The organism is Rhizobium sp. Root482, from assembly GCF_001426565.1.
Taxonomy (GTDB): Bacteria; Pseudomonadota; Alphaproteobacteria; order Rhizobiales; family Rhizobiaceae; genus Pararhizobium.
In genome coordinates this window covers 167,046-223,636 of the sequence record NZ_LMFA01000021.1, presented here as the reverse complement: position 1 = coordinate 223,636, position 56,591 = coordinate 167,046, and the positions used below count along the sequence as shown (strand labels likewise).

Here is a 56,591-nt window from a genome sequence, read left to right as displayed (position 1 = left end):
GTTGGCATTGAGGATCGCCACCTTGGTTGCCTGCGTCAGGCCTTCGCCGCCCATCATCAGGCAGTAGCTCCACGAGATCGGCAGGATCGAGGCCGAGCCGAAGGGGGCAGCCGAAACGGCACCTTCGCCGCCATCGGTTTCAGGATGGCCGGGAAGATAGGGCGCAAGATGCGCCTTGACGCCGATCGGCCCCATGCCCGGACCGCCGCCGCCATGCGGAATGCAGAAGGTCTTGTGCAGGTTGAGATGGCTGACGTCGGAGCCGATGTCGCCCGGGCGAGCAAGGCCGACCATGGCGTTCATATTGGCACCGTCCAGATAGACCTGGCCGCCATGCTTGTGGACGATCTCGCAGACCTCGCGGACATTTTCCTCGAAGACGCCATGGGTCGAAGGATAGGTGATCATGCAGCAGGAAAGATTTTCCGCATGCAGTTCCGCCTTGGCGCGGAAATCGTCCATGTCGATATCACCATTGTCGCTGACCTTGATGACGACGACCTTCATGCCAACCATCTGGGCGGACGCCGGATTGGTGCCATGGGCCGAGGTCGGGATCAGGCAGACGTCGCGGTGCGCATTGCCATTGGCGAGATGATAGGCGCGGATGGTCAGAAGCCCGGCATATTCGCCCTGCGCGCCCGAGTTCGGCTGCATCGAGATCGCGTCATAACCGGTGATCTGGCAGAGTTTCTGGCTCAGATCTGTGATCATGTGGCGATAGCCCTCTGCCTGGTCTGCCGGCACGAAGGGATGGATCTCGGAGAATTCCGGCCAGGTGATCGGCAGCATTTCGGCCGTGGCATTGAGCTTCATCGTGCAGGAGCCGAGCGGGATCATCGAGCGGTCGAGTGCCAGATCCCGGTCCGACAGCCGGCGGATATAGCGCGTCATCTCGCTCTCGGCCCGGTTCATATGGAAGATCGGGTGGGTGAGATAGTCGGTAGTGCGCAGGAGATCCTTGGGTAGGCGGTGATCGGCTTGGAAATCCCCGACCTTGAAATCGCCGCCGAAGGCACGCCATACGGCTTCCAGCGTCACCGGCCGCGAGCGCTCGTCAAGGCTGATGCCGATCCGGGTCGTACCGATCCTGCGCAGATTGACCTCTTCGGCAATGGCGGTCTTGAGGATGACGCCCTGCAGCTTGCCGACTTCGACGGTCACCGTGTCGAAGAACACGTCCGGCTCGACCTTGTAGCCGAGCTTTTCGAGGCCAAGCGCCAGAAGAGCGGCCTTCTGGTGAACGCTCTGGGCGATCGCCTTGATGCCCTTGGGGCCATGGAAGACGGCATACATCGACGCCATGACGGCGAGCAGCACCTGCGCCGTGCAGATGTTGGACGTCGCCTTTTCGCGGCGGATATGCTGCTCGCGGGTCTGCAGAGACAGTCGGTAGGCCCGATTTCCGCGGCTATCGACCGACACGCCGACCAGACGACCGGGCATGGAGCGCTTGTAGCCGTCCTTGACCGCCATATAGGCCGCATGCGGGCCGCCGTAACCGACTGGCACGCCGAAGCGCTGGGTGCAGCCGATGGCGATGTCGGCGCCCATTTCGCCGGGGGATTTCAAAAGTGCCAGCGCCAGGGGGTCGGCGGCGATCGTCGCGATCGCGCCGGTCTGGTGCAGCCTTGAAATCAGGCCGGTGAAATCATGGATATGGCCGTAAGTACCCGGATACTGGAAGATGGCGCCGAAGACATCCACCGGATCGAGATCGGCGAAGGGATTGCCGATGACGATCGTCCAGCCGAGCGGCTCGGCGCGGGTCTTCAGGAGCGCAATCGTCTGCGGGTGGCAGTTCTCGTCGACGAAGAAGGCCTTGGCCTTCGACTTGGCGACGCGCTCGGCCATTGCCATCGCTTCGGCAGCAGCGGTGGCCTCATCGAGCAGCGAGGCATTCGCGACATCGAGGCCTGTGAGGTCGCAGACCATGGTCTGGTAGTTCAGAAGCGCTTCCAGCCGCCCCTGGCTGATTTCCGGCTGGTAGGGCGTATAGGCCGTGTACCAGGCGGGGTTTTCCAGGATGTTACGCTGGATGACCGGCGGCGTGATGGTGCCGTAGTAGCCCTGGCCGATCAACGACACGAGCTTTTTGTTGCGGTTGGCCGTTTCGCGCATCTTGTCGAGCGCCTCGCGCTCGGTCATGGCGGCGCCCCAGGCGAGCGGGGTCTTCTGGCGGATCGACGGCGGAACCGTGTCGTCGATCATGGCATCGAGGCTGCTATAGCCGATGACCTTGAGCATCGCCGCCATTTCGTCGGGCGAGGGGCCGATATGTCGCCGGTTGGCGAAATCATAGGGCTGGTAGTCTGTGAAGGTGAAGTCTTTCGGCATGCTCATCAGGCGATAAGCTCCTTGTAGGCGGCTTCGTCGAGCAGCGCATTGACGGCCGACGGATCGGAAAGCTTCAGCTTGAAGAACCAGCCAGCGCCCTGCGGATCGCTATTGACCAGCGACGGATCGTCGACGATCGCCTGGTTGCTTTCGACGATTTCGCCGTCCAGCGGACAATAGACGTCGGAGGCCGCCTTGACGGATTCGACGGTGGCCGCTGTCGCGCCCTTGTCCAGCGCCGTGCCGCCTTCCGGCAGTTCCACGAATACCAGGTCGCCCAGCTGCTCGGCGGCATGCGCGGTGATGCCGACCGTTGCGACGTCACCCTCGATTATCAGCCATTCATGTTCATCGGTAAATTTCAGCATCGGATTTTGCTCCAGATCAGCGTTTGTAGGTAGGGGTAACGAAGGGCAGGGCGGCGACCGTGATCGGCAGGAATTTGCCGCGCACATCCGCAAAGATTTCCGTGCCGATGACCGTATGGCTTTTGGCGACATAGCCCATGGCCACGGGGTGATCGGCGCTCGGGCCGAAGCCGCCGGAGGTGACGGAACCGATGGCCTGCTTTCCTTCGGCATCGGCGAACAGCTGCGCGCCGGCGCGCACCGGCGCCTTGCCTTCCGGCTTCAGCCCGACCCGGCGACGATCGGCGCCATCCGCGAACTGGCCAAGAATGACATCGGCGCCCGGGAACCCGCCAGCGCGCGCGCCACCGGCCCGGCGCACCTTCTGCAGGGCCCATTCGAGCGCGGCCTCGACCGGCGTCGTCGTCGTGTCGATGTCGTTTCCATAGAGACACAGGCCGGCTTCGAGGCGCAGCGAATCGCGCGCGCCAAGGCCGATCGGCATGACATCGGGATGGTCCAGGATGCGGCGGGCCAGGTCTTCGGCGGATTCAGACGGAATGGAGATTTCGAACCCATCCTCGCCGGTATAGCCGGAACGGGAGATGATGCAGGGCACGCCGTGCAGCGAGACTTCGGCCACATCCATGAAACGCATGGTCGCAATATCGGCCGAGAGCCCGGCCAGAATTTCGGCGGCCTTCGGCCCCTGCAAGGCGATCAGTGCGCGATCGAGCAGCGTCAGTTCGCAGCTGTCGCCGAGATGTTTTTGCAGATGGGCGAAATCGGCCTCCTTGCAGGACGCGTTGACGACGAGGAAAAGATGGTCGCCGCGGTTGGCGATCATCAGGTCGTCGAGAATTCCGCCTTCGTCATTGGTGAAGAGCCCATAGCGCTGGCGGCCTTCGGCAAGACTGAGGACGTCGACGGGAACCAGCTTTTCCAGCGCCAGCGCCGCATCCTCGATGCGGCCGGACTTCGGCCGGAGGATGACCTGCCCCATATGGGAGACATCGAAGAGGCCGGCGGCGGTGCGCGTGTGCAGATGTTCCTTCATGACGCCGGCTGGATATTGCACGGGCATATCATAGCCGGCAAAGGGCACCATGCGGGCTCCGAGCGAGACATGCAGCGCATGAAGTTGTGTTTGTAACAAGGGGGAATGATCGTCCAAGTCCGGCCTCCGGGTTTGGCGCAACGCGCCGGCTCATCTCCACGGCGCATCCACGATGCGACGTTTCCTCAAGCCCCCTCTGTCCCTTTGCCTGAGATTGTTATCCCTTCGGCGAGCAAAATGCTTCTCTCCAGAGTCCTGACGGCACCTTGTCGGTCCTTTGGCCTGAGAGTTTCCGGGGCGGTTGCTCCTTCGGCACCGGCATGCGCCGGATTCTCCCAACAAGATCGGCCTCAGATAACGGCGATCCCGCGTCCTTGGCAAGCGCAAAATGTCGCGCTCGAGCAGATTTTTGTCGTATCATTTGGAGCCGAGGGATGCGGCAAAACGGCCTTTGCATTTTCGCCTGCGGCGCGATACTGCAATGAGACCATACGGAGACAGACGATGACCAGGTCCCGGCGACCGATAAGCGTGGCGGTGAGGGTGCTTTCGGCACTGGCGCTTCTGCTGCTGTCCTTTGCCCATCAGCCTGCCTTCGCCCGCCAGATCACGCCCGACGTGGCGGCGGCCTATGTGCTGCCCGACGGTTCGATCGGCGAGATCTGCTTCGGGACGGATGGCGTCAAGGACCATGGAACGCCGACCGGCGAACTTGCTTCCATCTGCGACTATTGCCGGCTGGCGGCTTCCATTCTGCTGCCGGAGCCGGGCGATGCCTATCTCATCGGCCGCGTCGCGCTGGACATTGCAACGGACGCCGAGTTCCGTTTCGTCTTCATCGACTATCCGCGCGTCCTGCCGCAATCGCGCGCGCCTCCGCGTCTCGGCTGAAACACCTCGCTTTTGCGATTTCCGTCATGATTGAGATTGTTCAGCCGCTCCGAAGCGGCATCGACCGGCTTGCCGCTGCGGCAAGCATCCGGTCCGGAGACAGACGATGACCAAGACCAGAACCACCTTCCTTGCCTTCGCGCTTTCCCTTGCCGGCGCGGCCGCGGCGCAGGCGCATACGAGCTTTGAAAAGAAGGAGGCGCCATCGGAAAGCCAGTTCAAGGCCGTGCTGCAGATACCGCATGGCTGCGACGGCAAGGCAACCTCGGAAGTTCGCGTTAAGCTGCCCGAAGGCTTCGTTTTTGCCAAGCCGCAGCCGAAGGCCGGCTGGGAGCTCGAAATCATCAAGGGTGACTACCAGAAAACCTATGACAATCACGGTGAAAAGGTGAAGGCCGGCCCGATCGAGATCCGCTGGAAGAACGGCGATCTCGCCGATGAATTCTACGATACCTTCGTGATCAGCGGAAAGCTTTCCGGCTTCGACAGGAAGACCCAGATCGCCTTCCCGGTAACGCAGCTTTGTGGCGCCTCGGACAAGGCGGTCTGGGACGAGGTGGCACCGGAAGGCACGGATGCCCATTCGCTCGATCATCCCGCGCCCACGGTGACCGTGACGATGGCCGAGAGCGATCATGGTGGCCACGCCGCGCATGCCTCCGGCATGGCGGCGCCGACGCCGGTCAAGGTCGGTGCGATCGAGATTTCCGGCGGCACGATCAAGGCCATGCTGCCGGGCGCCAAGGTCGGCGGCGGCGGCCTGGCCGTGACGAACGGCGGCAGTGAGGACGATGTCCTGGTTTCTGTCGAAAGCCCGGCGGCAGGACGCGTCGAACTGCATGACATGGTCATCGAGAATGATGTGATGAAAATGCGCAAGCTGGAGAGCGGGATTGCCGTTCCGGCCGGAAAAACCGTCGAGCTGAAAAGTGGCGGTATGCACCTGATGTTCATGGATGTCGTCAAGCCGTTTGCCGAAGGCGACACCGTGCCCCTGACCCTGACCTTCGAAAAGGCCGGGAAAGTCGATTATGTGCTGCCGGTCGGCAATGCCGCCGGAACCACGCACCAGCACAATTGAACGAACGGAAAGTTGGTATAATGGCGGCGCCCGCAGAGGCGCCGCTGTTTTGGGTTAACGCTGCACGGCGCATGACATGACTTAGCCTTGCCGACCCTCGGGCGCCTGATCGGCCGCATCTTCGTCCACCGGTTCGAATTCCATGTAGCGGTCCAGCACTTCACCGCGCGTGCCCTGGGGCAAGCGGCCCTTGGCCGTCATCAGCATCAGGGACAGCGATGTCGGGCTGCGAAGGGCGGCGACCGTATGGGGAGAGACCTCCTCCTTCGGCCGGGCCGACAGGAGCGTGATCGCCTCATCCGTCGGGCCGTCGCCGCTCACGCGAGCGGACGGCTTGACGGCTTGCGCCGCATAAGCCGCCGTCGTGGCTGACATGGTAACGACCAGGGTCATGATGTGCGCCTGTGGCCTCCTTGGATTCACGTCAAAACTACACGCACTGGATTTCGCGCGCCTCAATTTGCACGGTAAGATTTTATTCGAATGTGATCGATTACGCGCGGCAATTGCTCTGCAGGCGGCTTTCATGTGCAATTTGCAGAGCGCCATCAGGAGGGGACCGAGGCCAAATGACGTGCCGAATGGTCCGGTATCGGCCAGGCCGTGGGGAAACACCGCCCGGGACTTGCGGAACACATATGGAACATGTAGGTTCGTTCTTGATTTGTTTCTCGATTCTGGAGTTGTCTTTCATGCTGACGCGCAAGCAACAGGAACTGCTTCTCTTCATTCACGAAAGAATGAAGGAATCCGGCGTGCCACCGTCCTTCGACGAAATGAAGGACGCGCTGGATCTCGCGTCGAAATCGGGCATCCACCGCCTGATCACCGCGCTCGAAGAGCGCGGTTTCATCCGCCGATTGCCCAATCGCGCCCGCGCGCTGGAGGTCATCAAACTGCCGGAAGCTTATTCGGCAAGCCTGCAGCCAAAGCGCGGTTTTTCGCCCAGCGTCATCCAGGGTAGTCTTGGCGCCCAGCCGGCCGCTTCACCCGCCAGGAGCGCGGCCAATACGGACAATAATTCGGTGTCCGTACCGGTCATGGGACGCATCGCCGCCGGCGTGCCGATCTCGGCGATCCAGAACAATACCCATGATATTTCAGTGCCGCTCGAAATGGTCGGCCCCGGCGATCATTACGCACTGGAAGTGCGTGGCGATTCGATGATCGAGGCCGGCATATTGGATGGTGATACCGTCGTCATCCGCACCACCAACAGTGCCAATCCGGGCGAGATCATCGTTGCGCTGGTGGACGATGAGGAGGCGACGCTGAAGCGGTTCCGCCGCAAGGGCGCGTCCATCGCCCTCGAGGCCGCCAATCCCGCCTATGAGACGCGGATTTTCGGACCCGACCGGGTGAAGATCCAGGGCAAGCTGGTCGGCTTGATCCGCCGCTATCACTAAAGCCGCGTTCCGCGTGCCAATGCCACGGCCTGTCCTGGCTATCCGGAGGTGTTCGATAGACCTTTGGTCGAAATTTAGGATGCGTGTCCTTAGCTGCGGCGAAGGATGAAAATGAAGGCGATGCTGACGACGAGCCCCGTCACCACGCTGACCGGCATATCCTCCGGCGCCAGGACGATACGGGCGGCGATATCGGCTAGGTTCAACAGCACCGTACCGGCGAGCGCGCAGAGCGGGATGACACGCACATTGTCGGTGCCGGCCAGCGACCGGAGAAATAATGCAGCACGATCAGGCCGACAAGGCTGATGACGCCGCAGAAGGCCACCATCACGCCAGCCGGGAGCGCGGTGACGATGAAGATCTGGGCGCGAAAGCGCCTGCGACCGGAATGCCCAGCGTCGTCGCCGTTTCATCGCCCTTGGCCCGCGATAGAGGCAGCGCGGGAGAGGTCTTTCCGGCGCCGTTCGGCCCGATGACGCCGGGCGTGCGCCGAGCTTCAGCGAAAAGCTTACATCGCGCACAAGGAAAAGGTCAGCCTTCGGCCCCAGCCGAGCCCGGAAACGCGCGGCAAACTCTTCGCGGCACCGAAGGTCGCATGCGCGTTCATTGCGCCTCTCCCCGTTCGAAGCCCGGTACCGGCGCCTGGAAATGATCCCGCGTCTGGCCAGCGAGTACAGTCAGGGATCGCTGGCCAATCCTCAGGTCGCCGCCGCTGGTGCTGGCCCGAAACGATGTTTTAGTGGATGAGTTGCCGGATCGGCCATGTCTGTTCTCCGCGGGCAGGCCCGGGAGGCAAAATGGCGAAAGAGGGCAGGCGCAAGCGCGCGCTGCTTTCAGGCTAGATTTTTCCGTCTGAACACCCCGTCCGTTACGGTTGATCATGTTCGATAGCAGGTCTCCTGGATCGCGGGTGGATGCACTCTTCGCTTACAGTTGCGGGGGCAGCCAAGGTTTCGGCTCCTGATGGGGCGTCCTCACCGTGTTCCCTGTTAAGCCGCCTCCAGGGTCACCCCGCACGCAGCACCATCGATTTGGCAATGGGCATGATTCCGCACGGCTGACAACCGTCGCGAATGGCTCGTATCGTCGACAAAGACGCCGTTCGAAGGATTTGCCGTGCGGCATTTCGCCTGCCGGACACGGGGGGCGCCGACCGGATGGCGGGGCGGACGAAGACGGCTCCCGGAAGAGGAGCCGTCTGTCGGTCAATCAGCTGAACCGGCCTGCCGCATGGGCAAGCATTGTATAGACCTTGCCGGTGTCGGATGTCAGGTAGGTCTGCGTCATCACCTTGTCGCGGTCGCTGCGGGCGACGTCGCCAAGCAGTTTTTCGAAATCGGCGATGTAACGATCGACGGCGGTGCGGAATTCCGGCTCGCGTTCATACTTGCGCTTGATCTCGTCGAAGGTCTGCTGGCCCTTCAGCGTGTAGAGGCGACGGGTGAAGACGTCGCGTTCGCCGCGCTGGTAACGGCGCCACAGATCGACGGAGGCATCATGGTCGATGGCCCGGGCGATATCCACCGAGAGCGAGTTCAGCGATTCCATCACATGGCGCGGATTGCGCGTGTCGCCGGCGCGGACCGACGGCTGGCTTTCGCTTGCCCTGGCTGCGGGCGCGGCGACGGCGGTCTGCTCGTCGCGCGATGCGCCCCGCAGCAGGTCGCGCATCCAGCCGCTGCCTTCTTCCTGTTGGCGGGCTTCCGGCTGACGAGTCTGCGCCGGCGCCTCGGCCGGGCGGCTCGCAGGCTGCTGGGCAAGCGCGCGCGGCTGCTGTTCCAGGCCAAGACTGCCGCGAAGCGCCGGTGTTGCCTCCTGGCGAAGCGAGGCAGGTGCTGCCTGCGGCTGAACGGCGCGCGCGGGTGCGGCGGCAACCGGCTGCGGCGCCGCTTGCTGGGCTTCCTGCTGGCGAACCGGCGGCTGCGAGACCTCGAGCTGGCTGGAGGACTTGCCGATGATGTCAGACAGTTCTTGCAGCGCCTTGATCTGTTCGGAGACGGCCCGGCGCATGACCGCGGCATTCTCCTTGGCTTCTTCCGGCAGGTCGAAGGCGCCGCGCTTCAGTTCTTCGCGGGTCACGTCGAGTTCCCGACGGATCTCGTGAGCCGAGCGGCGGATTTCGTCGGTCGCGCCGCTGAAGCGGGTGACGGCTTCCTCGACGGCCTGGCGGATGGATTCTCCCATCTGCTGGGCGGCGACGTCCGATTTCTTGCCGGTATCGGTCATCAGCCGGTCGATATCGGACAAGGATGCGCCGACGCTGCCGCGCAGGCGGGAAGCGACCTCCTTGGACCGTTCCTCGGCGCGCACGAAGGCGCCTTCGACAGCCATGCCGGCATCTTCTCCGGCCTTGCTGACGGCCGTTCGCATGGCTTCGCTTGCGGAGGTGGCGCGCGCTTCGGCATCCGACAGGGTCTTGCTGACCTCGGCAAACGAGGCCTGCACGCCGGCCCTCAGATTGCCGGCGATCTCGTTGGAACGTTCCTCGGCACGGATGAAGACGGATTCGACCGACATGCTGGCTTCGTCACCGGCCTTGACCACGACGCTGCGCATGGCCTCGGCTGCGGAGGCAGCGCGCTGTTCGGCTTCGGTCAGGATACGACCGACATCGCTGAACGACGACTGGATGCCGGATCGCAGATTGCCCGCGACCTGGGCCGAACGATCTTCGGCGCGCTGGAAGGCGCCATCGACGAAACCTTCCAGGGCATGCATGGTCTTTTCGATTTCTTCCGACCGGCTGACGAGGCCGATCGACAGGGTGCGCAGCGCGTCCTGACGCTCCTCCAGCGTGCTGGCGAGATTGGACTGCGCGGCACCCAGAAGGTCGGATGCCTGGCTGAGCACCCTCGAATGGTCCTCGAAACGGCCGACGATGCCGCCGATCTGCGAAAGCGTCGCGCCCGAAATATCGGCAAGCTTGTCGACCTTGCCTTCCAGGAGGCGGGTGGAGGTGGACAGCATGTCGGAGGCGCGGGTGGCGGATTCGGAGAACCGTGCCGTTGTCGTTTCCAGCTGCTCGTCCATGGCGCCGAGATTGGCGCTTGCCTGCTCGATGACGCCTGCGATCGAGGAATTGCTGGACGCCAGCTGGTCGATCAGGCCCATTGCCGTCGATTGCAGGCGGTTCTCGACCATCTTCATCGCCTTGGCCGTTTCCTCGGCGCGGCTGGAAATGGCGTCCACCGTTTCGCCGGTGCGTGCCGTCAGGCTGTCGATCAGCGTCGCGTTTTCGGCGCGCAGGCGCTCCGCGGCCTGTCCGGCCACGTCGCTGATGCGCTCGGCTGCTTCCCTGCCGGTTGCCGCATACTGGTCGATGATCGGCCGTGCCTTCTCCTCGATCAGGCGGGTCAGTTCGGCCGAACGTCCGGCCAGCATGGAATTCAGTTCACGCGTGCTGTCGTCGAGCGTCGAGCGGATCGTGTTGCCGCGCGCTTCCAACGCCTTTTCCACTTCGCTCAGGCTCTGGTTGAGCACCGAGGCCTGCTCGTCAAGGCGGGCCTGGGTCTCGGCGATGCGGGTGGTGGCGCCATCGGTGGCATCGCCGACCGAGCGCGCCAGTTCGGCGCTGCGCATGGCGGCGGTCGCCGCCGCCCGTTCCACGGAAGACTGGAAATCGGCCTGGCGTGCCGCCATGGCCTGAGCAAACTCTTCGCCGGCCTTCGTAAGGGTTTCGGCCGAGCGCAAAGCCTCCGCGTCGATCCCCTCGGCGGCTTCGCTGACGGCGCCTCGCAGATTGGTGACGAGACCTGCGGCCTTGCCCTCGATCGTGCGGCTGACATTGTCGAGGCCGATCGACAGCGCGCGATCCATGGTTCCAAGCCGCTCCTCGATCCGGCCCGTGCCGCCCTCGATGCTGGCTTCGATCCGGCTTGCGGCTTCCTCGCCGGCGCGACCCAGATCGTCGGTATGGCTGCGCAAGGTCTCGGCGATCCGGCTTGCCGTGGTGCTTCCGATGGTTTCGATCTCGCGGGTGCGGTCAGAGAGGCTGTCCGAGATCATCGCCGCCGCAGCGGTGGCGATCTGGTCGAACTCGGCCGTATGACCGGACAAGGTTTCGGCAATCCGCGCCGCCGCAACATTGCCGATCCGATCGATTTCCTCGGTGCGGCCGGACAGGCTTTCGGCGATGCGCGTCACTGCGCTGTCGCTGATCTGGTCGAGTTCGGAGACCTTGGCGGACAGTGTTTCCGCGATCCGCTCGCCGGCCGTGCTGGCGATGTCGCTGACGCCGCCGACGCTATCGCGAATGCGGGTTTCCAGCATGCCGAGGCTGGTTTCGATGCGCGCACCGGTCTCATCGACACTGGCATTGATGCTGGAAAGCGATGTGTCCAGCCGGTGGGTGAGGGTATCGGCGGCGCGGCCGATCTGCTCGGCCGTTTCGCCCAGTTGGCCCGCCACATGGCCGGTGCTGGCGCGCAGACGCTGCTCCAGCGCTTCGGCGCTCGTGTCGATCGCCCTGGCAAGCGCGTTCTGGCGCTCCTCGAGCGACATTTCCAGCATGCTCGAACTGGTGGCGATCGTCGTGGCGATGGATGTCGCCTGGTCGCCGAGTACATCCGAAAGCTGCGCCGTTCCATGCGTCACGGCGATGTTGATGGCGTCGATCCGCTCGTCGAGCGTCGCCTTGATCTGGTCATGCGTCGAGGCGAGGGAGGAGGTGAGCAGATCGGCACGGCTGGCCAGCGTATGGTCGATCTCGTTCGCACGGCCGGTCATCATTGCCGCCAGTTCGGACGTGTGACCGGAAAGGGTTTGGGCAATTCCCGCAGTTGCGCTGGTCATCGTGCCGGCGATCGCGTTGACGCGGCCGGTCAGGTTGTCGGCCACCTCCGTGACGCGCTCGGAAAGCTGCTTTTCGATGTCGCCGGCGCGGTCGGTCATGGCTTCGGCGATGGCCGATGCGCGGAACGAAAGATTGTCGGCGATCTCCTCCGAGCGGCTGTTCAGCGTGTCGGCCATCTCGTTTGCCCGTGCCGACATGGTGCCGGCGATCTCGGCGGAACGGTCCGCGAGCAGGCTGTCGAGCGTGGCCGTCTGGCTGGCAAGCGTCTCGTGGAGCGCTTGGCTGCGCTCCGAAAGCAGAAGGTCCAGTCGCTCCGCCGTGCCGCCGATGGCGTTCTCGATTGCACCCGCCGAAGAGGTGAGGACATTTGCAAGCGTGCCGGTGCGCTGCGACAGGACGGTCTCGATGCGTTCAGCCGTGCCGTCGAAGGCATTTTCGATCGCGGCGCTCGACGATGTCAGAACTGTTTCGAGAGCGCCGGTCCGCTCGGACAGGATCGTATCGATCCGCTCGGCCGATCCCTCCAGCGCGCTGTCGATGGAGGACGTGCTGGCGGCGAGCAGCCCGGCCAGTTCCACCGTGCGTTCCGAAAGCGTCTCGTCGAGGCGGGTCTGGCTGGTGGCGATGGCGCTGGTGATGTCGCCGGCGCGGCTGCTCAGTGTGTCCTCGATGCGGCCGTGGATGGCCTGCAGCCCGTCGATGAAGCCGCTCGTCTTCGCCTCGATGTTTTCCGTCAGTTCCCGATTATGGGCGAAAATGGCGCCGGTGCGGGCCTCGAGCGTCTCGGCCATCCGCTTCTGGCTCTCGGTGAGGGTCGCCTCCAGCATATCGGCGCGGCCGGCAAAGCCGTTCTCGATCCGGTCCTGCGCGGCGCTGAGCGCGCTCATCAGCGAGCCCGAGCGCTCCGTCAGCACGGAATCGATGCGGCTATGGGCGTTGCCGATGGCATCGCTGAGTTCGGCAGTCTTGCCGCTGATCGTCTGCTCGATGAAGTCCTGCGTCGTGCCGAGCGTCGTCGCAAGCGTCAGCGACTGTTCGGACAGGGCGGATTCGAAGCGCTCGATGCCGCCGTCGAGAATGCCGCCGATCGCGTCCGAGCCGCCGCTGACCGACTGGTTGATACGGGCGAGCCCCTCCATCAGCTTCGAATCCAGCATGCCGGCGCGTTTGTCGAAGGCGGAGGCAAATTCGTGGAATCGAGAATCGAAGGATGTCGACAAATGCCCGACCGTGGTCTGCAGCTTCTCCTCGAAGAAGCCGGAGCGAAGGTCGAGGTCCATGATCATGTCGTCTGCGGAGGTCTTGAGGCTCTGGCGGAAGCTCGCGCCCTTTTCGTCCAGTGCCGCGTTCAACGTATGGAGGATGTCGTCGAGACCGCCGGTGATCGCCTGCTGGCCGACATTCAGGCTCTCGTTGAGATCGCGGGTGCGCGCAATCAGGGTCTCGTTCAGCTGGCGGGCGCGCTCGTTCAGCGCTGCGTTCAGCTTCTCGGTATTCGCATCGAGCGAGGAGGCGCGGGTTTCGAACTGGCCGAGCAACTGCTGGCCACGCTTCGTCAGCGTGTGGCTGAGGTTTTCGAGGCGCGTGTCGAATTCGTTGCTGAGCGACATGCCGGCGGCCGTGAGCCCTGAGACCAGATTGTCCGTGCGTGTCGAGAGCATCGCACCAATGGCCTGCGAGGCGTTCTCGGATCGCTCCATCAGTGCGGCGGCACGGGTTTCGATCATCGAGGCGAAGGCTTCGCCGGAGGTGGCGATGCGGTTGGCGATATCGTCGCTGGCAACCGCCAGTTCGTCCTTCAACTGCGTATGGGCACCGGAGATCGAGGAACGGATGCGTTCGGCGTGGCCGACGATGGATTCCCGTTCGAGCCCGAGCTCCTGGACAAGGGTGCGCACCCGCAACTCGTTGTCGCTATAGCTGCGCTCGAGCGCATTGACTTCGGCATGCACGAGCGTTTCCAGCTCCGTCGCCCGGGCGATGGTGCGTTCGATGCCCTCATTCATGGCCGAGACTTCGCGGCGCACAGCCTGACCGACGGTCATGATGCGTTCGGATGCGGCGGTTTCCGGCTCGGCGAGCCGGAGCGCGACTTCGGCCATGGAACGGGCGGCATTGCGCAGTTCCTGCGCGCGCGAGATCATGGTGGCGAAGGAGAAGAACAGCATCACCGGCAGGATGATGAAGATGGCCACGCCGATGGCGCCCGGCATGGCGGAAAGGTCGGCGAGCGAGCGGATCTGCCAGATTTCAGGCCCGTAAAGCAGATTGGCGACACCCAGGCCGCCAGCGACCCACAACAGCGAAACGGCGGCTGCGATGCGCAGCGCCGAGCGGCCGGAGCGCATGTCGAGCGATCTCAGGATCGCGGCCGGGCTTTTGCGGCCGTCGTCATTTGCGGGAGCGAAGCTGGGCGCGCGGGGTGCCGGCTCCGGGGAAAGGCTTTTCTGTGCCTCGGCGCGGGCGCTCTTGCCGGCCTGGTCCTGTTGAGGTCTTGCGCCTGTGGACCGGGCGGGCGCCGGCGCCGGGTTGCTGGCTTCGGACACGTGTTCCTCCGGATCATCCAAGGAAGTCTTGTCGTTCAAGGCAGACTTGAGCTCATCGAAATCGATTTTCAGCGCGTCTTCCAACGCCTGAAAAGCCTTGTCGTCGATCGTTTCGCTGCTTTTATTCGTCGCCATGCGGATACGCCTTGTTACTAGATCGTCCTTCCGAAGGACGCTCCGCAACGCCGCCTGCATTGGGAGCCTCTCCGAACCGGACTGTGATGGCAGGACATGCGTATCGCATTTACGCAGAACCTGACATGCACCCATTTCACCACACATCTGCGGAAGACCCAGTCTCCTCGTCAGATGCTTTATTCCACGCGGTCGCCCGTCGGGGAGGTTCGTGCCGGACGGCATGAACACATCCCTCAACGTACCGTAGTGACACATTCACCAGTTTCTTACAATTAAGGGTGCCGGGATTCATTAAAATCCTAACAATATCTTAATTGAAATCATTCCCGTTTATCGCTGAAAGCTGTTGGATTCGGCCGGTTTAACAGTCGTTAACCATGCCGAGCGAAAGCCGTGACCGCCCATGCCACTTTAACCGGATGGCAGCATCGAAGCCGCCAAAACAGATCCGTGGAAAAGCGGGCGCGCAGGCAGGTAGAAGCCCCGACCAGGGAACTTCGCCACCCTTGCGCCATGCGATAGAACGACAGGCCGAGGCAATTTCAAGGCGGACGGGCAGTTGCTCCAGAAAAGCACAGAACGGGGATAAGGGTACATGGCTGCACTGCGCATTGCATTCGAGGCGCCCGATACGATCGGGGCCGCTTGCCCGTCGGCCTCCAGACCGATCGATTTTCTTCACCTTGCCCAGCAGACGATGGGCGACAAGGCACTGGAAATCGAGGTGCTGCAGATTTTTGCGCGACAGGCACGGCAGCTGATGAAGGAGCTTTCCCCCGCCACCCCGGCGGAGCGGCAAGCCACGGCCCACCGGATGAAAGGCGCTGCTCTCGCTATCGGCGCATCCGCGGTCGCTTCGGCAGCGGCCAAGGTCGAGGGCGCGCCGGACGATGCCGGCCATCTGGCAATGCTCGCAGCCGCGGTGCTCGAGGCGGAAATGTTCATCCTCAAGCTCTGCCGGTAACCGCGCGGATAGATCGGCTCCAGCGATCGCGACGAAGGGTCACGGACGACCAAGGCCTTCGCCTGCCGGCCGCGTGTTGACTGGCGCGACGATTTGTTGGAAGAAATCAAAAGAAATTAGCCGCCTGCCGCCGCCGCCGCCTTTAGAAGGGGCGGCGTGATCGTTCCTGCGGCACGCCGATAAAACGCCAGGAATCCGGAAGAAACCATGCCAAAACTGACCATCATCGCCTTTGACGGCACGCGCCATGAGCTTGACGTCCAGAGCGGCTCCACCGTCATGGAAAACGCGGTGCGCAATTCTATTCCGGGGATCGAGGCGGAATGCGGCGGCGCCTGCGCCTGCGCGACCTGTCACGTCTATGTGGACGAGCAATGGTCGCCGACCGTGGGTGCGCCGGAGGCGATGGAGGAAGACATGCTCGATTTCGCCTATGACGTAAGGCCGACCTCGCGGCTGTCCTGCCAGATCAAGATGAACGATGGCCTGGACGGGCTCGTCGTTCACGTTCCCGAGCGCCAGGCCTGAGACTGGCCGAACGATGCTCTAGCAATACGCCGGCAAGAAAAAGCCCCGCAGGTCGTTGCCGACAAGCGGGGCGAGGAGGGCGCATTTCGAAGGGATGAGGGAGGGAACATCCGTCGAAAAAGCATACGCCAGGAGAACATCTGTGCATGACGGTCCGGACGGTCGGTTGCAATCCAGAACAGGACAGTCAAGCGCGAAACAATACTTCCGGCTTCTCTCGCCCGTCATGGGCGCATACTCGGGCGGAACCGGGTGAGGCGAGCAAAGCTTTCATGTGCTGTCTCTCACTCCATGATTGAACTATAGCGCAAGCTGCGTTGCTGTTCTATCGCTAGAAATCACCAATGAGATACTGTTGAGGCGCAAGTTTCGGGCCAGGCAGGTGAAGCAGCGCCGGGAACCTTGGCGGCCGTACGCCGCGGCGCCTGCTGCTCGCATCACTTCGTCATGCTATCCAGGCGATATTGCAGCAGCCGGATCATCCGTCGGTCGAAATTGACGGCCTCGGTGCGGTCGAAGCGGGCCTGGTCCCGGTCGTGTTTCTCGATGGCGGTCTCGCTCAATCGCGCCACGCGGGCCTGCATGCGCTCGCAATCGGCCTCGGGCTTCAGCGCCATAAAATCCTTTTCCAGCTTGCGGGCATGGTTGCGGGCGATCTCGGCATGGCGCTCCTCGTGACGTTTGATATCCCGAGACAGGGTGTCCCAGACGAGGGCGAGATCTTTGTTCGCCTTTTTTCGGTTTTTCCAGCGCGGCAGGATCAGCCTCGTGCTGAGCGTCACCTTGGCGCTGCCGACCGCGCAGCGTTCGCCGTGCTTCACATAGGTCACCGTGCCGCCGAACTTGATCTTGGTGGCGCCGGGATGGCGGGTGCCGGTCGAATTCATCATCGGCCCGTGACTGGACAGCGCCTTGTCGAGCTCTTCGGCCGTGCGCCCCCCCACGGAGAAATAGGTGATCGTCTTGTTGATGACGGTTTCGGCAGGCACTGTCGCGGGCAGGATCGTCGAGAAACCCGCAATCAGGAGCGCGGCGAAAGGAATGCGGGCAATGGGCATGGGGATGAGGTCTCGGCAGTTGAACTTCCGTCAAGCTTGGGGCATAGCCAGCCGGAGCGCAACAGCAAATAGAAGATGCTCCCGCGCTGGCGAAGATCGGATACCGGCGCGCCTCGGAAGCGGCGGATGCGTCTTTGCCACAGTCGCGCGCATGATGCCATCGCCCCAGGGTGGAAATTGATGGAAGGAAGTGTGACAGCATGAACGATCCCTTCCAGCCTTTCACCTGGAATCTGGCTCATGGACGGAGCCTGACGCTCGGCCCCAAGGGCATGCTGATGGCGATCATCAATGTGACGCCGGATTCGTTTTCGGATGGCGGCACCTATGACACGACGGAGGCCGCGGTCGCGCAGGGGCTGCGCTGCATCGAGGCGGGCGCTGACATCCTCGACATCGGCGGCGAATCGACCCGACCGGGCGCGGCCGCCGTGACCGCCAGCGAAGAACAGGATCGCATCCTGCCGGTCATCTCGAAACTGGCAAAAAATACCGATGTGGTTCTTTCAGTCGATACCTATCGCGCCGAGACGGCGCGGCTGGCAATTGCCGCCGGAGCGCATATCGTCAACGACGTGCACGGATTGCAGCGCGAGCCGGAACTCGCCGTGATCGCGGCCGCCAGCGGGGCGGGCCTCTGCATCATGCACACCGGCCGCGACCGTGAAAAACTGCCGGATGTCATTGCCGATCAATATCTTTTCCTGGAACGCTCGCTCGATATCGCGGCTGCGGCCGGCGTCGAGAGGCAGCATATCCTGCTCGATCCCGGTTTCGGCTTTGCCAAGGATACGCGGGAGAACCTCGAACTGATGGCGCGGTTCGAGGAATTGCGCGGATTTGGCTTGCCCTTGCTGGCCGGAACCTCGCGCAAGCGCTTCATCGGCGCGGTGACCGGCCGCGAGGCGCAGGAGAGGGATATCGGGACGGCGGCCACCACGGCATTGCTGAGAATGTTAGGCGCTGCGGTTTTCCGGGTACACGATGTCGCAATCAACAGGGATGCGCTGCTGATGGCGGATGCTATGCTTGCCGCAGAAAGACAGGGAGTTCGGCCATGACGGCGACCTATACGATCACGCTCAAGAACTGCGCCTTCTTCGCGCGCCACGGTGTTCATGACGAGGAGGAATTTCTGGGGCAGCGCTTTTTCGTCGATGCCGAACTCGACGTCGAACAGGGTAACGCCCTTGTCGAGGATTCGATCGACGATACCGTGCATTACGGCATCGCCTTCACCGAGATCGAGGCGATCATCACCGGCCGCCGGCGCTATCTGATCGAGGCGCTGGCGCTGGAGGTTGCAACCACGCTCTGTTCGCGCTTCCCGCAGATACGCCGGGCAAAGATCTCGATCCGCAAGCCGAATGCGCCTGTGCCCGGCGTGCTCGATTATGTCGAGGTCACCGTGGAACATTTTGCCTGACATGGGGTCGCATCTGGCAACGCTCGGCCTCGGCGGCAATATCGGCGATCCCGCCGCCGCCATGGCGCGCGCCCTGAACCTTCTCGACACATTGCCGGATTGCACTGTCACGGAAGTCTCAAGGCTTTATCGCACTCCGCCCTGGGGCAAAATCGATCAGGCCTGGTTCTTCAATGCCTGCGCGCAGGTTCGCACCGGGCTTTCCCCCGAAGAACTGCTTGATGCCTGCCTGTCGATCGAGCGGCGGATGAAGCGGGAGCGACTGGAGCGCTGGGGGCCACGCACGATCGATATCGATATCCTGACCGTCGACGGGCTGGAGCGGCGCACCGAGACGCTCGAACTGCCACATCCGCGCATGGTCTCGCGTGGATTCGTTTTGAAGCCGCTTGCCGATTTCGCGCCGGACCTCATCGTGTCCGGCCGGAGCGTCGCAGACTGGCTGCGAGACGCCGATGTCACGGGTATAGAAATTGCTGATCCGGGCACGGATTGGTGGCGCCGCCGCGCTGCATCCGGCGTCTGAACGAAATCAACCGCCGGGCCTGGCTGGGAACGCCTGCTACTTCTTGATCGATCCGACGGCTATATTGTCGAGTTCACGGCTGAGCCTGACGCCGATCACCGGCACCATCGTGTCCTCGACCTTGACGGAAATGGTGATGTTGAGGGTCGAAGGATCCTGGAGGCGCGCGATCATCGCGCCATTCAGCTTCTTGCGGTTGATCCCGACGACGACCTTGTCCTTGGCAACATTGCCCGAGACGATGTCGAGGCCCTTGCCATCGGCGCCATCGAGGAACCTGCCTGTATAGCTTTTGCCCGCCTGGGTAATGACGGCCGACATCGGCTGCTTGAAGACACCGACGCGGCAATGGCCGTCGAGCTTGATGCCGGCGGTTCCGTCGGCTGCTTCACCGGTCAGGTCGCAGGTGAATTTGGTGCCCTTGTATTTGCCGGCGACGATTTCGCCCGGGCCTTTCCACTGGCCGGAAACCTGCTCGAAAAACGCCTTGTCGCCGGCGCCCGAAAGGGCCGGCGAAGCAGCGCCGGCAACTGTGGCAAGCGTGGCTGCGGCAATGCCGCGAGCAATCAAAGAGGGGCGCGAAAACATAAACGATCCTTGATGGTCAGCGTCCGGAATGTGAAGCTACATTTGCGCTTAAATGGTTAATGGAGCGTTTCAGGTGCCACTTCGAAAGGCTTGTCCAACTCACGAAATGTTTCAGGCCGCCGGCTGCGTTTGGGGTTACGGAAACCACTGATGGCGGCTTTCACGGCAATATCACCAGGATGTGCGTGGCGGTGACAGGATATGCGTTTGAAACCGGTCGGCGGCTTGGTACGTAATGATGGAGTGGAGGATGGCAGATGAGCATAGTCGATGAGGTCGAATCGCGGCATGCCTCGGCGCGTGACGGGGGCGAGGTGATCTATCGGCACCGGGTGGCGACGCGTCTGACGCATTGGACCTGGGCGATCGCGCTGTTCTTCCTGCTCCTGAGCGGACTGCAGATATTCAACGCTCATCCCACCCTCTATATCGGCAAGCAATCCGGCTTCGAATTCGACAACAGCGTGTTGTCCATGCGGCCGATGCGGAATGCGGATGGTTCGGTCGATGGCTATACGACGGTCCTTGGCCAACGGTTCAAAACCACGGGTCTTTTCGGTATGAGCGGATCTGCGGAAAATCCATCCTATCGCGGCTTTCCCGCCTGGGCGACGCTGCCCTCCTACCAGGATCTGGCAACCGGACGGGTAATCCATTTCTTCTTCGCCTGGCTCTTCGCCGCCGCCTTCCTCACCTGGTTCTTCAGCAGCCTCTTAAGCGGGCACATCAGGCGCGATATCCTGCCTTCGCTGGACGATATCAAAAGCCTGCCACGCAGCATCGGCGATCACTTGCGGTTCCGCTTTCATCGTGAAAGCCGCTACAACGGCCTGCAGAAACTCACCTATGCGGCGGTGCTGCTTTTGATCTTTCCGCTGATCATCCTCACGGGCCTGGCCATGTCGCCCGGCATGAATGCTGCCTGGCCCTGGTTTCTGGACCTGTTCGGCGGGCGGCAGACGGCGCGCAGCATTCACTTCATTTGCATGGCCCTGCTGGTCGTCTTTTTCATCGTCCATGTCGTCATGATCGTCGCGGCAGGCCCGTTCAATGAAATGCGCTCGATCCTGACTGGTTGGTACCGGACTGATCCCGAGAAGAAGGAGGAGCACGGAGCATGAGCCCGCTCGCCATCAATCGCCGTCGTTTCCTCACGCTTGCCGGCGTTGCCGCCTCCACCGTTCCCCTGTCGGGCTGCGACGCGCTTGATGGATTTCTGTCGAACCAGAGCCCGGTGCGCGACGTCCTTGCCTCCGCCAATGGCCTCACTTATCGGGCACACCGCATACTGATCGGTGCGGACACTCTTGCACCGGAGTTTTCGGAGAGCGAAATCCGGCAAGGCCAGCGGCCGAACGGTTCCACCGATCCGAGCGAGCCTGAATATCTGGCGCTCAAGGACAAGACCTTTGCCGATTACCGCCTGACGATCGGCGGATTGGTGGAAAAGCCCGTGAGTTTCAGCCTCGCCGAACTGCGCAACATGCCGGCGCGCGCGCAGGTGACCCGGCACGATTGCGTCGAGGGCTGGAGCTGCATTGCCAAATGGACGGGCGTGCCCCTTTCCGCGGTTCTCGACGAGGTCAAGGTCAAGCCGGAGGCGCGTTTCGTCGTCTTCCATTGCTTCGACAAAATGAATCTCGGCCTGTCCGGCGCGGTGCCCTATTACGAATCGATCGACCTGATTGACGCCCGCCACCCGCAGACGATCCTCGCCTATGGATGCAACGATCAGGCGCTGCCGGTGGCCAATGGCGCCCCGCTCAGGGTCCGCATCGAACGCCAACTCGGTTACAAGATGGCGAAATATATCAAGGGCATCGAACTCGTATCGACGCTTGCTCCCTTCGGCAGCGGCAAGGGCGGCTTCTGGGAAGATCTCGGCTATGAATGGTATGCCGGGATCTAGCTTTCGTCCGGCGTTCGCTGCCGGGAGGCTCCGGGCGTCAGGTCGCCGATGAAGTCGCCAATGCCGGGGCGCTTCAGTGCCTGGAAGGGCATCGGCCGGCAGAGATCCATGGCGGCGATGCCGATGCGGGCCGTCATCAGGCCGTTGATCACGCCTTCGCCAAGCCGCGCCGACAGTTTCGAAGCGAGACCATGGCCAAGCACCTGCTGGACAAGGCCGTCGCCGACGGCGATGGAGCCGGTAACGGCGAGATGGGCGATGACATCGCGCACCAGCCGGAAAAGACCCAGCGTGCCCGGCCGGCCGCCATAGAGATCGGCCATCGAGCGGATTAGCCGGGCCGATTCATAGATGACGTAACCGAGATCGACGAGTGCGCGCGGGCTGACCGCCGTGACGATTGAGACGCGCTTGGACGCGTTGAGGATGAGGAAACGTGCCTCGCGGTCGAGCGGTGTCAGAAGCTCGCGCTCGATGAGATCGATGAGGTGCGGGCCGTCGATGATGTCCGTTTCGGTTTCCTTCAGCCGTAGCCGCCCGCGCGCTGTCTGAGGCTTCGTCGCCAGCAGATGGGTGAGATGCGCCATGACCTGGCGCGCCGGCTTCGGCCCCGGCGACAGGCCGGCATCCACGACCTCCTGCTTCAACGCCTGCACCGCATTCAGCCGCATCAGCCCCGCCGCCTCGCGGGCAATGACGGCCAGAAAGGCGAGAATGCCGATGGCGGCTGCCGCAATGGCGAGATAGCCGAGCCAGTCGGCACGGCTGAAAAGATCGCGCACGAGGCTGTCGACCCAAAGCCCGACGGCGAGCGACAGGAGGATGCCAAGCGCCCCGAAGGCGAGCTTGGCAAAGGAAAACCGGCGCCGGCGCGGTGTTGCGAGCGGAACGTCGGGAAGGGTGCTCGTCGTCGCGGCGAAAGGATCGTCCGCGTTTTCGGTCATGACGATCCTGTCGTCGAAGCTTGATGGCGCGCGACGTACTGTTTTCGAAGCTGACGGCTCGCTCTCAACCGTGAAGGCGGCCGGCTTTCGCTGGGGAATTTTCGGGATGTCGCTCATGCCAGCCGGTCTCCGAACAGGAATTGCATCGCCCGGTCGAGCCTAATATGCGGCACCGAAAGTTTCAGCCCGCCTCCGGTCTCCTCGATATGGGGCGGTCGAAAGCGAACGAAGTTCAGATCGGCAACCAGACTTTCCTGCGGCCGGACGTCAAGGTCTTTAAAAAGAACATCAGGATTGGCCGGTAAGTCACCGGTAAATATAGCTGTTTTACGGTTTCCGTCGAAGGTTTCTCCATTGATCGTCTCGCCGGAAATCGGTGTTCCGACAATGACCGGAAGAGCCTGGCCGTCATGGTTGACGGTCGCCTCCCGGGTTGCGCGCACCGAGGCGATCGCCATGACCTCGAGGCCGGTACCGCTCATTCCGATGCGCTCGACCGCGCGCTGGACCAGCCGCGCCGCGATCCGCTCCAGCCGATCATGGCTTTCGTGATGCAGGTGATCCGCCTTGGCGGCGGCGATCAGCACCTTGTCGATGCGCCTGGTCAGGAACGAGGTCAGGAAACCGTTGGTGCCGGGCCGAAAGCTTTCAAGCACGTCGGCCAGCGCCCCCTCCAGATCAAGGAGCGATTCCGGTCCGCGATTGATGGCCTGCAGCGCGTCGATCAGCACGATCTGCCGGTCGAGCCTGGCGAAATGATCGCGAAAGAACGGCTTGACCACATAGGACTTGTAGGCCTCGTAGCGCCGCTCCATCATCGCCCACAGCGAGCCTTTTGGCGCACGACCCTCGGGCAGGCTGGTGAGTGGAGAGAAGGTGAGGGCCGGCGATCCCTCCAGGTCGCCCGGCATCAGGAAACGGCCGGGGGGCAGCGTCGAGAGCGAGCGCTCGTCGGATTTGCAGGCGCGCAGATAGCGGGTAAAAGTCTCGGCAAGCCGCCGCGCATCGGCCTCCTCTGCCGGCGCGGCGAGATCGAGCGACGCCGCCAGCGTCCGCCATTCCGCCGAGAGTTCGGCGCGCATGCCGGTATTTGCCCGCGCCGCAGTTCTTTCGCTGAAGGTGCGAAAATCCTGGGCAAGCAACGGCAGGTCGAGCAGCCATTCGCCGGGATAATCGACGATATCGATCGACAGCCTGCCGGGCGAGAAAAGCCGGTTCCAGCCGCTGGCGCTCTCGTAGTCGAGCGTGATGCGCAATTGGGAGATCGCTCGCGTCGAATCCGGCCAGAGCCGATCGCGGACCAGTGCGGCAATGTGATCCTCGTATTGGAAGCGCGGCACGGCGTCGTCGGGCTGCGGTTCCAGCCGGATTTTCGACACACGCCCTGACCGGACCGCCTCGAATACCGGCAGCCGGCCGTTGTTCAGGAGGTTATGGACAAGGGAGGAGATGAACACCGTCTTGCCGGCACGCGAAAGCCCGGTGACGCCGAGCCTCAGCGTCGGGTTGACGAAATCCGATGCCCGGTCGGCCAGGGTGCCGAGTGCCAGGCGCGCGTCGTCGGTGAAGCGGTTCATGATGGACGTCAGGTCTTTCGTTGCGAACAGAAGACAATTCCGGCCGGAAGGCCGGGCGCGATCATAGGCGATATAGGTCGCCGGAGCGGCCGAAAAAAGAGAGTGCCGCACCCGTCACGCAAGATGGACGCCAGGATCGAGCCAGTCGGCAAGCCGGCCGATCGGCAATGGTCCGCCTGTGGGAGGCACGTCGAAATCCACCACAGCCAGGGCGCCCGGTGGATAACCGGCCGGAATGGCGCATGCGGCGGCCTCGTTGCCAAGGCATTCCTGCAGGATTTCCTCGATCACCGGATTATGGCCGACCACCATCAGCGAGGCGCGATCCGCCTGGGCGGCGATCAGGTCGCGATAGACGTTGACGGCTCCGGCATAGAGCGCGTCGACATGGCGGATTTCCAGATCCTCGCGCAGCGCCCGGCGGAAAGCATCGGCCGTCTGGCGGCAACGCAACGCCGTCGAGCACAGCACAAGGCCCGGCGAATAGCCGCGATCGGCCGCCGTGTCGGCAAGGATTTCGGCGTCGGCAAAACCGAGATCGTCCAGCGGCCGGTCGAAATCGGACTGCCCCGGAAGGGCCCAGGCGGCACGCGCGTGCCGGAGAAGATAAATCCGGAAAACCGGTATCGGGGCGACGGACATGAGGCGGGGTCCCAAACGATTTTCGCACAGATGGCAGAGCGCCTTCGGCAGGCGTCCTGCATATGGCTTTGTCCGATGCCGCCACCGAAAGATCAAGCCGCCCCATCCATTTCTTCGGATTCATTGCTGCGCGAGAGGCGCAGTCAATTGTCCGCACTGACGACCAGTCTCGTGTCCGGGCTATTACACGGAAATCTAGCAGACTGTAATTTTGGTGAAATATGAACCTGTTAGGCTCAATGTAAGCAGAGATTAAAAAACAGTGGGCTGTTTTTCAGAGACTTGAAACGGCGTCGGCATGGGTCTATACACCGCCGCACATGAGATGTTCTTCAGGAGAATCGCGTTGAGTGAGAAGATCGATCTTAGTTCCTTCGTCCTGTCCGAGACCGAGGAATTCATGAACACCAACCAGCGTGCGTATTTCAGGGCGAAACTGAACGCCTGGAAAAACGATATCCTCCGTGAGGCGCGTGAAACGCTCGGACACCTCGCAGAGGAAAGTGCAAACCACCCGGATCTTGCAGACAGGGCCTCTTCCGAAACCGACCGGGCCATCGAGCTTCGGGCCCGCGACCGGCAGCGCAAGCTGATCTCCAAGATCGATGCCGCGCTGCAGCGGCTCGACGAGGGGACCTACGGTTACTGCGAGGAAACCGGTGAACCGATCGGATTGAAGCGTCTCGACGCGAGGCCGATCGCCACCCTTTCGATCGAGGCGCAGGAGCGTCACGAGCGTCGGGAAAAAGTCTACCGCGACGAATAGTTAAACCGGTATCACATCAAAACGGCGCGATGATCTCGCGCCGTTTTTCTTTGTCTGCTTAATTCTTGCGACCGACCGCGATCTCGTTGAGCATCCGGTTCATCTCGTCTTCGAGCGTCGGTTCGGTCCGCCCACCGGGTGCGTTGCTAAGCCGCGGCTCCTGTCGGACCGCCGTTGCCGGAGAGGGAGCAGGCGTTCGCCTGTCGCCATCGACGCGCACATCCTCCGCCGTCAGCTTGCCAAGGTCGCCGCTGATCTCGGCATCGAGAATACGCTCGAATTCCGTGGCGACGGGATCTTGCTGGTCCTGCGGACCCTGAGGCCCGGGCGCAATGGTCGTTGGCGTCTGCGGCAGAGGGCGTGGGTGCGCAGTCGTCTGGTTTGCCGCAAGGACGCGGCTCCTGGCCGCCTCCAATATGTCTTCCGGCGACTTGGCAGAGGCCGTCGCCACCGGCGTTCCGCCGGGGGATGCAACGGGCTGGGGACGCGGGGGCATCTCAGCGACCGCTTTCCGCTCGGGAAGCGGTTGGCGTGGCGCTGCGGCAGAGGAAGGGGCAGCAAGGGTTTCCGGCCTTGCCCGTACCGACGCCGTCGGCCTGACAACCGCAGATGTACCCGTGTCTTCGCCGTAGAGAACCTGTCCCATTCCGGAAACCGGCGCAGCGCCGGGTTCAGCCGGCAGCTGGGCGCGTCGCTCGGGACGTCCGGTCGTTGCTTCGGGGGCGGACGCCGTTACCTGCGGCACGGGCCGCGCCTGGGTGGCGATCCTGCTTTCGATGACGACGTCGGTCGGCCCGCCGATCATGATCAGATGCTCGACATCGTCGCGCCGCACCAGAACCAGCCGTCTGCGGGTATCGATCGCGGCAGCATCGAGGACGGCGAGCCGCGGCTGGCGGTTCTTGCCGCCGCGGATGAAGGGCGAGGACGGACGGTTTCGGATGAACCAGAGCACGGCGACGAGGCAGAGCAGCCCGAGCGCCACGGCGCCGGCGGCAATGATGAAACGCGTACCGTTGTTGCCAACGATATCCTCTATCATGTGCTATTCTCCTTCCTAAAATGCGGCTCTGAGGCTCAGCTCGCTCATTTGACGGTTTTTTTCGGACAGAGACAAGCAGCGCCTTCGATTTGTCCAAGCCTCATTGTTCGCTGGCGATATAGCGCGCCGTGCCGCTTCGGCGAGGCCATGGCGGACATTCCCTGTGAATTGTCGGCGATGGCTTTCATGCAGGTGCTTTCTGCGCTTGGCTGCGGCTGTTAAAGATGATTCTCGCTTGGCGCTCGCGGTTCGCCGGCGCGGGTCGATGACCTGTCGCCCGACTGTCGGGCCGGGCAGGCGGCCCGAACTTGCGCATCCATTCCGGAGGCGCCGATGCCGGTTGCAGACGAGGACTTTGATGACGAAATTGCGTCAGGCCGGTGATTACCACATGCCGATTGTGGACCGTGGAACCCGGCCGGGCACGGTGCTGCGGATCATTCTGCTTGCCATCGTCCTCACAGGCTCGGCCGTCGCCTTCGTCGTCTTCAAGAACCAGCTCGAAAACGAGATCGTGCTTGGCATTCTCGGCGTGCTGGCCATGGTCGGCATCTTTTTCCTGGTGTCCTCGGTGATCGGCTTTATCGAGGTCATGCCGCAATCGCGCCCGGATGAACTCGCGCGTGCCTTTCTCGACGGTCACCAGGACGGTACGCTGGTGACCGACCGAAAGGGCCGGATCATCTATGCCAATGCCGCCTATGGTGCGCTCACCGGGGCGACGAAATCGACCGATATCCAGTCGCTGGAAACCATCCTGTCGCGCAATCGCGAGGCGACTGAAGCGATCTATCGGCTGACCAACGGGTTGCACGAGGGCAAGCCCGGCCATGAGGAGTTTCGGTTGCTGAAGCCGCTGCGGCCAAGCGGCGGGCCGGCGGGATCGGGGGCGCATTGGTTCCGGCTGAAGGCGCGGGTTTTGCCCCTGGAGGATGGCGAGCGCAACCCGCTCTATATATGGCAGATTTCCGACATCACCTCCGAGCGGGACGACCAGGAGCGCTTCTTCAAGGAATTGCAGAACGCCATCGACTATCTCGACCATGCGCCGGCCGGCTTCTTTTCGGCCGGCAGGAAGGGCGAGATCTTCTATGTCAACGCGACGCTCGCCGACTGGCTGGGTCTCGACCTGACGAAATTCCAGCCGGGCTCGATGACCATTGCCGATCTTGTGGCGGGCGAGGGGCTGGCGCTGGTGCAATCCGTCCAGGCGGAGCCGGGCCTCAAGAAGACCAAGACGCTCGACCTCGACCTGCGCAAGGCAAACGGCCAGAGCTTTGCGGTGCGCATGGTGCACCGGGTTTCTTCGACCCGCGACGGCGCACCCGGCGAAAGCCGCACCATCGTGCTTGCCCGCTCGAGCGACGACGAGAGCGACCAGTCGGCCTCGATTGCCGCAATGCGCTTCACCCGCTTCTTCAACAATACCCCGATGGCGATCGCCTCGGTCGATGGCGACGGGCGGATTCTCAGGACCAATGCGCCGTTCCTCAAGCTGTTTTCGGCCGTTGTTTCGCAGGACGACATGGAACACGGCGCGCTGCTTGAGGCCGTTGTCCATCAGAGCGAGAGGTCGCGGCTGCACGAGGCGCTGGACGCCGCCAAGGACCGGCAAGGCGATATCGCGCCGATCGATTCCCTGCACCCGACCGACGAGGCGCGGCATTTCCGCTTCTACGTCAATGCCGTGATTGACCAGAGCGACCAGGCGCCGGAGGAGGCGGCGATCGTCTATGCGGTGGAGATCACCGAGCAGAAAGCGCTCGAAACCCAGATGGCGCAGACCCAGAAGATGAATGCCGTGGGCACGCTTGCCGGCGGCATCGCGCATGATTTCAACAATGTGCTGACGGCGATCCTCCTGTCGTCCGATCATCTGCTTTTGTCGGCGCGTCCCTCGGATGCGAGTTTCGCCGATCTGATGGAGATCAAGCGCAACGCCAATCGCGCGGCCGTGCTGGTCCGCCAGCTTCTGGCTTTCTCCCGCAAGCAGACGATGCGCCCGACCGTGCTTTCCATGACCGACGTGGTTGGCGACCTGCGCATGCTGGTCGATCGGATGACGGGAACCAATGTCAAGCTCGAGGTCGATTACGGCCGCGATCTGTGGCCGGTGCGCACCGACCTGGGGCAGTTCGAGCAGGTGGTGCTGAACCTTGCCGTCAATGCCCGTGACGCCATGCCCCATGGCGGCGTCATCACCTTGCGCACGCGCAACCTGCCGGCGGCAGACGTCGCTGCGCTGAACCGGCGCGACCTGCCGGAAGACGACTACGTGATGATCGAGGTGTCCGACCAGGGCACCGGTATTCCGCCGGAAATCCTCGACAAGATCTTCGAGCCATTCTTTACCACCAAGGAGGTCGGCAAGGGCACAGGGCTCGGTCTGTCGATGGTCTATGGCATCATCAAGCAATCGGGCGGCTATATCTATCCCGAATCCGAAATGGGCAAGGGAACGACCTTCCGCATTCTTCTGCCGCGCTATGTCGAGGAAGAGCAGCCGGCCGGGGCAGGCGGCGAGGCGGCATTGGCCGTGCCGCTTTTGAAGGCGCCGGCAAAGCCGGAGGAGCCGGCGGACCTCACCGGCAATTCGGCCGTCGTTCTCCTGGTGGAGGACGAGGAGGCGGTGCGCCGCGGCGGCAAGCGCATGCTGGAAACCCGCGGCTACACCGTCCACGAGGCTGGCTCCGGCGTCGAGGCGCTGGAGATCATGGAAGAGCTCGGCGGCGCCGTCGATATCGTCGTCTCCGATGTCGTCATGCCGGAAATGGACGGCCCGACGCTGCTGAGAGAAATCCGCAAGACCTATCCGGATCTGAAGTTCATCTTCGTCTCCGGTTACGCGGAAGACGCCTTTGCCCGAAATCTCCCCGCCGACGCCAAGTTCGGTTTCCTGTCCAAGCCCTTCTCGCTGAAGCAGCTTGCCGTCGCGGTGCGGGAAATGCTGGATAGTTGAGCGGCAGCAAGCACTGCTGGCGGTCTTTGCCGCCGACCCCAAGCGAAAAGCGGCGCGAAGCTGGACTTGGTCATTCATCGAATGTCCGGGTTGGCACGCGGTACCTATTCTCTCCGTCATGCCTGTGCTTGTCACAGGCATCCAGCCAGCCCAAGTCTTTGGGCTGAGGGGTCATTTGACCCGACGGACGTCGGGTCGCTGGATCCCCGCCACAAGGGCGAGGAAGACGGAAATCGGAGTTTCGATCTCTTCTCACAAGGGATTTCAGCGTTTGTCAGCAGTCTGAGGGCGGCGTGAAACCGGCTTTAGTCCCTGTCCATGAAGCGGCCTAGATCAGCGCGACCGCAATCTCGGCCGCCAGCCGCGCATTGTTCTCCACGAGCGCGATATTGGTTGCGAGGCTGCGGCCATCGGTCAACCGGAAAATGCTGTCGAGAAGATAGGGCGTCACCGCCTTGCCGGAAATCTCGTCACGGGCGGCATTGTCGAGCGCGCGGGCAATATAGATTTCCATTTCATCGCGCGGGATTTCGTTTTCCTCAGGCACTGGATTGGCGATCAGCATGCCGCCATCGACGCCGAGCTGGTCGCGCATCCTCTGGAAATTGGCAATCGCTGCCGGACTGTTGAGCATCAACGCGCTTTTCAGGCCGGAATCGCGTGACCAGAAGGCCGGGAATACCTCGCTGTCATAGGTGACCACCGGAACGCCACGCGTTTCCAGCACTTCCAGCGTCTTCGGGATATCGAGGATGGCTTTGGCCCCGGCGCTGACGACGATGACCCCGGTGCGGGCCAGTTCATCGAGATCGGCGGAAATGTCGAAACTCTCCTCGGCCTTGCGATGCACGCCGCCGATGCCGCCGGTGGCAAAGACGCGGATGCCGGCCCGGGCAGCGGCAATCATGGTCGCGGCGACCGTGGTGGCGCCGGTGCGGCGTTCGGCCAGCGCAAAGGCAAGATCGGCGCGCGACAGTTTCATCGCGTCCTGCGTCTGCGCCAGCGCCACGAGCTCGGCGTCCTCCAGCCCGATATGCAGCACGCCGTCGATGACCGCGATGGTTGCCGGCACGGCACCTTCCTCCCGGATGATCGCCTCGACGCTGCGGGCCATGTCGAGATTGCCGGGAAAGGGCATGCCATGGGTGATGATCGTCGATTCCAACGCCACGATCGGTGCGTTGCGCGCCTTGGCGGCGGCGACTTCGTCGGAATATGCCATCGGCAACAACGGAGAGAATGGCTTGGTCATAGCAAGTCCTTTCAAGGCTTGAACGGCGCGTTCATGACAGGATTTCCGCCGGCGGCACAAGCGCAATCGCTTCCGCAAGTGTTTCGGCGGACATTTTTTCCGACACCGCCAGCGGCGAGCGCACGGTAACGACGGAAGCGGCAATGCCGGAGCGCAGGCACATCTCCAGTGCTTCGCCGGCAAGGAAGGCCGACAGGAAACCGGCGGCAAGCGCATCACCGGCACCGGTGACGTCGCCAAGGGTATCGAGGCTTGGCGGCGAAACGCAGACCGCTTGGCTGCCCTCGAAGGCGATCGCGGGCTTCCCGCCGCGGGTGACGACGCCGCCACTGAGGCCGGTGGCGCCAAGCACGGCCGGCCATTCGGCGGGATCGGCGACATCGCGGCCCGCCAGGGCGCGTGCCTCGGCCTCGTTCATGAAAAGGAAGCGGATTCCCGAAAGACTGCCGGAAAGCCGCACCACCTTTGCCGGCGAGATGGCGATTGCCGCCACCGGCTTGCGTTCCGCTCCGGCCCGTTCGATCAGGCCCGCCAGCGTCTCCGCCGACAGATTGGCATCGGTCACGATAAGGTCGCTCATGGAAATATGATCGCGCATCGCCCTCTGCTGCAATCGGCGCGGCGAAAACATCCGGTACAGGTCCATGTCGGCAAGTGCGATCACCAGATTGCCGTCATTCTCGAGAATGGCGGTGTAGCTCGGGGTCTTGCGATCGAGGAAAACGAAGGGGCAATCGACGACACCGGCGTGCAGGGCAGCCTGCGCCACCATTTCGCCGGCCGCGTCGCCGCCACGCGGGCTGATCATCCTGACCACCGAGCCCAGCCGGGCGAGATTGCGGGCAGCATTGAAGCCGCCGCCGCCGGCCTCCTCGAACCAACTGCCGGGATTGCTGGCACCCGGCACGGTCTCCCCGGCGATGCGGGCGCGCCGGTCGATATGCGCGCCACCGAAGATCGAAACAGTCTTGCCCGTCATGCGATTTCCCGTCCGTTTCCGCCTACGATTCGAGGCTTGGCGCCATCGGAACGCCTTCATTCGTCACTGTCACGGCAAGTTTCACATTGCCCGGAACAAAAATTGAACAAAAGCCATTTTATTTCGTGAATTCAGCTCCGTAGAGGGTGCTTGCAATACGAGAACAAAAAGTGTACAAACCTTTCAGCGGCGGCTTCATTGCCTCATTAGCTTCCATAACCTAAAAGGTGGATCACATGGCACAAAATTCTTTGCGGCTTGTAGAGGACAAATCGGTGGATAAAAGCAAGGCACTTGAAGCGGCTCTCTCCCAGATCGAACGGTCGTTCGGCAAGGGATCGATCATGAAGCTCGGTGGAAAAGACAGCATCATCGAGATCGAAACCGTTTCCACGGGGTCTCTCGGCCTGGATATCGCGCTTGGCATCGGCGGTCTTCCCAAGGGACGCGTTATCGAAATCTATGGTCCCGAAAGTTCGGGCAAAACGACGCTGGCCTTGCAGACCATTGCCGAGGCCCAGAAGAAGGGCGGCATTTGCGGCTTCGTCGATGCCGAACATGCGCTCGATCCGGTCTATGCCCGCAAGCTCGGCGTCGACCTCGAAAACCTGCTTATCTCCCAGCCCGACACGGGCGAGCAGGCGCTTGAGATCACCGATACGCTGGTACGCTCCGGCGCGCTCGACGTTCTCGTCATCGATTCGGTCGCGGCGCTCGTTCCGCGCGCCGAAATCGAGGGTGAAATGGGCGACAGCCTGCCGGGTCTCCAGGCGCGTCTGATGAGCCAGGCGCTGCGCAAGCTGACTGCATCGATCTCCAAGTCGAACTGCATGGTCATCTTCATCAACCAGATCCGCATGAAGATCGGCGTGATGTTCGGTTCGCCGGAAACCACGACGGGCGGCAACGCCCTGAAGTTCTACGCCTCCGTCCGTCTCGATATCCGCCGCATCGGCGCCGTCAAGGAACGCGAGGAAGTGATCGGCAACCAGACCCGCGTCAAGGTCGTCAAGAACAAGATGGCGCCGCCCTTCAAGCAGGTCGAGTTCGACATCATGTATGGCGAAGGCGTATCCAAGACCGGCGAACTGGTCGATCTCGGCGTCAAGGCCGGCATCGTCGAGAAATCCGGCGCCTGGTTCTCCTATAACAGCCAGCGCTTGGGGCAGGGTCGGGAAAATGCCAAGTCGTTCCTGCGCGACAATCCCGATACGGCCAGGGAGATCGAGCTCTCGCTGCGCCAGAATGCCGGCCTGATCGCGGAAAAGTTCCTTGAGAACGGCGGTCCGGAAGCGGGCGACGACGATGACGATGCCGCTCTGGCATAAGCTCGACTGAATTTTGCAAGTCTTTGCCGGCCGCTCCTTCAAGGGGCGGCCGGTTTTCTTTTGCCGTCTGGACAGGGATTGGCCCGACCGTTAAAAGCCTGTGTTCCAATGGGCGCGCGCGGATCGGCAAATTCCGGCGCCCGGTGATTTCAGGAGTTTTCCGGTTCGCGAGGTCCGCCAAAGGGCAGGCGAGCGGTGTGATGTGAGAGATAAGGGCGCAATATGAGCGGCGTGAATGAAATCCGGTCGACATTCCTCGACTACTTCAAGAGGAATGGCCACGAGGTTGTTTCCTCAAGCCCGCTTGTTCCGCGCAACGATCCGACGCTGATGTTCACCAATGCCGGCATGGTGCAGTTCAAGAATGTCTTCACCGGCCTTGAACAGCGCCCCTATTCGACCGCCGCGACGGCGCAGAAATGCGTGCGCGCCGGCGGCAAGCACAACGACCTCGACAATGTCGGCTATACGGCGCGCCACCACACATTCTTCGAGATGCTCGGAAATTTCTCCTTCGGCGATTATTTCAAGGAGCGGGCGATCGAGCTCGCCTGGAACCTGATCACCAGGGATTTCGGCATAGACGCCAGGCGGTTGCTCGTCACGGTCTATCATACCGACGACGAGGCCTTTGGCTTGTGGAAGAAAATCGCCGGGCTCAGCGACGACCGCATCATCCGCATCCCGACGAGCGATAATTTCTGGGCCATGGGCGATACAGGCCCCTGCGGTCCGTGTTCCGAGATCTTTTACGATCACGGCGACCATATCTGGGGCGGTCCCCCCGGCTCGAAGGATGAGGATGGCGACCGGTTCATCGAGATCTGGAACCTCGTCTTCATGCAATATGAACAGGTGACCAAGGACGAGCGCGTGGATCTGCCGCGCCCGTCGATCGACACCGGCATGGGCCTGGAGCGAGTGGCCGCCCTGCTTCAGGGCAAGCACGACAATTACGACATCGATCTGTTCCGTGCTCTGATTTCGGCCTCCGAGGAGGCGACCGGCGTCAAGGCGGAGGGCGACCGGCGCGCCAGCCACCGTGTCATTGCCGACCATCTGCGCGCCTCCGCCTTCCTGATTGCCGATGGCGTCCTGCCGTCCAACGAAGGCCGCGGCTATGTGCTGCGTCGCATCATGCGCCGCGCCATGCGCCATGCGCAATTGCTTGGTGCCCGCGATCCGCTGATGTGGAGGCTTCTGCCGGCGCTGATCGGCCAGATGGGCCGCGCCTATCCGGAACTGGTGCGCGCCGAGACGTTGATCTCCGAAACGCTGAAGCTGGAGGAAACCCGCTTTCGCAAGACGCTGGAGCGCGGCCTGGGCCTGCTGTCTGACGCCACAAGCGATCTCGCCGAGGGCGACCGGCTTAACGGCGAAACCGCTTTCAAGCTCTACGATACCTATGGGTTTCCGCTCGACCTGACGCAGGATGCCCTGCGTGCCCGCGGCATCGGCGTCGATACGGACGCCTTCACCGCCGCCATGCAGCGGCAGAAGGCCGAGGCGCGCGCCTCCTGGTCCGGCTCGGGCGACAAGGCGACGGAAACGATCTGGTACGAGTTGAAGGAAAAGCTTGGTGCCACCGAATTCCTTGGCTACGACACGGAGACCGCCGAAGGTGTGGTCCAGGCGATCGTCAGCGACGGCAAGGCGATCGATACCGCTTCAAAGGGCGAGACCGTCCAGCTGGTGCTCAACCAGACGCCGTTCTACGGCGAATCCGGCGGCCAGATGGGCGATACCGGCACTATCTCAACCGATCATGCAAAGCTGACGGTGACCGACGTGCAGATGCGCGGCGAGGGCCTTTTCGTGCATTTCTGTGTCGTCGAGGAAGGCACGGTCAAGGTCGGCGATGCCGCAGCACTCGCCGTCGATCACGCCCGTCGGCTCCGCCTGCGCGCCAATCATTCGGCAACGCATCTTCTTCACGAGGCGCTGCGCGAAGTGCTCGGCACCCATGTGGCGCAGAAGGGCTCGCTGGTAGCGCCCGAGCGGCTGCGTTTCGACGTGTCCCACCCGAAGCCGATGACGGCGGACGAGTTGAAAATCGTCGAGGAAATGGCCAATGAAATCATCGTCCAGAACGCAGCGGTGACGACCCGCCTGATGAGCGTCGACGATGCGATCGCCGAGGGTGCCATGGCGCTGTTCGGCGAGAAATATGGCGATGAAGTGCGCGTCGTATCCATGGGGCAGGGCCTTCGCGGCGCCAAGGCCAACCGGCCCTATTCCGTCGAGCTTTGCGGCGGCACCCATGTCGGCGCCACCGGCGAGATCGGCCTGGTGCGTATCGTCGGCGAAAGTGCCGTTGGGGCCGGCGTGCGCCGGCTCGAAGCGCTGACCGGCCCGGCCGCACTTGCCTATCTCAACGAACAGGACGAGCGGGTGAAGACGCTCGCTTCGGCGCTGAAAGTGCAGCCTGCCGAGGTGCAGGCGCGTGTCGAGGCGCTGATGGATGAGCGGCGCAAGCTCGAGCGCGAACTGAACGAGGCGAAGAAGAAGCTGGCGCTCGGCGGCGGCGAAGCCGGCGGTTCCGCAGATCAGGTGCAAGAGATCGCGGGCACGAAATTCCTCGGCAAGGTCGTCACCGGCGTTGAGCCGAAGGATCTGAAGAGCCTTGCGGATGACGGCAAGAAGAGCCTCGGCTCCGGCATCGTCGCCTTCGTCGGCGTCTCGGGTGACGGCAAGGCGAGCGCCGTGGTCGCCGTCACCGATGATCTGACATCGCGTTTCAGCGCCGTCGATCTCGTCCGCGTCGCCTCCGCGGCGCTTGGCGGCAAGGGCGGCGGCGGCCGTCCCGACATGGCGCAGGCCGGCGGTCCGGACGGTGAAAAGGCAGCGCAAGCCATCGAAGCCGTCGCGGCTGCCTTGGTCGGTTAGCTGTCAGGCGGGCAGAGAAAGCAGGAAGTCAGGCTGTGAAGCCAATCCCTAACGAAATGTGGAGCCAAGTGTAAATCAGTTGGCTCCACATTCCTTTGAACGAAACCAGCTAACGTGATAGCGCTTGCGCCAGAGTTCCTTCATGCACGAGATGTGGACCTCGGCCTTGATCTCGCAGTTCCAAGGCCCGAATAATCTTTAAGCCTTCGTGGCTGTGCCGCCAATCTCGTGAAGACTCTACCGCCACGCAGAGATAGTTTGTGTTCCTGCATACACTGCTTTTAAACTCTCCACCGCGATCGGAAATCATCCCAAGAATCGCCTTTCTGGGGCCTAGGGTAAACTTTCCGGTCAAAACGAACATCTGTCGATCAAAGACGACTTCGTTGTGATCCTGAAGTGCGCCGTCAATGACGCCGACATTGCCGAAGGTAGCCATCCCGGTGTCGCTGGCGCTGTCGCCAACCAAATACGTGATCCATGTGCAGATGTCGTCAGATTCTTCCGGTGTGATCCGTCCGTCTGCAATTGATCTTTGCGCCGCGCTTTTAAGGTTGGTTACTCGCTTGTCGGCCTGGATATTGGGATAGCTGCTCAATTTGAGCAGTAGCCTTTCGACCTCGTTGGGCGTTATGCGATTGTCGCAGGCGATTCCAGCGCAAAACCCATAGAGTTCATTGATCTCATCTTTTTCACTCTCGATAACAAATTCTCGCGAGCGTATTGAAACTATATTCTCAATAATATCATATACTTCTCTCGGATCGTCCTGCCATGTATGAAGGTCCTCGATAAGTTCGCGAGCATCGGGATCGTGAAGCAAATTGAGAAATCTCTCTGCTTCGACTCTGATAGGATAATATTCGGCGGTCTCCACTTTGGTGCTTGCTAGGATCCCCTTCAAGAAGCCAAGCCAATAGCCCAGTGCTTTTCTGCTATTTGATCTTGCGTGAATTCTGCCGAGCGTCGCTCCTTCGTGCTCAAGTGCATTCTTCCCCGTACGCATTGTGTCGACCATCCTATCCCCCTTGTAAGACCAGCACCTCTACAACCTAACAGCGAACTGCTCGAAACGCGAGTGCCGTCGATGGCGGCGATTATGCGGTGCTGCGCCACAAGGGACCCTATGCCGACATGCACAAGGCCTATCAATGGCTGCCGAAATCCGGGCGTGAAATCCGCGACACGCAAATGTTCGAGGAATACGTCAACAATCCGCGCGACACGGCCCCGCCGGAACTGCTGACCGATATCCATCTGCCGGTGAAGTGAGGATACACGGCGCTCCCATGGTGGGAGCGCCGTGGTTTTCATGCGGAGGCTGATGGCGCAGCGGTCATGGCGACGGGCTGAACAGACCCCAATGCGCCAGCCCTTCCAGTACGCCATCCGCCATGTCTGTTTCGGCGCGATAGATGTTGGCCCGATCGTCGGCAACCGCCTTCAACTCGGCGAGGGCATTGCCGACGACAATGCCGCGAATGCCGGGAATCTCGAACATGCTGCGGTCGTTGTTGGTGTCCCCGGCAACCACGACATCGTCATGCGAAAGGCCAAGCTGGCGGCAGAGCCAGGAGAGGGCAGCCCCCTTGTCGACGCCTTCGGGCAGGATATCGAGGTCGCGGTTGCTGGAATAGACGAGGCGGACGGCAAGCCCGGCGTCCGCCAGCCTTTCCTCGATGGCCGACAGCATCGCCGTATCGGCATCGCGCAGGTACCAGCTGGATTTATGCGCATGCTGGTATTCGTCCGGCTGCGTGGCTATGCCGGGGATACCGGAAAGCGCCTCCGCGATTTGGCCGCGATCGAAACCGCCCCCCAGCGAGCGGGAATAGCGTTCCGCATGGTCCGGCTCGCTTTCATGAAAAAGCATGGTGCCGACGCCGCCGATGTAGATGTCCGGCACCGGCAGGGCGGTGCTGGCGATAAAGGCCTTCTGGTCCTCGATCAGCCTGCCGCTGTTGAGCACCAGAAGCGGTCGACGCACGGGGTCGAGACCCTGCCATGCCTGGTGAAACCGGGCTTCCGCCTGCCTGTCTCCTGCCAGCGTGCCGTCGATATCGCTGCAGAACAGCCGGACCGGCCTCAATCTCCGTCCGTCCATGGTTCGTCCCATTCGCCATCGTCGAGCGCCTGCGGCATCGGCCGTCCTTCGACGACGCCGATCAATTGCTGCGCAATGCCGGTCCAGGTGAAGAGGCTGCGTGCCTTGTGCGCGCCCATGCGCGACAGGCGGCCCGCCAGCCGCTCATGTTTCAGCGGCTTCATCATGGTGATGCCGAGATCATATTTGTCGAATGGATCGGCAAACAGTGCGTGCCGCCCGTAGCTGACGGCCCGGAACAGGCCGCCATGGATGGTGATGACTGTGGGCGTGCCGCTCGCCATGGCCTCGATCGCCGTCATGCCGAATGGCTCGTAGCGGCTCGACAGCACGAAGACATCGGCGGCGCGGTAGTAATCCGGCAGGTCCTCCTCGGTGACGAAGCCGGAGAAAACCACCTTGTCCTTGAGACCGAGTGACGCGACGCGTTCCTTCAACTCTTGGAAAAGCGCCGAATCATGGGCGTCCATGCTCTCGCCGCCAACCGCCAGATGCAGGCGGGCCTCCGGCTCGCGTTCGGCCAGCACTGAAAAACCGTCGATCAACAGGTCGTAGCCCTTGTTGGTGGCCAGCCGCCCCATCGCCATGACCACTTTTCCCTCGAAGCCGAAGCGCTGGCGGGCCATCTCCCGGGTCGCTTTCGATACGGGGAAGAAGCGGTTGTCGTCGTAGCCCGGCGGGATCATGTGCACCCGGTCTCGCGGCAAATTGTAGTCGTTGACCAGTACCTCGACCTGGATCGGCGTCGTGGCGATGACCATGCTGCAGGAACGGTAGACGATCAGTTCATGCTTGATGCGTTCGGAGAAGTTGAATTCCTTCTCGAACGTATCCGCCTTGTCCGGGTAATCGGTTTCCATCTGCCGCTTTTTCCACAGGCCGAGCGAATGCGGTGTATGGATATGGGTCACGCCCAGCGCTTCCGACATGCGCTGGCCGGCAATGCCCGCATCCCAGTAATGGCTGTTGATCAGCATATAGGAGAAATTGTTGCGGCGAACGAAGCGGACGGCATTTTCGCACCATTCCATCAGGTGTTTGTACAGATATTCCTTGGGAATGAATTCATTGCCGCCGCAGGGAATGCGGATCACGCGGACCCGCTCATCGACCTCGTCAAATTCCGGCTGGTCCTCGAAACGGCGGGTATAGATATCCACCTCATGACCGAGCAAGGCCAGCTTGCGGGCGAGTTCGATCACATAGACCACCTGTCCGCCGGTATCGGCCGCGCCAAGCGGTGGTTCGGCGGCGACATAGCCATGGGTCGAAATCAGCGCAATGCGGGGAAGGTGGGAATGGGGCTTATGAGGAGAAGAGGTCATATATCAGTGTTCACGATCCATTTGAGAGGGTGAAGCACACAGGATTGCATGCAAGGGTTACCCTCGCGAACGAACGGGGCGCCAAAAGGTTCCGAAATTCTTGCCTGGAGATGCATCTTCCGCCGGCGGGGTGTTCGGAAACAGTCGGATGCTTGCCTGCAAAGCCGCCGGCTTCCGCCAGGCCATAAAAAAAACCCGGCTTGGCCGGGTTTTTCTGCAGTTCAGCGGTCGAGATGCGGGATCAGGCCGCCATCGCCTTCTTGAGGTTCTCGTCGATCTTGTCGAGGAAGCCGGTGGTCGACAGCCAGGGCTGGTCGGGGCCGATCAGCAGCGCCAGGTCCTTGGTCATGAAGCCTGCCTCGACGGTATCGACGCAGACCTTTTCCAGCGTATCGGCAAATTTTGCCAGTTGGTCGTTGCTGTCGAGCTTGGCGCGGTGGGCAAGGCCACGCGTCCAGGCGAAGATCGAGGCGATGGAGTTGGTCGAGGTTTCCTCGCCCTTCTGGTGCTGGCGGTAGTGACGCGTCACCGTGCCGTGGGCGGCTTCGGCTTCCACCGTCTTGCCGTCCGGCGTCATCAAAACCGAGGTCATCAGGCCGAGCGAGCCAAAGCCTTGCGCGACGATGTCGGACTGGACGTCGCCGTCGTAGTTCTTGCAGGCCCAGACGTAGCCGCCGGACCATTTCAGCGCCGAAGCGACCATGTCGTCGATCAGGCGGTGTTCGTACCAGAGCTTGGCTGCCTTGAACTTCTCGGCGAATTCTTCGTCGAAGACTTTCTGGAAGATATCCTTGAAGCGGCCGTCATAGACCTTGAGGATGGTGTTCTTGGTCGAGAGATAGACCGGAACGTTGCGCTGCAGGCCGTAGTTCAGCGAGGCGCGGGCGAAATCGGTGATCGATTCGTCGAGATTGTACATGCCCATGGCAACGCCGGCGGCCGGCGCATCATAGACTTCATGCTCGATTTCCGTGCCGTCCTCACCGACGAACTTCATCGTCAGCTTGCCCTTGCCGGGGAATTTGAAGTCGGTGGCGCGGTACTGGTCGCCGAAGGCATGGCGGCCGACGATGATCGGCTTGGTCCAGCCGGGAACGAGGCGCGGCACGTTCTTGCAGATGATCGGCTCGCGGAAGATGACGCCGCCCAAGATGTTGCGGATCGTACCGTTCGGCGACTTCCACATCTTCTTCAGCTTGAATTCCTCGACCCGCTGCTCATCCGGCGTGATCGTCGCGCATTTGACGCCGACGCCATGCTTCCTGATGGCATTGGCCGCATCGACCGTCACCTTGTCGTCGGTCGCATCGCGGTTTTCCATGCCGAGGTCGTAATATTCCAGGTCGATATCCAGATAGGGATGGATCAGCTTATCCTTGATGAACTGCCAGATGATGCGGGTCATCTCGTCGCCGTCGAGTTCGACGACCGGATTGGCGACCTTGATCTTAGTCATGATGCTACCTCTGCATGGTGTTGGATAATCGGGTTGCGCCCCTATAGCATCCGCTTCACCACAGGCAAAGACAGAGAGTGCATCAATCGACGAGATCGTCTGGCAAGGCGGATCGGAGGCTTTCAGGGCTATGAAACTGAACCTCGCAGGCCTTTGTCGTGATGGCGCCGCTTTTAAAAATGCTTCAATTGTGCAAGGGAAGCGCGAAACAGGCGAAGGCAGCGGCATGGCAGGCACGAACAGCGAGCGCAAACTTCTGACGGAAGGCCCGGCAATCATCCTGGTGCATCCGCAGCTTGGCGAAAATATCGGCATGGTGGCGCGCGCCATGGCCAATTTCGGCCTGGCGGAACTGCGCCTCGTCAGCCCGCGTGACGGCTGGCCGAGTGAAAAGGCGCGCTCCGCCGCCAGCCGCGCCGATCATGTCATCGATGCCGCGAAGGTCTACGAGACCTTGCCGGAGGCGATCGCGGATCTCAACTTCGTCTATGCGACCACCGCGCGCGACCGCTATGGATACAAGCCGGTGCGCTCGCCGCTGGTCGCTGCCGAAACGCTGCGCAGCCGTTTTTCGGCCGGGGAGGCGACCGGCATCCTGTTCGGCCGCGAACGGACAGGCCTCACCAACGAGGAAGTGGCGCTGGCCGACGAGATCGTCACCTTTCCCGTCAATCCCGCCTTTGCCTCCCTCAACCTGGCGCAGGCCGTGCTACTCATGTCCTATGAGTGGATGAAGACGAGCATGGCGGCACCCGACGAAACCTCCTTCCAGGCCTTGCCGCAAAGTGCGGCAACGAAGGAGGAGTTGCAGGGCCTTTTCGATCATGTCGAAGAAGCGCTGGAGGCGCGCGGCTATTTCAGGCCGGACGCCAAAAAGCCGAAATTGGTGGACAATTTGCGCGCAGTCCTGACCCGCCCCGGCTTTACCGCCTCCGAGATCCGGCTGGTGCGCGGCGTCATCTCATCGCTCGATCGTTTCACCCGCGAAGCGCCGCGCGGTGCCGGAGCGCCGGAAAATTCGCGCGCGAAGAAGGCAGACGACGCCGGTGACGACAACTGAGCTGAAGCCCATCCTCGTTTTCGACAGCGGCATCGGCGGGCTCACCGTGCTGCGCGAGGCGCGCGTCCTGATGCCCGAGCGGCATTTCATTTATGTCGCCGACGATGCCGGCTTTCCCTATGGCGGCTGGGAGGAGGCGGCGCTGACGGAGCATGTCATTTCCCTGTTCGGAAAATTGCTTGCCGAGCATGATCCGGAAATCTGCATCATTGCCTGCAACACTGCCTTCACGCTGGTCGGCGCCGATCTGCGCGCCGCCTTTCCGCAGATGCGCTTCGTCGGTACCGTGCCGGCCATCAAGCCTGCGGCGGAGCGAACGCGCTCCGGCCTCGTTTCCGTTCTCGCCACACCCGGCACCGTCAGGCGCGCCTATACCCGCGACCTCATCCAGTCCTTCGCCTCGCAATGCCATGTCCGCCTTGTCGGCTCGGAAAACCTCGCCCGCATGGCGGAAGCCTATATTCGCGGCGAACCGGTAGAAGACGCGGCGGTCCTTGCCGAAATCGAACAGTGTTTCATGGAGAAGCAGGGGCGAAAGACCGATATCGTCGTGCTTGCCTGCACCCATTATCCGTTCATGGCCAATGTCTTTCGCCGCCTTGCACCCTGGCCTGTCGATTGGCTCGATCCGGCCGAAGCGATCGCCCGCCGGGCCCGCAGTTTGGTGCCCGCGCCGGACGGGTTCGAACCGCTCTATGGCATCGATCCGGCCATCTTCACCTCCGGCAATCCCGATTTCACGACGCGCCGGCTGATGCAGGGTTTCGGGCTGACGATAGGGTAAACGAAATCCTGTCTTAGCTGTGGGTTTCCGCGGTGCCGGGGCGCAAAGCGCGGCAAACGGTGCTAAGCAAAGGCCTGCGGGTTCGTGGCGGCGCATCCGGCATGGCAGTTTGAACGAGGGTGGCATGAAAGTCGGCATCGATATGGGGACGGCGTCCGACGGCGCGTCCGTTCCGCTCGATATCGAGGAGCTTCTGGCAACGCGCCTTCTGGTGCAGGGCAATTCCGGTTCCGGAAAATCGCATCTGCTGCGCCGGCTCCTCGAACAGTCCGCGCCCTGGGTGCAGCAGTGCATCATCGATCCGGAAGGCGATTTCGTCACGCTGGCCGATAAATTCGGCCATGTGGTGATCGAGGGCGAGCGCACGGAAAGCGAGCTGATCGGGATTGCCAGCCGCATCCGCCAGCACAGGGTGTCCTGTGTCCTGTCGCTGGAAGGGCTCGATATCGAGCAGCAGATGCGCAGCGCCGGCATCTTTCTCAATGCCATGTTCGATGCCGACCGCGACCATTGGTACCCGGTGCTGGTGGTGGTGGACGAGGCGCAGATGTTCGCGCCCTCGGTTGCGGGCGACGTTTCCGAGGAAGCGCGAAAAATCTCGCTCGGCGCCATGACCAATCTGATGTGTCGCGGCCGCAAACGCGGCCTTGCCGGGGTCATCGCCACGCAGCGTCTGGCAAAGCTTGCCAAGAACGTCGCTGCCGAAGCGTCCAACTTCCTGATGGGCCGTACCTTTCTCGATATCGACATGGCTCGCGCCGCCGACCTGCTCGGCATGGACCGGCGCACGGCGGAAATGTTCCGCGACCTTAAGCGCGGATCCTTCGTGGCGCTCGGTCCGGCCCTGTCGCGCCGGCCCTTGCCGGTGACGATCGGCAATGTCGAGACCTCGGCGCGCTCCACCAGCCCGAAACTGACGCCGCTGCCGGAAGCGGTTGCGGATGTCGAGGATCTGATTTTCACGCCGGACCCGGACGAGTTGGTCCGCCCGCTCATTCGCCGCCCGAGCGCCCAGCCGCGCCCGGCCACCGATATTCTCGCCGAATTGTCGCGACCGCGGCCTGAGCCGCTTGTGGTCGGCGAAGCGAAAACGCCGGCGCCGGAAATGCCTGTTGCCGAGCGCGAGGCGCTGCTCGACGGGCTGCTCGCCGAAATTCTCGAAAATCCGGAGGCTGCCTTCCGTGCCGATGCGGAGCTGTTTCAGGATTTCCTCGTCCGCTGCCGCATCCGCCGCGTGCCGGGCGCCCCCTTGTCGCTCAGCGCCTTCCGTCGCAAGATGGCCGTCGCACGCTCCGGCGTGGATGCCGAGACAGCGGCGAGCGAAACCTGGGCCCTGGCCCTGGAATTGTCGCGCAAGGTGACAGACGACCTGCAGGGCGTCTTCCTGCTTGTGGCACAATCGGCGGTGCGCGGCTTGCCATGCCCATCGGACGCGATGATCGCGCGCGCCTACGGTACCCATTCCGCCCGCCGGGCACGGCGCCTACTCGGCTATTTCGAGGAACAGGGCCTGATCGTCGTTCACAGCGACCTGTCCGGCAAGCGCATCGTTGCCTTCCCGGACCTGGCGGCCGAAACCGCGCCGGGCGCCGCCGACGCACACTACGATGCGGAAAGCCGAAACGCTGCGGAATAGGCCGTTTTGCTGTGTTTCTTCCCGCTGGTCGTTGACAATATTGTAAAACTTACCTAAAGACCCGCTCAACGCCGGGCCGAAATGCCCGGTGTTTTATTTGACATGTCCCGTGGCTTCTCCGTTCGCGTGATCGTGAGAAACCTGTCAGAGCTTCATCGAGGTTCAGAGGAGGGCGTGTTTCCTTCATCCGGTCTGGTAACGGGCCGGTGTAACCGTCTGAAAGGAAATGCGATGAGCAAGCGCGCTTCATCCAAGTACAAAATCGATCGCCGTATGGGCGAAAATATCTGGGGTCGTCCGAAGTCCCCGGTCAATCGCCGCGAATATGGCCCCGGCCAGCACGGCCAGCGCCGCAAGTCCAAGCTTTCCGACTTCGGCGTGCAGCTGCGCGCCAAGCAGAAGCTCAAGGGCTATTACGGCGATATCCGCGAGAAGCAGTTCCGCGCGATCTACGACGAAGCCAACCGCCGCAAGGGCGACACCTCGGAAAACCTGATCGGCCTGCTCGAATCGCGCCTCGACGCGATCGTCTACCGCGCCAAGTTCGTTCCGACGGTCTTTGCTGCCCGTCAGTTCGTCAACCACGGCCATGTCAAGGTCAACGGCATTCGCGTCAACATCGGTTCCTATCGCTGCAAGGTCGGCGACGTCATCGAAGTTCGCGAAAAGTCCAAGCAGCTCGTTTCGGTTCTCGAAGCGGTTTCGCTGGCTGAACGCGACGTTCCCGACTATATCGAAGTCGATCACAACAAGATGGTCGCGACCTTCGCTCGCGTTCCCTTCCTAGCCGACGTTCCTTACGCGGTCATCATGGAACCGAACCTCGTCGTCGAATTCTATTCGCGATAATTTCTCAAAGGCTCGGGCCTTGCGATTTTCAGGAAAGCCACTCAGGAATGGGTGGCTTTTTTGTTGTCGTCAAAACCAATCGCAAACCGGAGACTGATCGATGCCCGGCACGGAACCCTTGGACCTGCAGGCGATTGTCGACGATATCCACAGGGAACTTGCCCCGCGGCTGGGCGAGGGGAAGGTGGCAGACTATATCCCGCAACTGGCGCGCATCGATCCCAAGCGCTTCGGCATGGCCGTCGTCACTGTCGATGGCCAGGTGTTTCAAGCAGGCGACGCGGGATTGCCGTTTTCCATCCAGAGCATTTCCAAGGTCTTTACGCTGACGCTGGCGCTTGGCAAGCATGGCGAAAACATCTGGAAGCGGGTCGGCCGGGAACCGTCGGGCTCGGCCTTCAATTCCATCGTCCAGCTTGAGCATGAGCACGGCATTCCCCGCAATCCCTTCATCAATGCCGGCGCGATCGCCGTTACAGACCGGGTGCTGGCCGGCCATACGCCGCGCGAGGCGATCGGCGAGATCGTCCGTTTCGTCCGCTATCTTGCTAATGACGAGGACATCCTCATCGACGCAGAAGTCGCGCGCTCGGAGGAGGCCACCGGCTACCGCAATTTCGCGCTTGCCAATTTCATGCGCGCCTTCGGCACGATCGATCATCCGGTCGATCATGTGCTCGGCGTCTATTTCCATCAATGTGCCTTGGCGATGACCTGCATCCAGCTGGCGAGAGCCGGCCTTTATCTGGCGGCATCCGGGAGCGATCCGCTGACAGGCCATTCGGTCGTTTCCCGCCAGCGGGCACGCCGCATCAATGCGCTGATGCTGACCTGCGGCCATTATGACGGGTCCGGCGATTTCGCCTTTCGCGTTGGCCTGCCGGGCAAGAGCGGGGTCGGCGGTGGCATTCTTTGCGTAGCACCCGGCAAGGCCGCCATCGCCGTCTGGTCGCCCGGTCTCAATCAAAACGGCAATTCGCTGCTCGGCTCGCTTGCGCTGGAAATGCTGGCAAACCGCACGGGATGGTCGGTCTTCGGCGCCTGAGGAGAGATTGCGGGCGTTTTGTGCCAGGTGGCGCGCATTTTCCTTGATCTCGCCAGCCGGGGCAGGCAAGTGCAGGGCAGTCATTCGCCTATGCCGCGCGCATATTCCATCGGGGCCCTGTCATGGATCACATCGACCAATCGCACCGCGTCCTCTTCGAGGAGTTTTCGCCGGAGGAGAATCAGGCCGGTGGTGAAGCCGTGCACCCGATCTTCGCCAACATGCCGTCATCGGTATCATTCAACAAATTGCGCAAGCGACTGCTCCGCCAGGTGCGCCAGGCGATCGACGATTTCGGCATGCTGAACGGCCAGAAGCGCTGGCTGGTCGGCGTCTCCGGCGGCAAGGACAGCTATGGTCTCCTGGCGCTGTTGATGGACCTGCAATGGCGCGGCCTGCTGCCGGTCGAACTGATCGCCTGCAATCTCGACCAGGGACAGCCGAATTTCCCCAAAAATGTGCTGCCGGACTATCTGACTTCGATCGGTATCCGCCACCGGATCGAATATCGCGATACCTATTCGATCGTGAAGGAGAAGGTGCCGGCGGGCGGAACCTATTGCGCGCTCTGTTCGCGCCTGCGCCGCGGCAATCTCTACCGGATCGCGCGCGAGGAAGGATGCGACGCGCTGGTGCTCGGCCATCACCGCGAGGATATTCTCGAGACCTTCTTCATGAATTTCTTCCATGGCGGCCGTCTCGCAACCATGCCGGCAAAGCTGCTCAATGACGACGGCGACCTCATGGTGCTCAGGCCGCTTGCCTATGCGGCCGAGGACGACCTCGCAAAATTCGCCGCCGCAATGGCGTTTCCGATCATCCCTTGCGATCTCTGCGGCACGCAGGACGGCCTGGAGCGCAATGCCATGAAGGCGATGCTGTCGGATATCGAGCGCCGCATGCCCGGCCGCAAGGATACGATGCTGCGCGCTCTTGGCCACGCCAATCCGTCACACCTGCTCGACCCCAAACTGTTCGATTTCCAAACCCTTCTAGCGGATCCAAAGCCATGACCCAGACCATCGATATCGCCGGCATCGCCAATATCCTGCAGGAGGCGGCAGCAAGGGAAATCCTGCCCCGTTTCCGCAATCTCGGCGCCGGCGATGTGCGGATGAAGACCGAGGCCATCGATCTCGTGACCGAAGCGGACGAGGCGGCCGAGCGGCTGATCAAGGCGCGCCTGGCGGAACTCGCGCCGGAGGCCCTGTTCATCGGCGAGGAGTCCGTGGCCGCCGATCCGGCCCTGCTTGGTCTCGCCGGTGCCGATCTTGCCGTCGTCGTCGATCCGATCGATGGCACGTTCAACTATGCCGCCGGCATGCCGCTGTTTGGCGTCATGGCTGCCGTCGTTGCCGGGGGCGAAACCATTGCCGGCGTCATCTACGATCCGATGGGCAATGACTGGGTGATTGCGGAAAAGGGCGCCGGTGCCTGGCTTTGCAAGGCCGATGGGTCGCAGGAGCGGTTGAGCGTCTCGCCTTGCCCGCCACTGGAAGGCCTTGTCGGTTGCGCCTCCACCGGCTTTTATTCTCCGGAGAACCGCCGGACCGTCATGGGCAATATGGGAAAGGTGCGGATCGCCACCAGCTACCGTTGCGCGGCGCATGAATACCGTGCCTTTGCCGGCGGCCATTTCCATTTCCTGATGTACCAGAAGCTGATGCCCTGGGATCATCTTGCCGGCACGTTGATTGCACAGGAAGCCGGGGCCTATGCCGCGCGCTTCGACGGCTCGCCCTATCGGGCGCAACATCTCGATGGTGGTTTGCTGCTGGCGTCCGACAAGGAATGCTGGGAACTGTTGCGGCGCGAGGTCTTTACCGTCTGACGCGCACGCCTATCGCAGAAAGGCCCGCCTGGACATGGTCCCGGCGGGCCTTTCCGTATCAGGCTGTCACATATGCCCGCCGGCGCCTTCCAACAGCGCCTCGTCGTCGCCCGGATGGGTGAAGAGCTTACCCTTTTCCGCCCAGAGGACCGCGGCGATCGTCACGGCACCGAATACGGCAAATCCGGCAAACAGCGGCTGTACCGTACCGTTGAACATCTGTCCGACCGCCCCGCCGATCAACGCCCCGCCGGTTGTCGAAACGAAGCCGGTGACGGCGGTGGCGGTGCCGGCCAGATGGCCCATCGGCTCCAGGCTGATAGCTGTGAAATTGGTGGCAATCACCGCAAACAGCATCAGGAGAACGGAGAACAACAGATAGGCGACCGTGAAATCCGGCCGGCCACCAAGGGAAATCAGCAGGCCGGCGCCGGAAAGCAGGGTGAACAGGATGACCGCCGCATGCGAAATCCGCCGCATGCCGAAGCTGCGCACGAAATAGCCATTGGCGAAGTTGGCGATTGCGATGCCGCCGGCGGTACCGGCAAAGGCAATCGGCAGCCAGTCGCCGAGCCCGTAGACCTCACCGAATATCTGCTGGACGGTGACGATATAGGCGCAGATGACGGCGGTGAACATGGTCAGGCCGATCATGTAGCCGCAGGTGATGCGGTTGGTCAGGACCGTCTTGAAGCCGGTGAGGACGGAAGCAACCGAAAGCGGCAGGCGTTCTTCCTGCGGCAGCGATTCCTTCAGGCGCAGCGCTGCCCAGACGAAGAGGATGGCACCAACGGCGCCGAGCAGGATGAAGATCCAGTGCCAGTTGGCATAGAGGATGACCGCCTGGCCGAGCGAGGGCGCGACGATCGGGATGATCATGAAGACGATCATGACATAGGACATGACCCGCGCCATCTCGCGACCGCCGAAGCAGTCGCGCACGATCGCCATCGTGGTGATGCGTACCGCTGCCGCGCCGATGCCCTGGACGAAACGCAGCAGAAGCAGCATTTCAAAGCTCTGCGTGGCGGCTGCGCCGAACATCGTCACGACGTAGAAGGCAAGCCCCGCCAGTAGCACGTGGCGGCGTCCGAACGTGTCCGACAGGCTGCCGAAAATGATCTGCGAACAGCCAAAGCCGAGAAAGAAGATGCCGATCACCAATTGGGTGTCGTTGGTATTGACGACCCCGAGCGAGTGGCCGATGGCCGGCAGGGCGGGCAACATGATGTCGATCGCCAGCGCGACGCTGGCGGTCATGAGGGCAATGGTGATGACGAACTCGAAAAAGCCGAGGCCGATACGGGAAGAGCCGATATTTTCGGCATGATGCCTGGTGTCTGCGGACATGGGGGAACCCTGTGAAATGTCTTTCAGGAAGACGAAGTCTCGTTAAATCGATGGATTGTGCGGGCTGAAAAGGCGGCCTTTTTCGGCGATCAGAACGAAAATCAGGCCGACGATCGAAACCGTCAGGAAGCCGATGGCAAGCGGGGTCACGGTTCCGTCGAAGGCCTGACCGATCAGTGCGCCGATAAGCGCACCGCCGATCGTCTGGGTGAACCCCAGCACCGACGATGCCGTGCCGGCCACGTGACCGAGCGGTTCCATCGCCATAGCGTTGAAATTGGCACCGATCAGGCCGAACTGGAACATTGCAAGACCATAGAGCACGGCAAACAGCCAGAAGGGCAGCGTGCCGAAGATCGACGTCATGGCCCAGGCGAAACTTGCGAGCACGAAGCCGATCAGCGCGCCATGCGACAGCCGGCGCATGCCGTAGAGTTTGACCAGCCGCGAATTGGTGAAGGAGGCGATTGCCATCAGGCCAGCAAAGCCGGCAAAGGCCAGCGGAAACCAGGGGCCGAGCCCGAAGACCCCGACGAAGATCTGCTGCGCAGAATTGATGAAGCCGAACAGCGATCCGAAAACGAAGGACGCCGCCAGCGAATAGCAAAGCGCGACACGGTTCGTCAGCACGATACGGAACGCCCCAAGGATGGATTTGACGGTGAACGGACGGCGGTTTTCGATCGCCAGCGTTTCGGGCAGGCGAAGCATGACCAGCGTCGCCACCAGAATGGCAAAGAGGCAGATCACCACGAAGATCATGTGCCATTCGGCAAAGATCATGATCAACTGGCCGATGCTCGGCGCAATGACGGGCACGATCATGAAGACCATGAGCACCAGCGACATGATCTCCGCCATCATCCGCCCGCCATAGATATCGCGGACGATGGACACAGTGATGACCCGCGTTGCCGCCGCGCCAATGCCCTGGACGAAACGGAGCACCAGAAGCCCTGTGAAGGACGGAACGAAGACAATGGCAAGGGCGCAGAGCGCATAAATGCCGAGACCGCCGAGCAGCGGCAGTTTGCGGCCGAACCTGTCGGACAGCGGACCGAAGAAAAGCTGGGCGCAGCCCATACCGATCAGATAGGCGGTGATCACATATTGGCGCGCATTCTCGTCGACCACGCCAAGGCTGGCGCCGATCTCCTGCAGTCCGGGCAGCATGATGTCGATCGACAGCGCATTGATCGCCATCAGCATCGCCATCAGGGCGACGAACTGCGGCTTGGATAGGGCAGGGATGCCCGGCGCTTCGGAGGTGGTGGTCATGGCGATAATCCTGGCGGGTAGGAGCCGGCGCCTCAGCCTGCGGAACATAAATGTTCCGGCATGGCTCAGGCGCGGATGAAATGCTGGAGCAGGCGGATACGGATTGAAAGCGCGCTCCGAAGCGCTTTCAAAAAATCTCTGGCTGCCGTTCTTCCGACAGACGGCAGGGATTGCGACTTATCGAGAATTACAGATCACGACAGTCGTATATGCCTATCGCCAATGGCGATGACCGGCATGTGACAGTCGCGCATATGGTCTTTGGCTGATAAAGCCTGAAAGACATTAGAAAAACGGCACGGTTTCCAGGAATCAAAAAAGGCGGATGCCCGCCTTTTCAGGTGCAATCGAACGGTGCTGCTGTCAGGCTGCGCCCTTGACGGCGATACCCTGCTCCTCGAAATGCGACTGGAGTTCTCCGGCCTGGAACATTTCGCGCACGATGTCGCAGCCGCCGACGAATTCGCCCTTGACGTAGAGCTGCGGAATGGTCGGCCAGTTGGAATAATCCTTGATGCCCTGGCGAAGATCGCCGTCGGCGAGCACGTTGATGCCCTTGTAATCGACGCCGATATAATCGAGCATCTGGACCACCTGGCCCGAGAAACCACATTGCGGGAACTGCGGCGTGCCCTTCATGAAGAGAACGACATCGTTGCTCTTCACTTCATTGTCGATGAATGCGTTGATTCCGCTCATGTCTTTGGTCCTTTCTCATCCCGCTTCAAGGGCGGGGGTCTTGATAGGCTGTTAGATAACATGCACGCCGGTGATTTTCATCACCCGGGCGCAACAAAAATTGATGCATGGCAGCGTGGCAACAGCAGCCTGCGGTGTTACCTCGCTCCACTTCGGGCTGCGGCGGTCCTGCGTCGGCTGACCTGCTTCTTCGCGGGCTTGGCGCGGCGCGCCGAAGCGGATTTCTTGAAGCGCCCGGTGTTTGCCGATCGCACCTGCCGCTTCTGGCGCTTGGTTGCGCGTTTGCCGCCCGCCTTTTTCAGAATTTCCTTCAGCAGGCTTTCGACGACACCGCTGACCAGCTCCTTCACCAGATTGGCCATCCCTGGCTATTCCGGCGCTGATGTCTGAAGGGCAAGGGCATGCAGCACGCCGCCCATATTGCCCTTCAGTGCATTGTAGACCATCTGGTGCTGCTGCACGCGGCTCTTGCCACGAAAGGCTTCGGCGACGACTTCGGCCGCATAATGATCACCATCGCCGGCGAGATCTCGGATCGTCACCTTCGCGCCGGGAATGCCGGATTTGATCATGTCTTCGATATCGCCAGGTGCCATCGGCATGGTCGTACTCCCTGATTACTCGGCCGCGATCAATGTTTCGCCGCCCATGAAGTCAGGGAACCATGATTCATGCGCCGAACGCAATTGCAGAATTGCAAGCGGCCTGGCCGAACCCAGCACCACTTCGGTTCCGCCGGTCGTGCCGATCTCAGGTGCTGCGACGCCGGCGGCCTTGGCACGCTCGGTGACAAGTGCCGCATGTTCGCGGCTGACCGTGACGACATAGCGCCCCTGGTCCTCGCCGAAGAAGACCGGGATCGGGTCGCGGCCGGCGACCGCCTTGATCGTCGCACCGATACCGGAGGCCATGGCCATTTCCGCAATCGCCAGTGCAAGACCGCCCGAGGAGCAATCGTGCACGGCACTGGTCAGGCCGCCGAGGATGAGGCTGCGGACGAAATCGCCGGTCTTGCGTTCATGGGCGAGATCGACATGCGGGGCAGGGCCGTCGGTGCGCCCGTGGATGTCGCGCAGATAGACGGATTGGCCGAGATGAGTTCCCAGTTCCTCCGGCGCCCCGACAAGCAGGATCACCTCGTCTTCTGCGGCAAAGCGGATGCGTGCCATCTGCGACCAGTCGCTAAGCAGCCCGACGCCGCCGATCGTGGGTGTCGGCAGGATGGCCTGGCCATTGGTCTCGTTGTAGAGCGAGACATTGCCGGAAACGATCGGGAAATCGAGCGCGCGGCAGGCTTCGCCGATGCCCTTGATGGCATGAACCAGCTGGCTCATGATTTCCGGGCGCTCGGGATTGCCGAAATTGAGATTGTCCGTGGCCGCCAAGGGCAGGGCGCCCGTCGCGGTGATATTGCGCCAGCATTCGGCGACCGCCTGCTTGCCGCCTTCGAAAGGATCGGCCTCGACGTAGCGCGGCGTCACATCGGAGGAGAAAGCGAGTGCCTTGGACGGATGGCCTTCGACGCGCACAACGCCGGCATCGCCGCCCGGCAATTGCAGCGAATTGCCCTGGATCAGCGTGTCATACTGCTCATAGACCCAGCGGCGCGACGAATTGTTGGCCGATCCCACAAGCGAAAGCACGGCGTCCGCAATATCCGCCTGCGGGATATCGCCCGCCGCCAGAGGGGCTGCGGTCTTTGCCGGTGTCCACGGCCGATCATATTCCGGCGCCTGATCGCCCAGATCCTTGATCGGCAGGTTGGCGACTTCCTCGCCCTGGTGCAGCACGCGGAAGCGCAGGTCGTCGGTGGTCTTGCCGACGATGGCGAAATCCAGTCCCCATTTCACGAAGATCGCCTTGGCAACCTCTTCCTTGGCCGGCTCCAGGACCATGAGCATGCGCTCCTGGCTTTCCGACAGCATCATCTCATAGGCCGTCATGCGCTCCTCGCGCACCGGTACCTTGTCCAGTTCTAGCTCAATGCCGAGGTCGCCCTTGGCGCCCATTTCGACGGCGGAGCAGGTGAGGCCGGCAGCACCCATGTCCTGGATGGCGATGACCGCGCCGGTCTTCATCAGCTCGAGGCAGGCTTCCAGCAGGCATTTTTCGGTGAAGGGATCGCCAACCTGCACGGTAGGCCGCTTCTCCTCGATCGATTCGTCGAATTCCGCCGATGCCATGGTTGCGCCACCGACGCCATCACGGCCGGTCTTGGCGCCGAGATAGACGACCGGCAGGCCGACGCCCTTGGCTTCCGACAGGAAGATCGCATCGGATTTGGCAAGCCCGGCGGCAAAGGCGTTGACGAGGATATTGCCGTTGTAGCGGGCGTCGAATTCGACCTCGCCGCCGACTGTAGGCACGCCGAAGGAATTGCCGTAGCCGCCGACGCCGGCGACGACGCCGGAGACGAGATGGCGGGTCTTCGGATGATCCGGCGCGCCGAAGCGCAGCGCGTTCATCGCCGCGATCGGCCGGGCGCCCATGGTAAAGACGTCGCGCAGGATCCCACCGACGCCTGTTGCCGCACCCTGGTAGGGCTCGATATAGGACGGGTGGTTGTGGCTCTCCATCTTGAAGACGACTACATCGCCGTCATCGATATCGACGACGCCGGCATTTTCGCCAGGTCCCTGGATGACCCGCGGCCCCGTCGTCGGAAGCGTGCGCAGCCATTTTTTCGAGGATTTATACGAGCAGTGCTCGTTCCACATAGCCGAGAAGATGCCAAGCTCGGTAAAGCTCGGCTCGCGGCCGATCAGGTCGAGGATGCGCTGATATTCGTCCGGCTTCAGCCCGTGCGAGGCAATCAGGTCGGCGGTAATGGGGCGGCTGTTGGAAATGGTCATCGTCGTCCGTTCGGTCCGTTGGAGCGCCCCGGACGGCGTCAGGCGCCACATCCGCAGGGAGCGTCAAAACAAAGAGATCGCGTCGGCGTCTCTTTAGCCGATGCCGTCTTGCGATGCGACAGGAAAATGCCGGAAAAGACCGGAGATAGCTGCTTTTCGCCCCTATTGCGCCGAAACCCTCAGGCGAAGCTGTCATGGCCGGTGCGGCCGCTGTCAAGCAATCGCCGAAGCGTCATGAAACCGGTGCGCACCTCGTTGCGGGTCGCGGGCGAGGAGAAGCCGATCCGCACCCGGTGGAAGACACTGTCGGTCCGGCCGGCCTTGAATTCGTCCTCGTCGTCGATCAGCACGCCCTCGTCGAAAGCGGCATGTTTGAACGTGCCGGAGAACCAAGGCTCGGACAATTTCAACCACAGGAACGGCACATGCGGATGCGAGTTGAAGTCGAGGCCTGAAAATATCTCGCGGGCCATCTGTTCGCGACCACGAATTTCATCGATGCATCTGGAACGAAGGATCGCTGCCTCGCCGCCAAGGACCAGGCGGGCACAGAGTTCCGCAAGGAGGAACGGCATGCCGCCGCTCACCATCTTGTGAGCGATGCGTACGCGCTGGCTGAAATGGGGCGGGCAGGCGACCCAGCCGCCGCGCGCGCCTGCCGCAACCGATTTCGAAAGGCCGCCGACCAGGAAGGTGCGCTCGGGCGCAAGCTCGGCCAGAAGCGGGGTCATGTCGCCGGTCATCGCGCCATAAAGATCGTCTTCCAGCAGCCAGACACCATATCTGCGGGCAATATCGGCCACGGCACGGCGGCGCTCGATCGACAGCGTCGTAACGGTCGGGTTCTGAGCGGTCGGCATCAGGAAGGCCAGTTTCGGATGCTGCTGGGCACAGACCCGCTCGAAATCCTCCGGATCCAGGCCACCGTCATCGGTGCGCAAGAGAATCGTCCGCCGGCCGATCAGGCCTGCACTGCGGCTGATCTGCGAATAGGTGACATTTTCGAAGGCAATCTTGTCGCCGGGCGCCGTCACAGCGGCGATCACCGCAACGGCACCGGCGTGAGCGCCGAGCGTCGGCACGATGCAGTCGGGTTTCGGCCTGAAGCTACCCTTGGCCAGCCACTGGCTTCCGGCCTCGAACCAGTGCTGCGGAAAATCGCGGGCATAGCTGGCAATGTCGGCATGATGTTCGCGGCTGATGTCGATCAGCAGTTTTTCCAGCGAGGCGCCCTGGCCGATATCGGGGGCCGCGGTGCTGTCGAATCGAAGTTTTCCCGGCGGCGCCTTGATCGGGCGGGTGCCGGCCAGCGCCGCCGTCATCGGGTCAGCCTGCTCGGCCGGCCGCATATCGGCATTGTCGAGCACATAGGTGCCGCGGCCAACCTCTCCGCTGACCAGGCCGCGTTCGCGGACAAGATGGTAGGCGCGGCCGATCGTGCCGATCGTCACGCCGATATCATAGGCGAGATTGCGCTGCGGCGGCAGCTTCGTGCCCGATGGCAGCACACCTCCGGTAATCGCCTGCTCGATCTGGTCGGCGATGCGGGCATAGAGCGGGCCTTGGCCCTGGCCGGGATCTGGCATCCAATTTGTCATGGTTACAATTTCTACATTGTACCCGCGCGGGTGTCAATTGTAACAATAGATACAATTAGGCGCAGACAATGAGAGGATTGTGGCGATGAAGGGTACAATTTGCACCGTAAACCATCTGGATTGCTCCGCCATCGCGAGAACGCCCAAGCAACGATCTGTCATTGGGAGCCTCGCAAATCTATGTCGGAAACTATTCGCCTGGATTCTCGAGCGGGAAGGCAAGCGACTGAGCCGCCTTGCCCTCAGCGAGATGACGGACAGCCAGCTTGCCGATATCGGCGTCACGCGCGCGGAAGCGCGCCGCGAGGCGGCACGTCCATTCTGGGACTGAGAAAAGGTGGCGTGACGCGCGCTAGGCGGCGCAGCCGGTGCCGCCGGCTGCCCAGCGTTTCACATCATCGGCCATGCGTGAGCCGGACGCGTCGTCGAACAGCGGACCAAAGGCCTGCAACCGGGCCGGATGACCTTCCGCCTGCACGACGGCGAGCGGCCGCGATTCGGGCGCATCCCGCCGGACGATCAGGATACGTGGGCGGCCGGAAAAGGAATTGAGTTCCGGCGCGAGCCGATAGGGCTTGAACGCGGCGTCGCCGGATTTGAACCAGCAGCGATTGGCCCCGAGTGCAACGCGTTCCATCGTCGGCAGGGCTGCGCTGTCGTGCGCGGGGGCAGGCTTGTCCGACTGGCAGCCGGCGATGAGCATCAGGCTCACGAACGAACCTGCGACCGCAAGAAAAGGAACGAAGGATGCG

Annotated in this window: 50 protein-coding genes, 1 pseudogene and 2 riboswitches (2 of these 53 cut by a window edge); of the genes and pseudogenes, 24 read left to right on the top strand and 27 right to left on the bottom strand. The window is 62.2% G+C overall.

What is annotated here, in order from left to right; translation table 11 throughout:
* The 3 genes in view from gcvP to gcvT are tightly spaced (at most 16 nt apart) and all read right to left on the bottom strand, a layout consistent with a single transcriptional unit that may run on beyond the window.
* Positions 1-2,343, bottom strand: the 5' portion of a protein-coding gene (gene gcvP / locus ASD31_RS15200) for an aminomethyl-transferring glycine dehydrogenase (protein ID WP_056335321.1). 522 nt of this gene lie to the left of the window's left edge; 2,343 of the gene's 2,865 nt are visible here — the first part of the coding sequence; its start codon is at positions 2,341-2,343; its stop codon lies beyond the left edge, outside the window.
* Positions 2,343-2,705 (bottom strand): glycine cleavage system protein GcvH, encoded by a 363-nt coding sequence (gcvH, locus tag ASD31_RS15195; protein WP_056335318.1) that lies wholly within the window; start codon positions 2,703-2,705, stop codon positions 2,343-2,345. Before gcvH ends, gcvP begins: the two co-directional genes overlap by 1 nt.
* A 16-nt stretch (positions 2,706-2,721) precedes the next feature.
* The gene (gene gcvT, locus ASD31_RS15190) at positions 2,722-3,858 is read right to left on the bottom strand and encodes a glycine cleavage system aminomethyltransferase GcvT (protein WP_056335315.1); all 1,137 of its coding nucleotides are present in this window, start codon (positions 3,856-3,858) and stop codon (positions 2,722-2,724) included.
* A gap of 143 nt (positions 3,859-4,001) precedes the next feature.
* Positions 4,002-4,089, bottom strand: a riboswitch (glycine riboswitch).
* A gap of 156 nt (positions 4,090-4,245) precedes the next feature.
* Here gcvT and ASD31_RS15185 point away from each other — a divergent pair.
* Complete coding sequence (locus ASD31_RS15185) at positions 4,246-4,632, top strand: DUF2946 family protein (RefSeq protein WP_056335312.1); 387 nt, start codon at positions 4,246-4,248, stop codon at positions 4,630-4,632.
* 106 nt (positions 4,633-4,738) lie between these two features.
* Positions 4,739-5,713 carry a DUF1775 domain-containing protein gene (locus ASD31_RS15180; protein WP_056335309.1) on the top strand — a complete coding sequence of 325 codons (975 nt, stop codon included), beginning with the start codon at positions 4,739-4,741 and terminating at the stop codon, positions 5,711-5,713.
* Positions 5,714-5,794: 81 nt separating this feature from the next.
* On the opposite strand, the gene ASD31_RS15175 is transcribed toward ASD31_RS15180, so the two are convergent.
* Positions 5,795-6,106: a hypothetical protein gene (locus ASD31_RS15175; protein WP_056335306.1), complete on the bottom strand. Its 312-nt coding sequence runs from the start codon at positions 6,104-6,106 to the stop codon at positions 5,795-5,797.
* Positions 6,107-6,405: 299 nt separating this feature from the next.
* Between ASD31_RS15175 and lexA the strand changes: the two genes are divergently transcribed.
* Positions 6,406-7,119: a transcriptional repressor LexA gene (gene lexA / locus ASD31_RS15170; protein WP_056335829.1), complete on the top strand. Its 714-nt coding sequence runs from the start codon at positions 6,406-6,408 to the stop codon at positions 7,117-7,119.
* A gap of 89 nt (positions 7,120-7,208) precedes the next feature.
* On the opposite strand, the gene ASD31_RS26820 is transcribed toward lexA, so the two are convergent.
* A complete protein-coding gene (locus tag ASD31_RS26820; RefSeq protein WP_244483863.1) occupies positions 7,209-7,367 on the bottom strand; it encodes an iron chelate uptake ABC transporter family permease subunit in 159 nt (52 codons plus the stop codon).
* Between the two features lie 32 nt (positions 7,368-7,399).
* On the opposite strand from ASD31_RS26820, the gene ASD31_RS26815 reads away from it, so the two are divergent.
* Positions 7,400-7,774 (top strand): hypothetical protein, encoded by a 375-nt coding sequence (locus ASD31_RS26815; RefSeq protein WP_244483861.1) that lies wholly within the window; start codon positions 7,400-7,402, stop codon positions 7,772-7,774.
* 219 nt (positions 7,775-7,993) lie between these two features.
* Positions 7,994-8,165: riboswitch (cobalamin riboswitch) on the bottom strand.
* Positions 8,166-8,331: 166 nt separating this feature from the next.
* On the opposite strand, the gene ASD31_RS15165 is transcribed toward ASD31_RS26815, so the two are convergent.
* The gene (locus ASD31_RS15165) at positions 8,332-14,595 is read right to left on the bottom strand and encodes a kinesin (protein ID WP_056335304.1); all 6,264 of its coding nucleotides are present in this window, start codon (positions 14,593-14,595) and stop codon (positions 8,332-8,334) included.
* 598 nt (positions 14,596-15,193) lie between these two features.
* Here ASD31_RS15165 and ASD31_RS15160 point away from each other — a divergent pair.
* Together ASD31_RS15160 and ASD31_RS15155 are read left to right on the top strand one after the other, a co-directional pair.
* Positions 15,194-15,562, top strand: coding sequence for an Hpt domain-containing protein (locus tag ASD31_RS15160; protein ID WP_056335301.1), 369 nt, complete (start codon positions 15,194-15,196; stop codon positions 15,560-15,562).
* A 207-nt stretch (positions 15,563-15,769) separates the two neighbouring features.
* A complete protein-coding gene (locus ASD31_RS15155) occupies positions 15,770-16,090 on the top strand; it encodes a 2Fe-2S iron-sulfur cluster-binding protein (RefSeq protein ID WP_056335299.1) in 321 nt (106 codons plus the stop codon).
* A gap of 437 nt (positions 16,091-16,527) precedes the next feature.
* On the opposite strand, the gene ASD31_RS15150 is transcribed toward ASD31_RS15155, so the two are convergent.
* Complete coding sequence (locus ASD31_RS15150; protein WP_082520581.1) at positions 16,528-17,148, bottom strand: DUF922 domain-containing Zn-dependent protease; 621 nt, start codon at positions 17,146-17,148, stop codon at positions 16,528-16,530.
* 200 nt (positions 17,149-17,348) lie between these two features.
* Between ASD31_RS15150 and folP the strand changes: the two genes are divergently transcribed.
* From folP to folK, 3 genes are read left to right on the top strand one after another with little or no spacing between them, the layout of a single operon-like run.
* Complete coding sequence (gene folP, locus ASD31_RS15145) at positions 17,349-18,209, top strand: dihydropteroate synthase (protein WP_056335297.1); 861 nt, start codon at positions 17,349-17,351, stop codon at positions 18,207-18,209.
* Positions 18,206-18,574 (top strand): dihydroneopterin aldolase, encoded by a 369-nt coding sequence (folB, locus tag ASD31_RS15140; protein WP_056335294.1) that lies wholly within the window; start codon positions 18,206-18,208, stop codon positions 18,572-18,574. Before folP ends, folB begins: the two co-directional genes overlap by 4 nt.
* A gap of 1 nt (position 18,575) precedes the next feature.
* The gene (gene folK / locus ASD31_RS15135) at positions 18,576-19,100 is read left to right on the top strand and encodes a 2-amino-4-hydroxy-6-hydroxymethyldihydropteridine diphosphokinase (RefSeq protein ID WP_056335291.1); all 525 of its coding nucleotides are present in this window, start codon (positions 18,576-18,578) and stop codon (positions 19,098-19,100) included.
* Positions 19,101-19,136: 36 nt separating this feature from the next.
* Here the strand turns inward: folK and ASD31_RS15130 are convergent, their stop codons facing one another.
* The gene (locus ASD31_RS15130) at positions 19,137-19,688 is read right to left on the bottom strand and encodes a hypothetical protein (RefSeq protein WP_056335289.1); all 552 of its coding nucleotides are present in this window, start codon (positions 19,686-19,688) and stop codon (positions 19,137-19,139) included.
* Positions 19,689-19,945: 257 nt separating this feature from the next.
* Here ASD31_RS15130 and ASD31_RS15125 point away from each other — a divergent pair, with 257 nt between their 5' ends.
* Positions 19,946-20,809 carry a cytochrome b/b6 domain-containing protein gene (locus ASD31_RS15125; protein ID WP_056335287.1) on the top strand — a complete coding sequence of 288 codons (864 nt, stop codon included), beginning with the start codon at positions 19,946-19,948 and terminating at the stop codon, positions 20,807-20,809.
* Positions 20,806-21,597, top strand: a complete 792-nt coding sequence (locus tag ASD31_RS15120; RefSeq protein ID WP_056335284.1) for a molybdopterin-binding protein — start codon at positions 20,806-20,808, stop codon at positions 21,595-21,597. The genes ASD31_RS15125 and ASD31_RS15120 overlap by 4 nt, the downstream gene beginning before the upstream one ends.
* On the opposite strand, the gene ASD31_RS15115 is transcribed toward ASD31_RS15120, so the two are convergent.
* From ASD31_RS15115 to ASD31_RS15105, 3 genes are all read right to left on the bottom strand, one after another.
* Positions 21,594-22,658: a YcjF family protein gene (locus tag ASD31_RS15115; RefSeq protein WP_056335281.1), complete on the bottom strand. Its 1,065-nt coding sequence runs from the start codon at positions 22,656-22,658 to the stop codon at positions 21,594-21,596. The two genes, ASD31_RS15120 and ASD31_RS15115, sit on opposite strands and share 4 nt — an antisense overlap.
* Complete coding sequence (locus ASD31_RS15110; RefSeq protein WP_056335823.1) at positions 22,655-24,118, bottom strand: YcjX family protein; 1,464 nt, start codon at positions 24,116-24,118, stop codon at positions 22,655-22,657. Before ASD31_RS15110 ends, ASD31_RS15115 begins: the two co-directional genes overlap by 4 nt.
* Positions 24,119-24,232: 114 nt before the next feature.
* On the bottom strand, positions 24,233-24,760 hold the full coding sequence (locus ASD31_RS15105; RefSeq protein ID WP_056335279.1) for a SixA phosphatase family protein: 528 nt from the start codon (positions 24,758-24,760) through the stop codon (positions 24,233-24,235).
* A 346-nt stretch (positions 24,761-25,106) separates the two neighbouring features.
* On the opposite strand from ASD31_RS15105, the gene dksA reads away from it, so the two are divergent.
* Positions 25,107-25,526, top strand: coding sequence for an RNA polymerase-binding protein DksA (dksA, locus tag ASD31_RS15100; protein WP_018324683.1), 420 nt, complete (start codon positions 25,107-25,109; stop codon positions 25,524-25,526).
* Between the two features lie 58 nt (positions 25,527-25,584).
* On the opposite strand, the gene ASD31_RS15095 is transcribed toward dksA, so the two are convergent.
* The gene (locus tag ASD31_RS15095; RefSeq protein ID WP_056335277.1) at positions 25,585-26,568 is read right to left on the bottom strand and encodes a flagellar biosynthetic protein FliO; all 984 of its coding nucleotides are present in this window, start codon (positions 26,566-26,568) and stop codon (positions 25,585-25,587) included.
* A gap of 44 nt (positions 26,569-26,612) precedes the next feature.
* Positions 26,613-26,756: a hypothetical protein gene (locus ASD31_RS26025; protein WP_156392678.1), complete on the bottom strand. Its 144-nt coding sequence runs from the start codon at positions 26,754-26,756 to the stop codon at positions 26,613-26,615.
* 170 nt (positions 26,757-26,926) lie between these two features.
* On the opposite strand from ASD31_RS26025, the gene cckA reads away from it, so the two are divergent.
* Positions 26,927-29,527, top strand: coding sequence for a cell cycle histidine kinase CckA (gene cckA, locus ASD31_RS15090; protein ID WP_056335274.1), 2,601 nt, complete (start codon positions 26,927-26,929; stop codon positions 29,525-29,527).
* A 328-nt stretch (positions 29,528-29,855) separates the two neighbouring features.
* Here cckA and ASD31_RS15085 read toward each other — a convergent pair whose 3' ends face one another.
* Together ASD31_RS15085 and ASD31_RS15080 are read right to left on the bottom strand one after the other, a co-directional pair.
* A complete protein-coding gene (locus tag ASD31_RS15085; RefSeq protein ID WP_056335272.1) occupies positions 29,856-30,779 on the bottom strand; it encodes a pseudouridine-5'-phosphate glycosidase in 924 nt (307 codons plus the stop codon).
* Positions 30,780-30,810: 31 nt separating this feature from the next.
* Positions 30,811-31,758, bottom strand: a complete 948-nt coding sequence (locus ASD31_RS15080) for a carbohydrate kinase family protein (protein ID WP_056335269.1) — start codon at positions 31,756-31,758, stop codon at positions 30,811-30,813.
* 236 nt (positions 31,759-31,994) lie between these two features.
* On the opposite strand from ASD31_RS15080, the gene recA reads away from it, so the two are divergent.
* Both recA and alaS read left to right on the top strand, forming a co-directional pair.
* Positions 31,995-33,086 carry a recombinase RecA gene (gene recA, locus ASD31_RS15075; protein WP_056335267.1) on the top strand — a complete coding sequence of 364 codons (1,092 nt, stop codon included), beginning with the start codon at positions 31,995-31,997 and terminating at the stop codon, positions 33,084-33,086.
* A 222-nt stretch (positions 33,087-33,308) separates the two neighbouring features.
* Positions 33,309-35,972, top strand: coding sequence for an alanine--tRNA ligase (gene alaS, locus ASD31_RS15070; protein ID WP_056335264.1), 2,664 nt, complete (start codon positions 33,309-33,311; stop codon positions 35,970-35,972).
* A 109-nt stretch (positions 35,973-36,081) separates the two neighbouring features.
* Here the strand turns inward: alaS and ASD31_RS15065 are convergent, their stop codons facing one another.
* Entirely contained in the window at positions 36,082-36,990 is a 909-nt protein-coding gene (locus ASD31_RS15065; protein ID WP_056335260.1) for a hypothetical protein, read from the bottom strand.
* A gap of 65 nt (positions 36,991-37,055) precedes the next feature.
* Here ASD31_RS15065 and ASD31_RS25560 point away from each other — a divergent pair.
* Positions 37,056-37,244, top strand: a pseudogene (locus ASD31_RS25560) (AraC family transcriptional regulator); the annotation flags it as partial.
* Positions 37,245-37,308: 64 nt separating this feature from the next.
* Here the strand turns inward: ASD31_RS25560 and ASD31_RS15060 are convergent.
* The 3 genes from ASD31_RS15060 to ASD31_RS15050 all read right to left on the bottom strand — a co-directional run bounded on the left by ASD31_RS15060 (position 37,309) and on the right by ASD31_RS15050 (position 40,857).
* A complete protein-coding gene (locus ASD31_RS15060; RefSeq protein WP_244483859.1) occupies positions 37,309-38,076 on the bottom strand; it encodes an HAD-IIB family hydrolase in 768 nt (255 codons plus the stop codon).
* On the bottom strand, positions 38,058-39,401 hold the full coding sequence (locus ASD31_RS15055) for a glycosyltransferase family 4 protein (protein ID WP_056335253.1): 1,344 nt from the start codon (positions 39,399-39,401) through the stop codon (positions 38,058-38,060). Before ASD31_RS15055 ends, ASD31_RS15060 begins: the two co-directional genes overlap by 19 nt.
* Positions 39,402-39,642: 241 nt before the next feature.
* Positions 39,643-40,857 (bottom strand): NADP-dependent isocitrate dehydrogenase, encoded by a 1,215-nt coding sequence (locus ASD31_RS15050; RefSeq protein ID WP_056335250.1) that lies wholly within the window; start codon positions 40,855-40,857, stop codon positions 39,643-39,645.
* A gap of 226 nt (positions 40,858-41,083) precedes the next feature.
* On the opposite strand from ASD31_RS15050, the gene ASD31_RS15045 reads away from it, so the two are divergent.
* The 7 genes from ASD31_RS15045 (at position 41,084) to ASD31_RS15015 (ending at position 48,062) form a co-directional block, all read left to right on the top strand.
* Positions 41,084-41,917: an RNA methyltransferase gene (locus ASD31_RS15045; RefSeq protein WP_056335820.1), complete on the top strand. Its 834-nt coding sequence runs from the start codon at positions 41,084-41,086 to the stop codon at positions 41,915-41,917.
* On the top strand, positions 41,904-42,701 hold the full coding sequence (gene murI, locus ASD31_RS15040; protein WP_056335247.1) for a glutamate racemase: 798 nt from the start codon (positions 41,904-41,906) through the stop codon (positions 42,699-42,701). The genes ASD31_RS15045 and murI overlap by 14 nt, the downstream gene beginning before the upstream one ends.
* Positions 42,702-42,825: 124 nt before the next feature.
* Positions 42,826-44,337, top strand: a complete 1,512-nt coding sequence (locus tag ASD31_RS15035; protein ID WP_056335244.1) for an ATP-binding protein — start codon at positions 42,826-42,828, stop codon at positions 44,335-44,337.
* Positions 44,338-44,568: 231 nt separating this feature from the next.
* Positions 44,569-45,186, top strand: a complete 618-nt coding sequence (gene rpsD, locus ASD31_RS15030; protein ID WP_056335241.1) for a 30S ribosomal protein S4 — start codon at positions 44,569-44,571, stop codon at positions 45,184-45,186.
* A gap of 100 nt (positions 45,187-45,286) precedes the next feature.
* On the top strand, positions 45,287-46,231 hold the full coding sequence (locus tag ASD31_RS15025; RefSeq protein WP_056335238.1) for a glutaminase: 945 nt from the start codon (positions 45,287-45,289) through the stop codon (positions 46,229-46,231).
* 122 nt (positions 46,232-46,353) lie between these two features.
* Positions 46,354-47,244, top strand: coding sequence for a tRNA 2-thiocytidine(32) synthetase TtcA (gene ttcA, locus ASD31_RS15020; RefSeq protein WP_056335235.1), 891 nt, complete (start codon positions 46,354-46,356; stop codon positions 47,242-47,244).
* Complete coding sequence (locus ASD31_RS15015; RefSeq protein ID WP_056335233.1) at positions 47,241-48,062, top strand: inositol monophosphatase family protein; 822 nt, start codon at positions 47,241-47,243, stop codon at positions 48,060-48,062. The genes ttcA and ASD31_RS15015 overlap by 4 nt, the downstream gene beginning before the upstream one ends.
* A 66-nt stretch (positions 48,063-48,128) precedes the next feature.
* On the opposite strand, the gene ASD31_RS15010 is transcribed toward ASD31_RS15015, so the two are convergent.
* The 7 genes from ASD31_RS15010 to ASD31_RS14980 form a co-directional block, all read right to left on the bottom strand.
* Positions 48,129-49,412 (bottom strand): multidrug effflux MFS transporter, encoded by a 1,284-nt coding sequence (locus ASD31_RS15010; protein WP_056335228.1) that lies wholly within the window; start codon positions 49,410-49,412, stop codon positions 48,129-48,131.
* A gap of 42 nt (positions 49,413-49,454) precedes the next feature.
* Entirely contained in the window at positions 49,455-50,690 is a 1,236-nt protein-coding gene (locus ASD31_RS15005; RefSeq protein ID WP_056335225.1) for a multidrug effflux MFS transporter, read from the bottom strand.
* A gap of 363 nt (positions 50,691-51,053) precedes the next feature.
* Positions 51,054-51,389: a Grx4 family monothiol glutaredoxin gene (gene grxD / locus ASD31_RS15000; RefSeq protein ID WP_056335221.1), complete on the bottom strand. Its 336-nt coding sequence runs from the start codon at positions 51,387-51,389 to the stop codon at positions 51,054-51,056.
* A gap of 137 nt (positions 51,390-51,526) precedes the next feature.
* Positions 51,527-51,751, bottom strand: coding sequence for a hypothetical protein (locus tag ASD31_RS14995; RefSeq protein ID WP_056335220.1), 225 nt, complete (start codon positions 51,749-51,751; stop codon positions 51,527-51,529).
* 6 nt (positions 51,752-51,757) lie between these two features.
* A complete protein-coding gene (locus ASD31_RS14990; protein ID WP_037095612.1) occupies positions 51,758-51,991 on the bottom strand; it encodes a BolA/IbaG family iron-sulfur metabolism protein in 234 nt (77 codons plus the stop codon).
* Between the two features lie 15 nt (positions 51,992-52,006).
* Positions 52,007-54,241 (bottom strand): phosphoribosylformylglycinamidine synthase subunit PurL, encoded by a 2,235-nt coding sequence (gene purL / locus ASD31_RS14985; RefSeq protein ID WP_056335817.1) that lies wholly within the window; start codon positions 54,239-54,241, stop codon positions 52,007-52,009.
* A 179-nt stretch (positions 54,242-54,420) separates the two neighbouring features.
* Positions 54,421-55,839 (bottom strand): PLP-dependent aminotransferase family protein, encoded by a 1,419-nt coding sequence (locus tag ASD31_RS14980; RefSeq protein ID WP_056335217.1) that lies wholly within the window; start codon positions 55,837-55,839, stop codon positions 54,421-54,423.
* A gap of 85 nt (positions 55,840-55,924) precedes the next feature.
* Between ASD31_RS14980 and ASD31_RS14975 the strand changes: the two genes are divergently transcribed.
* Complete coding sequence (locus tag ASD31_RS14975) at positions 55,925-56,170, top strand: DUF1127 domain-containing protein (protein ID WP_056335214.1); 246 nt, start codon at positions 55,925-55,927, stop codon at positions 56,168-56,170.
* Positions 56,171-56,191: 21 nt separating this feature from the next.
* Here ASD31_RS14975 and ASD31_RS14970 read toward each other — a convergent pair whose 3' ends face one another.
* On the bottom strand, positions 56,192-56,591 hold the 3' portion of the coding sequence (locus ASD31_RS14970) for a hypothetical protein (RefSeq protein ID WP_056335211.1). 5 nt of this gene lie beyond the right edge of the window; only the last 400 of its 405 coding nucleotides appear in the window; its start codon lies beyond the right edge, outside the window — the gene reads right to left on this strand; it ends in the stop codon at positions 56,192-56,194.

What these genes read in the sequence shown, in the direction of transcription:
- gcvH (WP_056335318.1), bottom strand. Translation starts at nt 2,705, where the DNA reads ATGCTGAAATTTACCGATGAACATGAATGGCTGATAATCGAGGGTGAC.
- ASD31_RS15185 (WP_056335312.1), top strand. Translation starts at nt 4,246, where the DNA reads ATGACCAGGTCCCGGCGACCGATAAGCGTGGCGGTGAGGGTGCTTTCG.
- ASD31_RS15180 (WP_056335309.1), top strand. Translation starts at nt 4,739, where the DNA reads ATGACCAAGACCAGAACCACCTTCCTTGCCTTCGCGCTTTCCCTTGCC.
- ASD31_RS15175 (WP_056335306.1), bottom strand. Translation starts at nt 6,106, where the DNA reads ATGACCCTGGTCGTTACCATGTCAGCCACGACGGCGGCTTATGCGGCG.
- lexA (WP_056335829.1), top strand. Translation starts at nt 6,406, where the DNA reads ATGCTGACGCGCAAGCAACAGGAACTGCTTCTCTTCATTCACGAAAGA.
- ASD31_RS26815 (WP_244483861.1), top strand. Translation starts at nt 7,400, where the DNA reads ATGCAGCACGATCAGGCCGACAAGGCTGATGACGCCGCAGAAGGCCAC.
- ASD31_RS15165 (WP_056335304.1), bottom strand. Translation starts at nt 14,595, where the DNA reads ATGGCGACGAATAAAAGCAGCGAAACGATCGACGACAAGGCTTTTCAG.
- ASD31_RS15160 (WP_056335301.1), top strand. Translation starts at nt 15,194, where the DNA reads ATGGCTGCACTGCGCATTGCATTCGAGGCGCCCGATACGATCGGGGCC.
- ASD31_RS15155 (WP_056335299.1), top strand. Translation starts at nt 15,770, where the DNA reads ATGCCAAAACTGACCATCATCGCCTTTGACGGCACGCGCCATGAGCTT.
- ASD31_RS15150 (WP_082520581.1), bottom strand. Translation starts at nt 17,148, where the DNA reads ATGCCCATTGCCCGCATTCCTTTCGCCGCGCTCCTGATTGCGGGTTTC.
- folP (WP_056335297.1), top strand. Translation starts at nt 17,349, where the DNA reads ATGAACGATCCCTTCCAGCCTTTCACCTGGAATCTGGCTCATGGACGG.
- folB (WP_056335294.1), top strand. Translation starts at nt 18,206, where the DNA reads ATGACGGCGACCTATACGATCACGCTCAAGAACTGCGCCTTCTTCGCG.
- folK (WP_056335291.1), top strand. Translation starts at nt 18,576, where the DNA reads ATGGGGTCGCATCTGGCAACGCTCGGCCTCGGCGGCAATATCGGCGAT.
- ASD31_RS15130 (WP_056335289.1), bottom strand. Translation starts at nt 19,688, where the DNA reads ATGTTTTCGCGCCCCTCTTTGATTGCTCGCGGCATTGCCGCAGCCACG.
- ASD31_RS15125 (WP_056335287.1), top strand. Translation starts at nt 19,946, where the DNA reads ATGAGCATAGTCGATGAGGTCGAATCGCGGCATGCCTCGGCGCGTGAC.
- ASD31_RS15120 (WP_056335284.1), top strand. Translation starts at nt 20,806, where the DNA reads ATGAGCCCGCTCGCCATCAATCGCCGTCGTTTCCTCACGCTTGCCGGC.
- ASD31_RS15115 (WP_056335281.1), bottom strand. Translation starts at nt 22,658, where the DNA reads ATGAGCGACATCCCGAAAATTCCCCAGCGAAAGCCGGCCGCCTTCACG.
- ASD31_RS15110 (WP_056335823.1), bottom strand. Translation starts at nt 24,118, where the DNA reads ATGAACCGCTTCACCGACGACGCGCGCCTGGCACTCGGCACCCTGGCC.
- ASD31_RS15105 (WP_056335279.1), bottom strand. Translation starts at nt 24,760, where the DNA reads ATGTCCGTCGCCCCGATACCGGTTTTCCGGATTTATCTTCTCCGGCAC.
- ASD31_RS15095 (WP_056335277.1), bottom strand. Translation starts at nt 26,568, where the DNA reads ATGATAGAGGATATCGTTGGCAACAACGGTACGCGTTTCATCATTGCC.
- ASD31_RS26025 (WP_156392678.1), bottom strand. Translation starts at nt 26,756, where the DNA reads ATGAAAGCCATCGCCGACAATTCACAGGGAATGTCCGCCATGGCCTCG.
- cckA (WP_056335274.1), top strand. Translation starts at nt 26,927, where the DNA reads ATGACGAAATTGCGTCAGGCCGGTGATTACCACATGCCGATTGTGGAC.
- ASD31_RS15085 (WP_056335272.1), bottom strand. Translation starts at nt 30,779, where the DNA reads ATGACCAAGCCATTCTCTCCGTTGTTGCCGATGGCATATTCCGACGAA.
- ASD31_RS15080 (WP_056335269.1), bottom strand. Translation starts at nt 31,758, where the DNA reads ATGACGGGCAAGACTGTTTCGATCTTCGGTGGCGCGCATATCGACCGG.
- recA (WP_056335267.1), top strand. Translation starts at nt 31,995, where the DNA reads ATGGCACAAAATTCTTTGCGGCTTGTAGAGGACAAATCGGTGGATAAA.
- alaS (WP_056335264.1), top strand. Translation starts at nt 33,309, where the DNA reads ATGAGCGGCGTGAATGAAATCCGGTCGACATTCCTCGACTACTTCAAG.
- ASD31_RS15065 (WP_056335260.1), bottom strand. Translation starts at nt 36,990, where the DNA reads ATGGTCGACACAATGCGTACGGGGAAGAATGCACTTGAGCACGAAGGA.
- ASD31_RS15060 (WP_244483859.1), bottom strand. Translation starts at nt 38,076, where the DNA reads ATGGACGGACGGAGATTGAGGCCGGTCCGGCTGTTCTGCAGCGATATC.
- ASD31_RS15055 (WP_056335253.1), bottom strand. Translation starts at nt 39,401, where the DNA reads ATGACCTCTTCTCCTCATAAGCCCCATTCCCACCTTCCCCGCATTGCG.
- ASD31_RS15050 (WP_056335250.1), bottom strand. Translation starts at nt 40,857, where the DNA reads ATGACTAAGATCAAGGTCGCCAATCCGGTCGTCGAACTCGACGGCGAC.
- ASD31_RS15045 (WP_056335820.1), top strand. Translation starts at nt 41,084, where the DNA reads ATGGCAGGCACGAACAGCGAGCGCAAACTTCTGACGGAAGGCCCGGCA.
- ASD31_RS15035 (WP_056335244.1), top strand. Translation starts at nt 42,826, where the DNA reads ATGAAAGTCGGCATCGATATGGGGACGGCGTCCGACGGCGCGTCCGTT.
- rpsD (WP_056335241.1), top strand. Translation starts at nt 44,569, where the DNA reads ATGAGCAAGCGCGCTTCATCCAAGTACAAAATCGATCGCCGTATGGGC.
- ASD31_RS15025 (WP_056335238.1), top strand. Translation starts at nt 45,287, where the DNA reads ATGCCCGGCACGGAACCCTTGGACCTGCAGGCGATTGTCGACGATATC.
- ttcA (WP_056335235.1), top strand. Translation starts at nt 46,354, where the DNA reads ATGGATCACATCGACCAATCGCACCGCGTCCTCTTCGAGGAGTTTTCG.
- ASD31_RS15015 (WP_056335233.1), top strand. Translation starts at nt 47,241, where the DNA reads ATGACCCAGACCATCGATATCGCCGGCATCGCCAATATCCTGCAGGAG.
- ASD31_RS15010 (WP_056335228.1), bottom strand. Translation starts at nt 49,412, where the DNA reads ATGTCCGCAGACACCAGGCATCATGCCGAAAATATCGGCTCTTCCCGT.
- ASD31_RS15005 (WP_056335225.1), bottom strand. Translation starts at nt 50,690, where the DNA reads ATGACCACCACCTCCGAAGCGCCGGGCATCCCTGCCCTATCCAAGCCG.
- grxD (WP_056335221.1), bottom strand. Translation starts at nt 51,389, where the DNA reads ATGAGCGGAATCAACGCATTCATCGACAATGAAGTGAAGAGCAACGAT.
- ASD31_RS14995 (WP_056335220.1), bottom strand. Translation starts at nt 51,751, where the DNA reads ATGGCCAATCTGGTGAAGGAGCTGGTCAGCGGTGTCGTCGAAAGCCTG.
- ASD31_RS14990 (WP_037095612.1), bottom strand. Translation starts at nt 51,991, where the DNA reads ATGCCGATGGCACCTGGCGATATCGAAGACATGATCAAATCCGGCATT.
- purL (WP_056335817.1), bottom strand. Translation starts at nt 54,241, where the DNA reads ATGACCATTTCCAACAGCCGCCCCATTACCGCCGACCTGATTGCCTCG.
- ASD31_RS14980 (WP_056335217.1), bottom strand. Translation starts at nt 55,839, where the DNA reads ATGACAAATTGGATGCCAGATCCCGGCCAGGGCCAAGGCCCGCTCTAT.
- ASD31_RS14975 (WP_056335214.1), top strand. Translation starts at nt 55,925, where the DNA reads ATGAAGGGTACAATTTGCACCGTAAACCATCTGGATTGCTCCGCCATC.